At 69.7% G+C, this 50,814-nt stretch carries 51 protein-coding genes, 1 other RNA gene and 1 pseudogene (1 of these 53 cut by a window edge); 36 read left to right on the top strand and 17 right to left on the bottom strand.

The features are described from left to right. From MLV88_RS05345 to MLV88_RS05330, 4 genes and pseudogenes are all read left to right on the top strand, one after another. Positions 1-584: pseudogene (locus MLV88_RS05345) on the top strand (hypothetical protein); the annotation flags it as partial. Positions 585-1,034: 450 nt separating this feature from the next. Continuing rightward, positions 1,035-2,780, top strand: coding sequence for a hypothetical protein (locus MLV88_RS05340; RefSeq protein ID WP_242360073.1), 1,746 nt, complete (start codon positions 1,035-1,037; stop codon positions 2,778-2,780). Positions 2,781-2,863: 83 nt separating this feature from the next. Next, on the top strand, positions 2,864-3,862 hold the full coding sequence (locus tag MLV88_RS05335; RefSeq protein ID WP_242338498.1) for a prenyltransferase/squalene oxidase repeat-containing protein: 999 nt from the start codon (positions 2,864-2,866) through the stop codon (positions 3,860-3,862). A 273-nt stretch (positions 3,863-4,135) separates the two neighbouring features. Beyond that, positions 4,136-5,092 (top strand): quinone oxidoreductase family protein, encoded by a 957-nt coding sequence (locus MLV88_RS05330; RefSeq protein ID WP_242338496.1) that lies wholly within the window; start codon positions 4,136-4,138, stop codon positions 5,090-5,092. A gap of 117 nt (positions 5,093-5,209) precedes the next feature. On the opposite strand, the gene MLV88_RS05325 is transcribed toward MLV88_RS05330, so the two are convergent. Then, complete coding sequence (locus MLV88_RS05325) at positions 5,210-5,353, bottom strand: TFIIB-type zinc ribbon-containing protein (RefSeq protein ID WP_242338494.1); 144 nt, start codon at positions 5,351-5,353, stop codon at positions 5,210-5,212. Between the two features lie 162 nt (positions 5,354-5,515). Between MLV88_RS05325 and MLV88_RS05320 the strand changes: the two genes are divergently transcribed. The 3 genes from MLV88_RS05320 to MLV88_RS05310 all read left to right on the top strand — a co-directional run bounded on the left by MLV88_RS05320 (position 5,516) and on the right by MLV88_RS05310 (position 7,916). After that, positions 5,516-6,538, top strand: a complete 1,023-nt coding sequence (locus tag MLV88_RS05320; protein ID WP_242338492.1) for an alcohol dehydrogenase — start codon at positions 5,516-5,518, stop codon at positions 6,536-6,538. Between the two features lie 243 nt (positions 6,539-6,781). Further along, entirely contained in the window at positions 6,782-7,471 is a 690-nt protein-coding gene (locus MLV88_RS05315; protein ID WP_242370978.1) for a DUF892 family protein, read from the top strand. A 58-nt stretch (positions 7,472-7,529) separates the two neighbouring features. Beyond that, positions 7,530-7,916, top strand: coding sequence for a DUF488 domain-containing protein (locus MLV88_RS05310; protein ID WP_242370976.1), 387 nt, complete (start codon positions 7,530-7,532; stop codon positions 7,914-7,916). 110 nt (positions 7,917-8,026) lie between these two features. Here MLV88_RS05310 and MLV88_RS05305 read toward each other — a convergent pair whose 3' ends face one another. Both MLV88_RS05305 and MLV88_RS05300 read right to left on the bottom strand, forming a co-directional pair. Next, positions 8,027-8,812: a phosphatase PAP2 family protein gene (locus MLV88_RS05305; protein ID WP_242338486.1), complete on the bottom strand. Its 786-nt coding sequence runs from the start codon at positions 8,810-8,812 to the stop codon at positions 8,027-8,029. Between the two features lie 280 nt (positions 8,813-9,092). After that, positions 9,093-9,536: a YybH family protein gene (locus MLV88_RS05300; protein ID WP_243336996.1), complete on the bottom strand. Its 444-nt coding sequence runs from the start codon at positions 9,534-9,536 to the stop codon at positions 9,093-9,095. A gap of 178 nt (positions 9,537-9,714) precedes the next feature. Here MLV88_RS05300 and MLV88_RS05295 point away from each other — a divergent pair, with 178 nt between their 5' ends. Together MLV88_RS05295 and MLV88_RS05290 are read left to right on the top strand one after the other, a co-directional pair. After that, complete coding sequence (locus MLV88_RS05295) at positions 9,715-10,200, top strand: YbaK/EbsC family protein (protein WP_242338482.1); 486 nt, start codon at positions 9,715-9,717, stop codon at positions 10,198-10,200. A gap of 84 nt (positions 10,201-10,284) precedes the next feature. Continuing rightward, entirely contained in the window at positions 10,285-11,124 is an 840-nt protein-coding gene (locus MLV88_RS05290) for a DMT family transporter (protein ID WP_243336995.1), read from the top strand. 32 nt (positions 11,125-11,156) lie between these two features. On the opposite strand, the gene MLV88_RS05285 is transcribed toward MLV88_RS05290, so the two are convergent. Together MLV88_RS05285 and fusA are read right to left on the bottom strand one after the other, a co-directional pair. Next, a complete protein-coding gene (locus tag MLV88_RS05285) occupies positions 11,157-12,440 on the bottom strand; it encodes a hypothetical protein (protein WP_242338478.1) in 1,284 nt (427 codons plus the stop codon). Positions 12,441-12,456: 16 nt separating this feature from the next. Further along, positions 12,457-14,547, bottom strand: a complete 2,091-nt coding sequence (gene fusA, locus MLV88_RS05280) for an elongation factor G (RefSeq protein ID WP_242338476.1) — start codon at positions 14,545-14,547, stop codon at positions 12,457-12,459. 286 nt (positions 14,548-14,833) lie between these two features. Between fusA and MLV88_RS05275 the strand changes: the two genes are divergently transcribed. The 5 genes from MLV88_RS05275 to MLV88_RS05255 all read left to right on the top strand — a co-directional run bounded on the left by MLV88_RS05275 (position 14,834) and on the right by MLV88_RS05255 (position 18,677). Next, positions 14,834-15,190, top strand: coding sequence for a hypothetical protein (locus MLV88_RS05275; RefSeq protein WP_242338474.1), 357 nt, complete (start codon positions 14,834-14,836; stop codon positions 15,188-15,190). Positions 15,191-15,233: 43 nt separating this feature from the next. After that, positions 15,234-15,854: a histidine phosphatase family protein gene (locus tag MLV88_RS05270; protein ID WP_242338472.1), complete on the top strand. Its 621-nt coding sequence runs from the start codon at positions 15,234-15,236 to the stop codon at positions 15,852-15,854. A gap of 191 nt (positions 15,855-16,045) precedes the next feature. Next, positions 16,046-16,222 carry a hypothetical protein gene (locus tag MLV88_RS05265; RefSeq protein ID WP_242338471.1) on the top strand — a complete coding sequence of 59 codons (177 nt, stop codon included), beginning with the start codon at positions 16,046-16,048 and terminating at the stop codon, positions 16,220-16,222. 195 nt (positions 16,223-16,417) lie between these two features. Beyond that, positions 16,418-17,431, top strand: coding sequence for a zinc-binding dehydrogenase (locus tag MLV88_RS05260; protein WP_242338469.1), 1,014 nt, complete (start codon positions 16,418-16,420; stop codon positions 17,429-17,431). Between the two features lie 94 nt (positions 17,432-17,525). Continuing rightward, positions 17,526-18,677, top strand: a complete 1,152-nt coding sequence (locus tag MLV88_RS05255) for an NAD(P)/FAD-dependent oxidoreductase (RefSeq protein WP_242338467.1) — start codon at positions 17,526-17,528, stop codon at positions 18,675-18,677. A gap of 171 nt (positions 18,678-18,848) precedes the next feature. Here the strand turns inward: MLV88_RS05255 and infA are convergent, their stop codons facing one another. Continuing rightward, on the bottom strand, positions 18,849-19,067 hold the full coding sequence (gene infA, locus MLV88_RS05250; protein WP_012097610.1) for a translation initiation factor IF-1: 219 nt from the start codon (positions 19,065-19,067) through the stop codon (positions 18,849-18,851). A gap of 647 nt (positions 19,068-19,714) precedes the next feature. Here infA and rsgA point away from each other — a divergent pair. Next, positions 19,715-20,764 carry a ribosome small subunit-dependent GTPase A gene (rsgA, locus tag MLV88_RS05245; RefSeq protein WP_242338465.1) on the top strand — a complete coding sequence of 350 codons (1,050 nt, stop codon included), beginning with the start codon at positions 19,715-19,717 and terminating at the stop codon, positions 20,762-20,764. 344 nt (positions 20,765-21,108) lie between these two features. On the opposite strand, the gene MLV88_RS05240 is transcribed toward rsgA, so the two are convergent. Next, positions 21,109-22,020 carry a VOC family protein gene (locus MLV88_RS05240; protein ID WP_242338463.1) on the bottom strand — a complete coding sequence of 304 codons (912 nt, stop codon included), beginning with the start codon at positions 22,018-22,020 and terminating at the stop codon, positions 21,109-21,111. A 213-nt stretch (positions 22,021-22,233) separates the two neighbouring features. Continuing rightward, positions 22,234-22,845, bottom strand: a complete 612-nt coding sequence (locus MLV88_RS05235) for an RNA polymerase sigma factor (protein ID WP_242360069.1) — start codon at positions 22,843-22,845, stop codon at positions 22,234-22,236. A gap of 250 nt (positions 22,846-23,095) precedes the next feature. Between MLV88_RS05235 and MLV88_RS05230 the strand changes: the two genes are divergently transcribed. The 3 genes from MLV88_RS05230 (at position 23,096) to MLV88_RS05220 (ending at position 25,572) form a co-directional block, all read left to right on the top strand. Further along, complete coding sequence (locus MLV88_RS05230) at positions 23,096-23,710, top strand: methyltransferase domain-containing protein (protein ID WP_242338459.1); 615 nt, start codon at positions 23,096-23,098, stop codon at positions 23,708-23,710. A 408-nt stretch (positions 23,711-24,118) separates the two neighbouring features. Next, the gene (locus MLV88_RS05225) at positions 24,119-25,198 is read left to right on the top strand and encodes a S1 family peptidase (RefSeq protein ID WP_242338457.1); all 1,080 of its coding nucleotides are present in this window, start codon (positions 24,119-24,121) and stop codon (positions 25,196-25,198) included. A gap of 131 nt (positions 25,199-25,329) precedes the next feature. Continuing rightward, on the top strand, positions 25,330-25,572 hold the full coding sequence (locus MLV88_RS05220) for a hypothetical protein (RefSeq protein ID WP_242338455.1): 243 nt from the start codon (positions 25,330-25,332) through the stop codon (positions 25,570-25,572). 330 nt (positions 25,573-25,902) lie between these two features. On the opposite strand, the gene MLV88_RS05215 is transcribed toward MLV88_RS05220, so the two are convergent. The 3 genes from MLV88_RS05215 to MLV88_RS05205 all read right to left on the bottom strand — a co-directional run bounded on the left by MLV88_RS05215 (position 25,903) and on the right by MLV88_RS05205 (position 27,328). Further along, positions 25,903-26,094, bottom strand: coding sequence for a hypothetical protein (locus MLV88_RS05215; RefSeq protein WP_243336994.1), 192 nt, complete (start codon positions 26,092-26,094; stop codon positions 25,903-25,905). Positions 26,095-26,673: 579 nt separating this feature from the next. Continuing rightward, on the bottom strand, positions 26,674-27,066 hold the full coding sequence (locus tag MLV88_RS05210; RefSeq protein ID WP_242338453.1) for a GFA family protein: 393 nt from the start codon (positions 27,064-27,066) through the stop codon (positions 26,674-26,676). A 37-nt stretch (positions 27,067-27,103) separates the two neighbouring features. After that, complete coding sequence (locus tag MLV88_RS05205; RefSeq protein WP_242338451.1) at positions 27,104-27,328, bottom strand: hypothetical protein; 225 nt, start codon at positions 27,326-27,328, stop codon at positions 27,104-27,106. Here MLV88_RS05205 and MLV88_RS05200 point away from each other — a divergent pair. The 7 genes from MLV88_RS05200 (at position 27,322) to istB (ending at position 34,750) form a co-directional block, all read left to right on the top strand. Beyond that, the gene (locus MLV88_RS05200; RefSeq protein ID WP_243336991.1) at positions 27,322-29,919 is read left to right on the top strand and encodes a molybdopterin-containing oxidoreductase family protein; all 2,598 of its coding nucleotides are present in this window, start codon (positions 27,322-27,324) and stop codon (positions 29,917-29,919) included. The two genes, MLV88_RS05205 and MLV88_RS05200, sit on opposite strands and share 7 nt — an antisense overlap. A 263-nt stretch (positions 29,920-30,182) precedes the next feature. Then, complete coding sequence (locus MLV88_RS05195) at positions 30,183-30,635, top strand: DUF2703 domain-containing protein (RefSeq protein WP_243336989.1); 453 nt, start codon at positions 30,183-30,185, stop codon at positions 30,633-30,635. Between the two features lie 204 nt (positions 30,636-30,839). Beyond that, positions 30,840-31,106, top strand: a complete 267-nt coding sequence (locus MLV88_RS05190; RefSeq protein ID WP_243336987.1) for a hypothetical protein — start codon at positions 30,840-30,842, stop codon at positions 31,104-31,106. Between the two features lie 41 nt (positions 31,107-31,147). Beyond that, positions 31,148-31,744, top strand: a complete 597-nt coding sequence (locus MLV88_RS05185) for a hypothetical protein (RefSeq protein WP_243336985.1) — start codon at positions 31,148-31,150, stop codon at positions 31,742-31,744. A gap of 50 nt (positions 31,745-31,794) precedes the next feature. Beyond that, positions 31,795-32,016 carry a hypothetical protein gene (locus MLV88_RS05180; protein ID WP_243336983.1) on the top strand — a complete coding sequence of 74 codons (222 nt, stop codon included), beginning with the start codon at positions 31,795-31,797 and terminating at the stop codon, positions 32,014-32,016. A gap of 358 nt (positions 32,017-32,374) precedes the next feature. Next, complete coding sequence (gene istA, locus MLV88_RS05175) at positions 32,375-33,898, top strand: IS21 family transposase (RefSeq protein ID WP_242352363.1); 1,524 nt, start codon at positions 32,375-32,377, stop codon at positions 33,896-33,898. A 93-nt stretch (positions 33,899-33,991) separates the two neighbouring features. Next, positions 33,992-34,750: an IS21-like element helper ATPase IstB gene (gene istB, locus MLV88_RS05170; protein WP_242352361.1), complete on the top strand. Its 759-nt coding sequence runs from the start codon at positions 33,992-33,994 to the stop codon at positions 34,748-34,750. A gap of 1,135 nt (positions 34,751-35,885) precedes the next feature. On the opposite strand, the gene MLV88_RS05165 is transcribed toward istB, so the two are convergent. From MLV88_RS05165 to MLV88_RS05155, 3 genes are all read right to left on the bottom strand, one after another. Then, a complete protein-coding gene (locus MLV88_RS05165; RefSeq protein ID WP_243336981.1) occupies positions 35,886-36,716 on the bottom strand; it encodes a hypothetical protein in 831 nt (276 codons plus the stop codon). A gap of 3 nt (positions 36,717-36,719) precedes the next feature. Next, positions 36,720-37,340, bottom strand: coding sequence for a hypothetical protein (locus tag MLV88_RS05160; RefSeq protein WP_243336980.1), 621 nt, complete (start codon positions 37,338-37,340; stop codon positions 36,720-36,722). Positions 37,341-37,716: 376 nt separating this feature from the next. Next, positions 37,717-38,052: a helix-turn-helix domain-containing protein gene (locus MLV88_RS05155; RefSeq protein ID WP_243336999.1), complete on the bottom strand. Its 336-nt coding sequence runs from the start codon at positions 38,050-38,052 to the stop codon at positions 37,717-37,719. Positions 38,053-38,206: 154 nt separating this feature from the next. Here MLV88_RS05155 and MLV88_RS05150 point away from each other — a divergent pair, with 154 nt between their 5' ends. The 6 genes from MLV88_RS05150 to MLV88_RS05125 all read left to right on the top strand — a co-directional run bounded on the left by MLV88_RS05150 (position 38,207) and on the right by MLV88_RS05125 (position 44,809). Further along, positions 38,207-38,719 carry a hypothetical protein gene (locus tag MLV88_RS05150; RefSeq protein ID WP_243336978.1) on the top strand — a complete coding sequence of 171 codons (513 nt, stop codon included), beginning with the start codon at positions 38,207-38,209 and terminating at the stop codon, positions 38,717-38,719. Between the two features lie 357 nt (positions 38,720-39,076). After that, on the top strand, positions 39,077-39,754 hold the full coding sequence (locus tag MLV88_RS05145) for a tyrosine-type recombinase/integrase (protein WP_279324204.1): 678 nt from the start codon (positions 39,077-39,079) through the stop codon (positions 39,752-39,754). A gap of 158 nt (positions 39,755-39,912) precedes the next feature. Further along, complete coding sequence (locus MLV88_RS05140) at positions 39,913-41,115, top strand: hypothetical protein (RefSeq protein ID WP_243336976.1); 1,203 nt, start codon at positions 39,913-39,915, stop codon at positions 41,113-41,115. Further along, the gene (locus MLV88_RS05135; RefSeq protein ID WP_243336975.1) at positions 41,112-42,128 is read left to right on the top strand and encodes a hypothetical protein; all 1,017 of its coding nucleotides are present in this window, start codon (positions 41,112-41,114) and stop codon (positions 42,126-42,128) included. Before MLV88_RS05140 ends, MLV88_RS05135 begins: the two co-directional genes overlap by 4 nt. Before the next feature lie 471 nt (positions 42,129-42,599). Continuing rightward, positions 42,600-43,787 (top strand): tyrosine-type recombinase/integrase, encoded by a 1,188-nt coding sequence (locus MLV88_RS05130; RefSeq protein WP_243336973.1) that lies wholly within the window; start codon positions 42,600-42,602, stop codon positions 43,785-43,787. 146 nt (positions 43,788-43,933) lie between these two features. Then, positions 43,934-44,809, top strand: coding sequence for a DNA-methyltransferase (locus MLV88_RS05125; protein ID WP_243336972.1), 876 nt, complete (start codon positions 43,934-43,936; stop codon positions 44,807-44,809). On the opposite strand, the gene MLV88_RS05120 is transcribed toward MLV88_RS05125, so the two are convergent. Continuing rightward, complete coding sequence (locus tag MLV88_RS05120; RefSeq protein WP_243336971.1) at positions 44,786-45,670, bottom strand: ScaI family restriction endonuclease; 885 nt, start codon at positions 45,668-45,670, stop codon at positions 44,786-44,788. The genes MLV88_RS05125 and MLV88_RS05120 overlap by 24 nt on opposite strands. Positions 45,671-45,857: 187 nt before the next feature. Between MLV88_RS05120 and MLV88_RS05115 the strand changes: the two genes are divergently transcribed. Continuing rightward, positions 45,858-46,223 (top strand): hypothetical protein, encoded by a 366-nt coding sequence (locus MLV88_RS05115; RefSeq protein ID WP_243336970.1) that lies wholly within the window; start codon positions 45,858-45,860, stop codon positions 46,221-46,223. A gap of 3 nt (positions 46,224-46,226) precedes the next feature. Beyond that, positions 46,227-46,631 (top strand): hypothetical protein, encoded by a 405-nt coding sequence (locus MLV88_RS05110; RefSeq protein WP_243336969.1) that lies wholly within the window; start codon positions 46,227-46,229, stop codon positions 46,629-46,631. 62 nt (positions 46,632-46,693) lie between these two features. On the opposite strand, the gene ssrA is transcribed toward MLV88_RS05110, so the two are convergent. After that, positions 46,694-47,044, bottom strand: a transfer-messenger RNA (tmRNA) gene (gene ssrA / locus MLV88_RS05105). 139 nt (positions 47,045-47,183) lie between these two features. Continuing rightward, a complete protein-coding gene (locus MLV88_RS05100) occupies positions 47,184-47,474 on the bottom strand; it encodes a DUF1540 domain-containing protein (protein WP_242338441.1) in 291 nt (96 codons plus the stop codon). 384 nt (positions 47,475-47,858) lie between these two features. Between MLV88_RS05100 and MLV88_RS05095 the strand changes: the two genes are divergently transcribed. The 3 genes from MLV88_RS05095 to MLV88_RS05085 all read left to right on the top strand — a co-directional run. Beyond that, positions 47,859-49,130, top strand: a complete 1,272-nt coding sequence (locus MLV88_RS05095; RefSeq protein WP_242360053.1) for a hypothetical protein — start codon at positions 47,859-47,861, stop codon at positions 49,128-49,130. Between the two features lie 201 nt (positions 49,131-49,331). Continuing rightward, a complete protein-coding gene (locus MLV88_RS05090) occupies positions 49,332-50,633 on the top strand; it encodes an efflux RND transporter periplasmic adaptor subunit (protein WP_242338437.1) in 1,302 nt (433 codons plus the stop codon). A gap of 8 nt (positions 50,634-50,641) precedes the next feature. Then, positions 50,642-50,814, top strand: partial view of an ABC transporter ATP-binding protein gene (locus MLV88_RS05085; RefSeq protein WP_308197192.1) — the beginning only. 583 nt of this gene lie beyond the right edge of the window; 173 of the gene's 756 nt are visible here — the first part of the coding sequence; its start codon is at positions 50,642-50,644; its stop codon lies off the right edge, out of view.

Genomic DNA, 50,814 nt, shown 5'->3' with positions numbered 1-50,814 from the left:
AGATCCTCCCGGGCGCGACGTTCACGAGCGCGGACGTGCGGACGTCGCAGTACTCGTTCTCGGACGTGCTGCACCGGTTCCACGCGCAGAGCTCCGCGGTGCTCACGTCGTACGACGCGAACATCGCGAAGAACTGCTACGACTGCCACCCCGGCAACAACGTGAACTGCTACCGGGACACGCACACCACGAAGACCAACGCGAGCGGCCAGCCGATCTGGTGCACCGACTGCCACGGCGACCTGAACCAGCGCATCGCGCAGAACCAGATGGCGAACCCGTGGTCCGACCAGACGCTGCCCACCTGCGCGCAGTGCCACGGCACCAAGTACGGCGAGCTGTCCCCGTCGCACGCGAACTGGCTCAAGATCGGCGTCTTCGGCAAGTACCTCAACTCGAGCGGCCACAAGTTCGACAAGGTGCTCTGCTCGTCGTGCCACGGCTCGCCGCACGGGCTCAACCCGTCGACGCTCGCCAAGGACAACGTGCAGAACGTCGCGCTGCAGAACGACTCGCGCGCCATCGGTGTCTGCAACGTCTGCCACACCGGCAAGTCGGCGTCGTGGGGGGTGCCGCCGCACTAGGTCGCGCGGCGTGAGGACGGCCGCGGGAGGCATGCTCTCCCGCGGCCCGTCCCGCCGCACAGCTCGCGTCGAGGCCGACCGCGGGCCGTAGCTGCGGCCACCCCGCCGCAGCGAGACCTCTCGCAGCGGCTTCTCGTGCGCGGGTGCAGCCCCCGCCACGAGCGGCGTGACCGACTTCGTCGCGACAAGACGTCGCAACGTCGCCGTCGCGGCGCCTTCGCGCTGCGCGTATCCGGGCAGGAACACGCCGCTTCGGTGGTGGCATGTCCCGTGCTCTAGCGACGCGGCAACGCGACGCACACGAGGCGCGGTCCGGAGCCCGGCGGCACCCGCTGTCAGCCGAACCACGCCGACGAGGTCCTCGGCCGGCAAGCGCGCGAGGACAGAGGTGCTGCTCGCCGACGTCGCCGGCCTCCGGGGCGCCGGCCTCACCATCGAGAGGGACGACAGATGAAGAGAGCGCTTTACGCATTCCTCGCCATCTCCGCGATGCTGGCGGCGTGCGGAACCGAGCAGGAGCTGGCCGCGCAGAGCCAGGCCGAGACGGCGGCGAGCTCGTACACGATCACGATCGTGTCGCAGAACCCCTCGAGCGGGGTCGCGATCACCGTCAGCCGGGCCGACCTCTACGGCAGGGCGAGCGGGACGACCGAGTTCACCCGTACCTACACGACGGGCACGGCCCTGTCGCTCACCGCGCCCTCGAGCGCCTCCGGGGCTCCGTTCCAGAAGTGGCAGAAGAACGGCGTCGACCTCACGTCCAGCACGACCGCCAGCATCACCGTGAGCGCGCAGGATCGCTACACGGCGATGTACGGCTCGAGCTCGGGCGGGAGCTCCCCCACCTTCAAGATCCTGGCGAGCAACGATCTCGGGATGCACTGTGCGTGTCCGAGCTTCAGCACGTTCATGCTGCTGCCGCCGTACAACACGCTCCGGGCACAGGTGTTCCAGACCGGCGCGGGCGAGCCGTCGCTCCTCGGGGCGAGCACCCAGTACAAGGTCACCTACGACGTCCTCGAGAACACCGACGCCGCGATGAAGGCGGACCCGTACTTCGCGAACTGGATCCAGAACTCCCCGAAGATCTTCCCCGGCTTCCAGCCGGTGCGGGCGGACGGCCGCATCCAGGGGCTCGGCGGCGCGACGCTGAGCGGCGACATGGAGGTCAAGACGACGCCGGCCACGACCTACTTCGAGAAGGCGGGCATCCCCGCCTATCCGGTGGTGACGGGCACCGCCACGGACATCATGACGGACCCGCTCGGCGGCCCGCAGCGCACGCCGTATCTCACCGGTCGGATCCAGGTCGTCGAGAAGGCGACCGGCAAGGTGATGGCGAGCGACGACGTGACGGTGCCGGTGGCGTTCGGCGGTTGCTGCAACTGCCACGTGAAGCTCGCGGGCGCGTACGGGAAGCCCACGACGCCCGCGGGCTCGTTCGAGACGATGGGCATGCTGCACGCCCGTGACGCCCGGATCGACTTCTCGAAGCTCGATCCGGACGGCGACGGCGTGGGCGGCCCCATCCGCTGCTCGGTGTGCCACTGGGATCCGGCGATGGGCGAGAGCAAGGCGCCGGGCTTCGCGACGACGTATCCGAGCTACAAGATCCTCCCGGGCGCGACGTTCACGAGCGCGGACGTGCGGACGTCGCAGTACTCGTTCTCGGACGTGCTGCACCGGTTCCACGCGCAGAGCTCCGCGGTGCTCACGTCGTACGACGCGAACATCGCGAAGAACTGCTACGACTGCCACCCCGGCAACAACGTGAACTGCTACCGGGACACGCACACCACGAAGACCAACGCGAGCGGCCAGCAGATCTGGTGCACCGACTGCCATGGGGATCTGAACCAGCGGATCGCCCAGAACCAGATGGCGAACCCGTGGTCGGCGCAGACCCTGCCCACCTGCGCGCAGTGCCACGGCTCCTCCTACGGGGAGAAGTCGCCCGGCCAGAGCGGCTGGCTGAACACCGGCATCTTCGGCAAGTACCTCAACTCGGCCGGTCACCACGGCTCCAAGGTGCTCTGCTCGTCGTGCCACGGCTCGCCGCACGGGCTCAGCCCGTCCACGCTCGCCAAGGACAACGTGCAGAACATCGCCCTGCAGAACGACGCGCGGGCGATCGGCAAGTGCACGGTCTGCCATGGTGACCAGTCGAGCACCTGGCAGGTCCCGCCGCACAACTAGCGAAACAGGCCGGCCGCGGGGTGGGTACGCTCACCCCGCGGTCGCGTCCTCGAAACTCCACTCCAAGCACGGAAACGTTCTCCATGACGCGACGGATGGTGATGGTGTCGGTGATTGTGGTGTGGATCGGCGCGCTGGCCGCGGTGGTGAGGCTCGGTCCGCCGCGTCTGCGCGCCTCGGGACCGCCCCTCACGGCTGCAGCGCTCGACACCTCGAAGACCCTCGACTACCTCGCGGGCTGGGCGCGGCGCGACCGCTGGGACGCGTTCCCGGAGTCGCCCTCGTTCGCCTTCTACAACCTGTACACGACGCGTGCCCTCGGCGGCTCGGTGTCACCGGAGCTTCGCGCCCAGGTGATCGAGTACCTCCGCAGGTGCCAGGCGCCCGACGGCGGGTTCACGGCGGCACCCGGGACCGGACCGTCGCACGTCGTGCCGACGCTGTACGCGACGCGCACGCTGGGGCTCCTCGGCGCGCTCGACGCGATCGACCGGCCGCGCGCGGTGGCGTTCCTCACGTCGCTGGCGGGGAAGGACGGCGGCTTCCGTGGACGCGCTGCCGAGGCGGACGTGTCGCTCGGCGCGACGTACCACGCCCTCGCCGCTCTCGAGATACTCGGCGCCCTCGATCGCGTGGACCCGCGCCGCACGGCCACGTTCCTCTCGTCGCACCGGGCGGCGGAGGGAGGCTTCGCGCTGCGCCCGGGCATGATCGCCTCGCCGGCCGCGACCTTCATGGCGGTGCGCTCCCTGAAGCTCGTCGGCGCGCTCGATCCCGAGACGGCCGCGGGCGTGGCGCGCCACCTCTCGGGCTCCCGGTACTCGGGGAAGGTCCGCGACGGGAAGTTCACCTCGCTCCCCGAGATCGAGGAGGAAGCCCAGGTGCTGGGTGCCCTCGCCGAGGTCGGTCGCCTGGACGTCGTGGACCGTGCCGAGGTGGAGCGGTTCGTGGCGAGCCTGTACGTGGCCGAGAACGGCGGGTTCGGGCCGCAGCCCGGCCTCGGCACGACTCCCCCGAGCACGTTCCACGCGATCGCGTGCCTCGTCGCCCTCGGCCGGCTGCCCGCGCCGGCGGGAGGCTAGGGCTCCCCTTCACGAGCAGCAGGTCGTCCGCGCGAAGTGGGCGGCGGCGAGCCCATCGAAGCAGGCGTCGAGCCGGTGGCGGCGGTCTCGCCCGAAGGTCGCTCGACCGGCCCGGCCTCGGTTTGCGGACGGGCGCCGCTCCCGGCCGGCGGCGCGATGAGCTCTCGCCCGCCTCGCCTCTCGCCGTCGCCCGTCGGACGAGCGACGAAGCCTCCGCGTCACGGCCAGCCCGGGCTCGACGTTCGACGTCCCGGTGCTCACGCTAGAGGCGCCATGCCATCCACACTGCCCAGCCAGATGAAGGCCGCCGCCGTCGATCACTTCGGCGGACCCGAGGTCCTGCACACCGAGACGTTGCCCGTCCCGCAGCCCGGCGAGCACGAGATCCTCCTCCGGGTCGACGTGGCCGGAGTCGGCGTCTGGGACCCGTGGGTCCGGCAAGGCGGTTTCGACGACGGCTCGACACGTTTCCCCTACGTGATGGGGAACGACGGAGCCGGAGTCGTGGTGGCAGTGGGCCCGAAGGTCAGCCGCGTACGCGTGGGACAGCGAGCCTATGGCTATCAGATGGAGGGCGGCTTCTACGCCGAGTACGCCAAGCTCGAGGAGGGGCGGGCGGCCCCGATCCCGAGCGGCCTGGACGCGAGGGAGGCCGGCGCGCTGGGCGCGGACGGGATCACCGCGCTGCGCGGGCTCGACGACGAGCTGCGGCTGCGCAGCGGACAGTCGCTCATGATCATCGGCGCGAGCGGCGGGGTGGGCCACATCGCCGTGCAGCTGGCCAAGCGGATGGGGGCGCGCGTGCTCGCCGTCGCCTCGCGAGCGGATGGTTTGAAGCTGGTCGAGAAGCTCGGCCCGGACGTCGCGATCGACGGGCGAAGAAAGGACGTGGCGAAGGCGGCTCGCGCGTTCGCGCCCGAGGGGCTGGACGCAGCTCTCGTGCTGGCGGGCGGGGACGACGTGAACGCGGCGCTCGCGACGATCAAGAAGGGGGGACGGGTCGCCCATCCCAACGGCGTGGAGCCCATCCCGGAGGTCCCGAAGGGCGTCGAGCTGCTCGCGTACGACGGCACACCCAGCGCAGAGGCGTTCGACCGGCTCAACCGGCTGATCGGGGACGCCCCGTTCCACGTCGAGCTCGGGAAGCTCTACGAGCTCGAGGAGGCCGCCCAGGCTCAACGGGACGTCGAGAAGCACCACCTGGGAAAGCTCGCGCTGCGTATCCACTGAGGCGGAGACCCGTCGAGCTGGATGGCTGCTGCGGTGCACGACCCCACCAACCGGGCTCCGCGCTGGGGCGGCCGCCCGGCCGGAACTCTCACCGCCGCCGGCTCGCCAGGGGCTCGATCACCGCGCCGCCACCCACCGCGCTCCGCACTTCGGGCAGACGTACGTCGCCATGTTGCCGATGGACTGCTCGACGACGCCTTCGGCGCCGCACTTCGGACACTTGTTCGTCGGCTGAGTCGGGGCAGGGACGTGGACGGGCATGGCGGAAGAGTCTACCCCGCCTGCGCGCCGTCGCCGACGCGCCGTCGAGTCACGGTTCCGGTTCGCTTGGCGGTGCCGCCGGGCGGTGGTCATGTTGTGCGCGGCCCGCCCGCCTCGCGCAGGCGTGCGCGGTCGGACGCACCCGGAGAGCGGAGGTGGGCCGTGGCGAGGACGATGCGAGCAGTCGAGATCACCAGGCCCGGATCGGGCTTCACGCTCGTGGAGCGCCCCGTGCCCGAGCCAGCGGCGGGACAGGTCCGCATCGCGGTCGAGGCGTGCGGCATCTGCCACTCCGACGCGTTCGTGGCGGAGGGCTCCTATCCCGGCCTCGTATACCCGCGCGTCCCCGGTCACGAGGTGGTCGGCCGCGTCGACGCCGTCGGAGCAGGCGTGGTCGTCTGGCGCCCGGGGCAGCGTGTCGGAGTGGGCTGGCACGGAGGGCACTGCGGGGCGTGCGAGGCGTGCCGCTCGGGCGACTTCATCCAGTGCGAGCGTGGGCTCGTCTGCGGCTTCAGCTACGACGGCGGGTACGCCGAGCAGATGGTCGCCCCGCAGGAGGCGCTCGCCGCCATCCCCGACGCGCTCGACTCGGTCGCCGCCGCTCCGCTGCTCTGTGCGGGCGTCACCACGTTCAACTCGCTGCGAAACAGCGGCGCCCGGGCGGGCGACCTCGTGGCGGTGCAGGGCATCGGGGGGCTGGGGCACCTCGGCCTGCAGTACGCCCGCAAGCTCGGGTTCCGGACGGTCGCGCTCTCGCGCGGCGCAGACAAGCGCGCGCTCGCGCTCGAGCTCGGCGCGCACGAGTACGTCGATCAGGAGGTCGGGGACGCGGCGGCCGCGCTCAAGAAGCTGGGCGGCGCGCGCGTGATCCTCGCCACGGCGCCGAACTCTCAGCTCATGTCGAGCCTCTTCGACGGCCTGGGACGCGACGGTACGCTGCTGGTGGTCGGCGCGAGCGCCGATCCGATCCAGGTCTCGCCGTTCCAGCTCATCGGCGCCCGGCGGCGGGTGCAGGGCTGGCCGAGCGGTACGGCCAAGGACTCAGAGGAGACCCTGGCCTTCAGCGCGCTCAACGCGGTGGCCTCGCGGAACGAGACGTTCCCGCTCACGGCGGTGAACGAGGCGTTCGAGCGGATGATGTCGAACCGCGCGCGCTTCCGGGTCGTGCTGAAGGTCCGGCAGTAGCCTCGGCAGCGCCGTACGCGCGGCCGGGGGGATGGCAGCAGCGGAGCGGCGCACGGCCTGCGCCTCGAGCGCCAGCGCCGACGCACGCGCTGAAGCCGGGAGCCCGGCGGCCGATCTGCACGTCTGCCCAGCCCGACTCCGGACTCGGCGTGGAGGTTGCCATTCAGCCCACTTGTGTCACGCCCCGCCGGTGATGAGTCTGCGCCACCCCTAGACACCACGCCTCGCCTACCAGGAGGCGTCATGGACCGGCTCGCGCAGAAGAACAGGGAAAAGGTCATCGACCTGCTGATGGAGCGCCTGAGTTTCGAGCGCGCCGGAGTGAAGCTCTACGACAAGGTCCTGGAGCGGATGCGCGAGTCGAGCGGCGCGCGGAGCGGGCGTCACGGCGACGGCGACTACACCACCTACGGTCTGAGCGGCTATCGCGCCGGCGACGTGGACCGCGGCGTGCACGAGGACCTCGACCGGGAGCAGGGCGGGATCGCGCACCCCGACCGCGAGCGCGAGCGAGAGGAGCGCGTCGTCGCCGAGATGCTGCCACTGGTGGAGAAGATCCGCGCCCAGGAGAAGGAGCACGAGGAGTGGTTGAAGAGCAGCATCCGGCGGCTCGGCGGCGACGACAAGCGGATGACGGAGATGGCAAACGTGACGGTGCGTGAAGCGGCCGGCATCGAGAAGGTTGTCATGAAGGATCCGCAGCTCCCGCACCTGTTCCACGCGCTCCTCGCGGCGGAGCACGTGGACACGGCCGGGTGGGACCTCCTCCTCGTGCTCGCCGGCGAGGCAGGCGACGGCGCCGCCGAGGAGGAGTTCAGGAAGCGCCTGCAGGAGGAGGAGCGACACCTCGCCTTCCTGCGCGAGGCGCTGCGCACGTTCTCGGCCCACGAGGTGCTGGGCGAGGAGCTGCATTCGCCCACGCCACCGGTCTGATCCCGGCGCGGGCGGTCGGGCTCGGCGCGAGGTCGCATTCGAGGTAGAGATGAGGGCCATGACGGTGCTCATCGTTCGCCTCGGCAGTCCACGCGCCGCCGGAGAGGGCCTCCGGATCGGTACGGTGCGCCGCCCGCCGCGCGGCGTGCCCGCGGCCCGCTTCGCCCCGGACGACTGGTACGACGTCTGGTACCCGAACCTCGCGCCGAGCACCGAGACGATGAAGCTCGGCAAGGCGGCGCGGACCGAGCGGGAGTGGGCGCTGTTCGCGAGGAGGTTTCGCGCCGAGATGGCCGAGCCCGCCCCGAGCCGCACGCTCGACCTGCTCGCTGCGCTCTCGCGCACGGCGAGCTTCTCTGTAGGGTGCTACTGCGAGGACGAGGCGCGCTGCCACCGGTCGGTGCTGCGCGCGCTGCTCGGGGAACGCGGCGCGAAGATGGGGTGACGAGCGCTGCCGGCAGCGCGTTCTGCGCGGGGCGCCAGGACGCGGCCGGTGCGGGTCTCGCGTTCGGCCGAGCCGGCGGTGTCGAGCGTTGACCGGAGCCGGGGCACGCCTCAGAACAAGAGCGCGATGCCGCCCGGTGCTGGCACGAGATCCACGCCGCGGCGCCGGCGCGGACCCGATCTGCGATGAAAGAACCAGGGGATCGCGAACCCGACCGCGCTTCCGACGGCCGCGCCCGCGGCGACGTCGGTGAGCCAGTGCGCGTCGCCGGCCATCCTGAGGTATCCCACGCCGGACGCCAGCGTCAGCCCGACTCCCCAGGCCCATGGCGCCCACGATCGGCCCCGGATGGTCGCGACCGTCGCGGTCGACGTCGCGAGCGAGAACGCGAACGAGGTGTGGCCGGAGTAGAAGCTGCGGTCGCGCGATCCCGGCATGAACGTGGAGCCGCCGGCGGGGCGAGGCCGTGCGAAGCCGTCCTTCGCGGCGTTGACGAGATCCGACGCGATCGCGACGGACTCCCCGACGACGAGCAGGTCCTCGAAGAACGTCCGGCGCGTCCCGTCCTGCGCCGCGCCGAGCGCGGAGAGCGTGAGCGCACCCGCCGACAGAACGCCGGAGTCGATCACGTCCGAGAGGTGCCGGGCGCGAAGCTCCGCGCGCGCGCCGGTGAGCCGGAGCGCGTCGCGTGCTGCCTCGTCGAGGCCATTCACGGCGCAGAATCGGCACTGGCTCGGCGAGAGCCGGGGGAGGGCGAGGCCCGCGGCGAGGGCCCCCGCGAGGAAGGTCACCGAGACGTCGAGGCGTGGGTGGACGACGAGGTCGTCGGCGGAGGGAGCGGCGGGCCAGGCGATGAAGGCCCATGCGGCCAGCGCGACGGTCAGCGGACGCTTCATCACCGGAACTTTGGGCTCACAATGAATGAGCGCCACGGGAGAGCGGGGCTGACGCACCCGAGAGTTCCTGCCGGTGCCGTGGGCCGGGCGCGCGGAGCCGCGGGCTCGGGTTCGACCGCGGCGACGGACCTCGGCCGAGGCAAGAGCATTCGGGCGCCCGGACGTCTTATCGGACGCTCGCGGACCGCGGCGCGAGCTCGTGGACGCCGATTCGCAGCGCCGCGGAGAACGCGGCGATGCGTCCCCGGCGCCCGTCCGGAGACGCATCGCCGTTCGAGGTTCAGTGCACGGAACGCGGCGGAGGGAGATACGCGTACGGGCGCGCGTCGAGCCAATGCCAGGCATTGCCGCTCTTCCTGGCGAGCATCACGACGTGCAGCTTCATCGTCCTGGTCGAGCCATCCGGCATCCTGAAGTTCTGGAGCTCGTGATCGAGGTCCATGAACGCGAGGTCGTCCTCCATGCGCCGCACGGAGGAGATCGCGAACCGCGAAGTCGTGCCTGCGAGGATCGTCTCGCAATCGTGACGGTACGCGGCCGCGACGCCGGAGCGACCGTTCCCGACCTCTCCGGTGGGGGTGATGAGCGTGCCGTCCTCGGTCCAGAACGCCGCCACCGCCTCCACGTCGAACCGGTTGAACGCCTCGTTGAACTTCCGACACGCAGCTTCGAGCGATGGATCCGCCTTGTAGGGCTGCGTCCCGACTTCCTGCGTCGTTTCCATGAGCACACCTCCGTACGACCTAGGTCGTGGCGGTTGCGGCGGAAATGCTCGAGCGCAAATGCCAGGCGGGGGCGCCGGATCGGGTGAAAGGATCCCGCGAGGTCGGCTGGCCGTGACGTCGGCGCGAGGGCGGCGGTGCGACCAGCAGGCGCCGGTCGCCTCCTGATATGGATACACGATGCCACTGAAGCCGAGTGCTCAGAGGGTCCAGGACGCGCTGCGGGGCGCCGGCTTCGCGAACACCGTGATCGAGCTGCCCGACTCCGCTCGGACCGCAGCAGAAGCGGCGGCTGCGGTCGGTTGCGACGTGGGGCAGATCGTGAAGTCCCTGCTCTTCGAGGCGAAGCCGAGCGGACGCGCGGTGCTGGTCGCGGCGAGCGGGAGCCACCGCGTCGACGAGCAGGCGGTGTCGGCGGTGATCGGCGAGCGCATCGCACGCGCCTCGGCCGACTTCGTTCGCGAGCGCACCGGGTTCGCCATCGGCGGCGTGCCCCCCATCGGACATGCGCAACCGCTCCTGGCCGTGGTGGACGAGGCGCTGCTCGCGTACGAGCGCATCTGGGCGGCGGCCGGCCACCCCCACGCCGTGTTCGAGCTGACGCCCGCCGAGCTCGTGCGGATGACGGGCGGGAGGGTCGCGCGGCTCGCGGCGGCGGAGCCATAGCGCTTCGAGGAACGCGTAGGCCGCTCGAGCTCTCCGTACGAAGAGCGCGCCACCGGGCGGTCCCTCGACTAGGCTGCAGGCGCCATGTCATCCAGCCTGGCTGCCGTCGTGCTCGGCCTCGCCTCCGCCGCATCATGGGGAGCGGGGGACTTCACCGGGGGGATCGCCTCGAAGCGAGCGCCGGTCGTCGGCGTCCTCGTGCTCGGCCAGGCCGCTGGCGTGACGCTCATCCTCGCGGCGGCGCTGCTCCTTCACGAGAGCGTCCCCGCGCCCGCCACCCTCGCCTGGAGCGTCGCAGCGGGTGCTGCGGGAGCGGTCGGCCTCGCCGCGCTCTACCGCGCGCTCGCGGTGGGGCGCATGGCGGTGGTGGCGCCCGTCTCGGCGGTCCTCTCGGCGAGCATCCCGGTGGTGTGGGGCGCGCTCGCCGAAGGGATGCCGTCGGGCTCGAAGCTCGCCGGCTTCGTGCTCGCGCTCGCTGGCATCTGGCTCATCGCGCGCGCGGGGCCGCCCGGCGGCGGGACGGAGGGACTCGGGCTCGCCCTCGTCGCCGGCTGCGGCTTCGGCGCGTACCTGGTGCTGATGGACCGCGGTGCGCAGGGGGGAACGTTCTGGCCGCTCGCGGCGGCGCGCGGGACGTCGTTCGCCCTCGCGGTGGTCGTCGCCGGGGCCCGCCGGCGTCCGTGGGCGCCTCCGAGGCACGCCGTGCCGCTCGTTCTCCTCTCGGGGGTGCTCGACGCCGGCGGCAACGCCTTCTTCGTCCTGGCGACGCAGGCCGGCCGCCTCGACGTCGCGGCCGTCCTGGCGTCGATGTACCCGGCGAGCACGGTGGCGCTCGCGGCCGGGCTCCTTCGGGAACGCATCACCCGGCCGCAGTCGGCGGGCATCGTCGCGGTCCTGGGAGCGATCGCCCTGATCGCGGGGTGACGCCCGAGCGCGCGGCGTCGGAGGGAGGCTGGCTAGAACCGCGGAGCCCCGTAGCTCCGCTCGAACAGCGCACGGATCGCCGCGCGACCGTCGTCGGAGAGGTCTCGCGTGCCGGTGCCCGCGAACCTCTCGCGCCTGATGGCGGGAGGCTCCTCGGCGACCCAGTCCCGCTCGTTCCACCGGAACCAGCGCTTCTGCTCCTGGTCGAAGAGGTGGACCGGCTTTCCCCAGTGCCGCGCAAGCTCCACGGCCCAGCCCGTCGCGCCGTGCGCCGGCTCGTCGGCGGCGACGGCGCCGACGGCGAACACCTCGCCGGCCGTGCTCACCTGGTGCCAGATCGCCTGGAGCACGCGCCGCTGCTCCCCCGGCTCGGGGAGCGCACGGTGCAGGTGCGCCTTCAGGTAGGCGGCGCTGACCTCGCCCACCTTGAGCTCGTCCTCGCTCAGCTCGACGAGCCCGCGCGTCCGCGCGAGGTCGTGACGGCCGCCGAACGTGAAGTTCACCTCCCGGACGCCCCATCGTTCGGCGCAGGCGCCGAACTCCTCCTCGGCGCCCGCGGAGCCGCTCGCCAGCAGCGTGAACGACTCCGGGGAGAGCTCGTCCGGCGCCGAAGCCTCGTCGTCTCTCGGCGGCCGCAGCCGGCCGCCCTCGAGCACGAGGGGGACCTCGATCCCGGGGAACCGCTCGAAGTCCTTCGCCAGCGTCAGCCGGGCATGCCGTCCGTGCGGCTCGAGGGAGATGGCGACGTCGACGAGCGCGGCGCACTCGTCCGACAGCGGGGCGATGCGCCGGGCGCCGGCGAGCTCGCGGGCTCGCGCCGTCATCCAGATCTCGGCGCCGACGCGGGCCGCGCTCGCCTTGAACCCGCCGACCGTGGCGGCGCACGCGGGCTGTTCCCAGGCGAAGCCGTCGACGAGGATGGCGCGGGGACCGTGCTGGAGGTGCGCCTGGAACGCGGCCAGCGCCTCCTCGAGCCCCCGCACGCCGAAGGCGCGCTCCACCGACGACCAGATGAGCCGCCGGTGGGCGATGGCCTCGCGCACGCCCCCGCGGTCGGCCAGCCCGACACCCTCGGCGAGCTCGTCGAAGAGCGCGTCGTAGCGCGCGGAGACGTGCTCCACGGATTGGCCGACCGCGACGTGGAGGACCGGCTTCTCGCGCAGCAGGGCGTCCAGCCCGAGCTGCACGAGGCAAGCAGACTTCCCGACGCCCGCAGGCGCCACGATCACGCCCAGGTGACCCTTCCCGAGCCCGCCGCGGATGGAGCGGTCGAGTATCCGCAGCGGGCTCTGGAGGATCGCTTCCTGCCGGATCATGGGCGCCGGACGGGATCTACTTCTTGCCGCCCTCCGCGGCCTTCTTGCCGGCCGCCTTGGACATGAGCTCCTCGGCCATCGCCGTCGGGACCGGCAGGTACCGGGAGAACTCCATGCTGAACTCCGCCTTGCCCTGCGTCGAGGACCGGAGGGTCGTGGAGTACCCGAACATCTCGGCGAGGGGCACCTCGGCCTCGATGCGGACCAGCCCGCCGTCCTCCTGCGAGCCGACGATCATCGCGCGCCGCTGCATGAGCGTGCCGAGGACGCCGCCGGAGAACTCGGAGGGCGTCTCGACGCCGACCCGCATGATGGGCTCGAGCAGGCGCGGCTTCGCGCGATCGAAGCCCTCGCGCCAGGCGCCGCGCGCGGCCTCCTGGAAGGCGATGTCGGACGAGTCGACCGCGTGGCTCGCGCCGTCGTTGATGACGACGCGCACGTTCACCACGGGGAAGCCGAGCAGCCGCCCCTTGCCGAGCATCGAGCGGAAGCCCTTCTCGACCGCGGAGATGAACTCGCGGGGGATCGCGCCGCCCACCACGTCGTCGACGAACTCGTACGGCTGCTCGCAGGGCTCGATGTAGCCGCACACCCGGCCGAACTGCCCCGACCCGCCGGTCTGCTTCTTGTGCGTGTAGGCGAACTCGGCGCGCTGGCTCACGGTCTCGCGGTAGGCGACCTGGGGCGGGGACACCTCGACGAGCGCGTTGTACTCACGCTTCATGCGCTCGATGTAGACCTCGAGGTGAAGCTCGCCCATCCCGCGGATGATCGTCTCGCCGCTCTCCTCGTCGATGCCGGCGCGGAACGTCGGGTCCTCGCGGGTGAAGCGCCGGAGCGCCTTCCCCATGTTGGTCTCGCTCTTCGAGTCGGCCGGCTTGATGGAGAGGGAGATCACCGGATCCGGCACGTGCATCGAGGTCATGTTGAGCTTGACCTTGCCATCGGTGAACGTGTCGCCGGAGTTGCACTCGATGCCGAACATCGCGACGATGTCGCCGGAGCCGGCGGCGTCGATGTCCTCCATCTCGTCGGAGTGCATGCGCACGAGCCGTCCGACCCGGTGATCCTTCTTCGTGCGCATGTTCGTGATGAACATGTCGCGCGAGAGCCGGCCCTGGTAGATGCGCAGGTACGTGAGCTGACCGTACCGGCCGTCCTCGAGCTTGAACGCGAGCGCCACGGTGGGCTTGTCGTTGTCGATCGAGAGCACGACCTTCTGCTCGTCGGCGGCGAGGTCGTGGGCCTCGTTGACCACCTCGGTGGGATCGGGGAGGTAGTCGACCACGCCGTCGAGCAGCTTCTGGACGGCCTTGTTCTTGTACGCCGAGCCCATGAACACGGGCGTGAGCTTCAGCTCGATCGTGCCCTTGCGGATCGCCGCCTTGACGAGCTCCTCGGTGACCCGATCCTCGAGGATCGCCTCGGTCAGCTCGTCGGAGAACATCGACGCGGCGTCGAGCATCTCCTCGCGCGCCTTCGCCGCCTGCTCCTGCAGCTCCGCGGGGATCTCCGACTCGGTGATGACCTCGCCGTCCTTGCCGCTGAAGCGGACCGCCTTCATGGTCACGAGGTCGACCACGCCCTCGAACTTGTCCTCGAGGCCGATCGGGAGCTGCATCAGCACGGGGTTGTGCTGGAGCTTCTCGCGGAGCTGATCCTTCACGCGGAGCGGGTTCGCGCCGGAGCGGTCGCACTTGTTGACGAACGCGAGGCGCGGCACCCTGTAGCGCCGCATCTGGCGGTCGACGGTGAGCGACTGGCTCTGAACGCCCGCGACGGAGCAGAGCACCAGGATCGCGCCGTCCAGCACGCGCAGCGACCGCTCGACCTCGATGGTGAAGTCGACGTGCCCGGGGGTGTCGATGATGTTGAAGTGGAGCCCCTTCCACTCGCAGTGCGTCGCGGCGGAGGCGATGGTGATGCCGCGCTCGCGCTCGAGCTCCATCGAATCCATCTTGGCGCCGACGCCGTCCTTGCCCTTCACCTCGTGAATGGCGTGGATCCGGTTCGTGTAGAAGAGGATGCGCTCCGTCAGCGTGGTCTTGCCGCTGTCGATATGGGCCGAGATCCCGATGTTCCGGAGCTTCGAGAAATCCGTGTACACGTCTTACCTCCACCTGCGGGGCGGATTGAGCGATATGGGCGATTCGGTGCGCGGCGCCGCTCGCCGGCGAACCGGCTGGCCAGCATGGGCGCCGCTCGTGTCGAACCCGTCGGGCGTGGCCGGAATTTCGCGCCAGCGGGCCGACGGGTGTGGACCTGTACGCCGTTCACCCACCTCGACGGCGTCGCGCGCGCGCACCCTGGCACAACCGGTGGCGTTTCGCAACCCGGCGCCGATCCGCTCGACGCCCCATGCGCAGGAGCGTCTCCGCGCTTAATGTCCGCCCATGCGGAAAGGGTTCGTGCACGAGGCATCGATCGAGCTCGAACGCGATGGCGACCCTCAGGCCCCGGGCGCAGCGGTGACCGTGAACCTGTGCGGCCATTGGGAGCACGAGGGCGCGTGCCGCTGGCCCCACCAGTCGAACGTCGGCAGCCGCTCCGGTCGGAGGATTGGCTTGCGAGTCGTCTTCGTCGCCGAGCCCGCGGACGAGCACGAGGTGCGGTCGCGCATCGCGCGCGCGGTGCGTGACGGCAAGCTCGACGGGCCCACCGGGGTGAGCTACTGGACCGTGCTGACGGAGGGACCGTCCGAGCTGAGCCGTGAAGAGACAACGCTCGCGGCGGAGCTCACGTCCAAGTGATGCGCACTGCCGTTTCCGCCCGGGCAGCGTAGACGTTCGTCCGATGCCGCCGACCGAACGACACCTGCTCCTCGTGCGCCACGGCGAGACCGACTGGAACGCCGCCGGGCGGTGGCAGGGTCAGACGGACGTGCCGCTCAACGCGACCGGACGAGCGCAGGCGCTCGCGCTCGCGGCGCGGCTGCGCGCGGAGGGGGTCCGCGCGATCGCGACGAGCGACCTCTGCCGCGCCCGCGGCACCGCGGAGATCGTGGGCGAGGCGCTCGGGCTGGAGGTCGCGTTCGTGGACGCGGACCTGCGCGAGCGCGCCTACGGCCACTGGGAGGGCCTCACCCGGTGCGAGTGCGAGAGGCGGTTCCCGGAGGAGTGGGCGCGCCACGTGTCCGACCCGCGCGCGCCGCCGCCCGCCGGCGAGTCCATGGACGCGCTGCTCGCGCGCGTCGTCCCTGCGATCGGGCGGGCCGCCGAGCGGCTCGAGTCGCCGGCCGTGCTCGTGACCCACGGCGGCGTGATGCGGGCATTCCTCGTCGCCGCCCTCAGCAGCCAGCCGGGGCCCGCGCCGGTCGCGCCGCCGCGCTTCATCCCGAACGGCGGCGTATGGCGGGTGCGCCTCGTCGCTGGCCGCGTGGTCGGGGCGGCGGCGCTCGTCGGTGACGATCGCTGACCGGTCACCGCGCCTCAGCGACACGCGCGCGGCTTCGAGCTGCGAGGTCGAGAGCCGCTCAGGAAGACGATCTCGCTGCTCGCTTGGCAGCATCCCGAGCGCGGACGTCGCGAACCGAGCTTGGCCCCTTCCCGGGTGGACATGGCACGGAAGCGCACGGGTCGCTACGTCTCCCGCGAGAGGAGGGCCCAATGCCCCCGAGAGGCGTGAAGAGTCCCAAACGGAAGCGGCAGTACGAGCACATCAAGCAGTCGGCCGTGAAGCGCGGCGCGGGTTCTCGCCGCGCGAAGCAGATCGCCGCGCGCACCGTGAACAAGCAGCGGCGAAAGGCCGGCGCCACCAAGAAGGCGCGCTCGAAGCGCAGCTGACCGTCCCGGTCGTACCGATCGCCTCGGAGGAGGGCCCAGCGATCGACTCGAGCAGGCCCCGGATCGCGATCGAAGCTGCCGCGGGGCCTCGCGCACGGGTGCTCACCACGAGCCCGAGTCCCTCGCGACGCCGTCGTCACCATGAGACACACGCGCATCATCGTCACTCGCTACGGCGGGCCCGATGCACTTCGAGTGGTCGAGGAGGAGGTCCCCGAGCCGAAGGAGGGCGAGGTGCGGGTGAGGGTTCTGGCCGCAGGCGTCTCCTTGCCCGACATCATGGCGCGCGAGGGCATTCACCCCGAGACGCCCCCGGTGCCCTTCACGCCGGGGTGGGATCTGGTTGGCGTGGTGGATCGGCTCGGCGGCGGGGTCGGCGGCGTCGTACCAGGCCAGCGCGTCGCCGCCATGCCGATCCACGGAGCGTACGCGGGATTCGTCTGCCTGCCCCAGCGTGAGCTGGTTCCGGTGCCACCCGGGCTGGACCCCGCCGAGGCGGTCTGCCTCGTGCTGAACTACGTCACGGCCTACCAGATGATGCATCGTTCCGCGAAGGTCGGACCGGGCCAGCGCGCGCTGATTCACGGCGCGGCAGGCGGGGTCGGGACGGCGTTGTTGCAGCTCGGGGGCGTGGGCGGGCTGGAGCTGTACGGGACCGCCTCTTCGCGCGGGGCGCCGGTCGTCTCCGACCTGGGCGGTATCCCCATCGACTACCAGCGTCAGGACTTCGTGAAAGAGATTCGACGCCTCACCGGTGAGGGCGTGGACGTCGTCTTCGATCCTCTCGGAGGCGAGCACCTCTGGCAGTCGCGCAAGGCGCTTCGTCGTGGCGGGAGGGTGGTGGGTTACGGCCTCGTGAGCTCGATCCGTGGGGAGGGATTGACCTCGAGTCGTCCAGGCCGGCGTCAACGCTTTCGCGGAACCGCCATCTTCGCGGCGTACATCGCCGCCGGCTGGCTTCTCCCGGGCCGGAGACGCGTGGTCCCGTACAGCATCCAGACGCTCAAGCGGCTCAAGCCTGCCTGGTTTCGGCAGGACCTGATCGCCCTGCTCGACCTCCTCCGACAGCAAAAGATCAGGCCGCTCATCGCGCAGCGATTCCCGCTCGAGGAAGCGAGACAGGCGCAGGAGCTGCTCGGGAGCGGGGGCGTGGCGGGCAAGATCGTGCTCGTGCCCAATGCGCCGCCGCCCGAGCCGGGAGCGGCATGACGACGGCATGCATGGGACGGCGAATCGCAGCGCCGTCGAGGTGCGAGGTGCACGCGGAAGCCGCCTTCAGCGGCGCCGCGAACTGGAGGCGGACATGGGCGCGAGCGTCGTGATCTTGGGAGGCGGGGTAGGGGGGAGCGTCGTCGCGATGGAGCTGCGGGCGCAGCTCCCGGCGGAGCACCGGATCACCGTGGTCGAGCGTGCGGACCGCTTCGTGCTGGGGGCCTCGCTGCTGCGCGTCATCGTCGGCGAGCGTCGTCCGGAGGAGATCTCGCGACCCATGACTGCGCTCGCGCGGCACGGAGTCGAGGTCGTCACCGGCGACATCGAGCGGATAGACCCGTCGCGCCGGAGCGTGGAGGTCGGGGGACGCCGCCTCGAGGCGGATCACCTCGTCGTGGCCGTCGGGGCGGACCTCGATCCCTCCGCCGTCGCGGGGCTGGTGGAGTCCGGTCATTCCTTCTACACGCTCGAGGGCGCGGTGGCGCTCCGGGACGCGCTCGCGTCTTTCGCGGGAGGACGGCTCGTCGTCCTCACCGCAGCGCCGGCGTACAAGTGCCCCGCCGCGCCGTACGAAGCGGCACAGCTCATCGAATCGAGCCTTCGCAGGCGCGGCGTCCGCGAGAAGGTGGCTTTCGATCTGTACGCCGCGGAGCCGGCGCCGATGGGCGTCGCGGGGCCGAAAGTCTCGGCCGCGGTCCGCGACCTGCTGGCTGCAAAGGGGATCGGGTACCACCCGGACCACCAGATCGTCGCGGCAGACGCGCCCGCGAGGCGGCTTCGGTTCGCGAACGGTGCGGAGGCCGCGTACGATCTTCTCGCGTTCGTCGCGCCGCACCGGGCGCCCCGTGTCGTGAGCGACGCGGGGCTCGCCGCGCAGGGCGGGTGGGTTCCGGTCGATCGGGGCACCCTGCGCACCCGGTTCGAGCGGGTGTGGGCCATCGGCGACGTGACCGGGATCCCGCTGAAGATGGGAAAGCCGCTCCCGAAGGCCGCGACGTTCGCAGAGGGCGAGGCGCGGATCGTGGCGCGTTCCATCGCTGCGGAGATCCTGGGCGGACAGCCCTCCGAGCCCTACGTCGGGATCGGAGAGTGCTGGGTCGAGACGGGCGACGGCGCGACGGCCCACGGGAAGGGTGATTTCTTCGCCGAGCCGGTCCCCGTGGTCTCGCTCGAAGCGCCGTCCGCCGAGTCCCACCGCGCCAAGGATGCCTGGGAGCGCGAGTGGCTGGGTCGCTTCAGCTAAAGCGGACTCGCCCGCACGAACGGCTGAGCTGGACTGCGGGACCCTGCGCAGGGAAGCGAGCGGGTGCTCTCTGGAGCGACCCACGGCCGAGGAGAATGAGCCGGCTCGCGCCGGCTCATTCGATCCCGAGCAGCCACCGCCGAGCCCGCCACGAACCGGGCGGCTCGTGGGCTACTTGTCGCGGTAGGTGATGCGGCCGCGGGTCAGGTCGTACGGCGAGAGCTCCACCTTCACCCGGTCGCCCGTGATGATGCGGATGCGGAACCGCTTCATCTTGCCGGAGGGGTAGGCCAGCACGATCGGGCCCTGATCGAGCTTCACGCGATACATGCTGCCGCTCGACTCCTCCACCCTGCCCTGCACCTCGATACCGGCTTCCTTCTCGCTCATCTCTCTCCTTGTTCGTGAGTGCTTCGCTGTGAACTGCCCGTTCCGCAGCGCATCTGCGCGGGTCGTCCGAAGTACCGTCCGGACGAGCCCAGAAGATGAAGCTCTCGACGCGCGGCGTACAGAACCCGGACGCCACCCAGGCCGTCGGGGTGTCGTCCGAAACCCGCTGTCAGCTCGAGTGGAGGCGCGGGAATCGAAGCCAGCGCCATGGCCGCGGGTGGGCTGCCAACGGCTTTCATAACATGGAGTTGGGCAGGGCGCTGCGATGAAGGCAGCCCGCCCACCGCCCACCGGCTATCCGTCCGACCACCCAATGGTGGTGGGGCGGCGCGGGGAGGGTGGGGGACGGCGCCCGGGCGCTGCGGCTGTCCTGCGGGCTCGGGCGCGACTCAGGGCGCCACTCGCAAGAGCCCTCGAGACGGTCTGGAGCTCGCCCGTCCGATCGATGGTCTGGTCCTGCGACAAGCGCGCGCCAACGCGCCGCTTGCCTGCGCACCCGGCTCCGGTTTATTCCGGACGCGTGGATCGTGCCCGCTAGCCCGAGTCCGCGTCGCCCGCCGAACGGCAGGTGACGCGTCCTGTCGGATCCCGCCACCGCCATCGCGCGGCGTGGATCCCGTCCGTCACTCGCGCTTTCGAGGCACGCCTTGGTCCATCCCGAGCTCATCGGCTTCGGTCCCTTCTTCTCCTCCCAGCTCACGGTGGAGGAGCTCCAGTCCTCCCTCGTCGGCCGCGCGGTCGCGGATCGCGGCCGCGGCCTCCTCGTCCGGTTCCCGGACGGCGCCCACCCGGTCGTCGTGCCGGGTCGGCTGCGCGCCGAAGGCGTCCTCCCGGTGGTGGGCGACTTCGTCGTCGCGACCCCCGCGCCCGATCGTACCGTCACGCGCGTCCTCGAGCGTCGCACCTGGCTTTCCCGCAACGTCGCGGGCGGCGCCACTGCGGAGCAGGTGCTCGCCGCCAACGTGGACGTCGTGTTCGTCGTGCAGGGGCTCGACGAGGGTTCGAACCCGCGCCGCCTCGAGCGGACCCTCGCGGCGGTGTACTCGGGCGGCGCGGAGCCCGTGATCGTCCTCACGAAGCCGGACCGGGCGGAGGACCTCGCCTCCGCGCTCGCCGAGGCCCGCGCCGCCGCGCCCGCCGTGGACGTCGAGGTCGCGTCCGGCCTCACGGGCGAGGGTGTCGCCGCGCTCGCGGCGCGGCTCCGCCCCGACCGCACCGGCGTCCTCGTGGGCCCCTCCGGAGCAGGCAAGTCCACCCTCACGAACGCGCTCCTCGGCCGCGAGGCGCAGCGCACCGCGCCGGTGCGTGCCGCCGACGACCGCGGCGTCCACACGACCTCGGCACGCGAGCTCTTCCTGCTGCCCGGCGGCGGTGCGCTCGTGGACGGTCCGGGGATCCGCGAGCTCCGGCTCTGGGACGCGGGCGGGCTCGACGCGACGTTCGAGGACCTCGCCGCGATCGCGGCGCGCTGCCGGTTCCGGGACTGCTCCCACGCGGCCGAGCCCGGGTGCGCCGTCCGGGAGGCGATCGCCGGCGGGCGCCTCGACGCCGCGCGCGTCGAGAGCCACCGCAAGCTCGCGCTCGAGCTCGCGAGGCAGGCGGCGCGGCGCGAGGGCGGCGCGGCGCGGGGGGAGCGCGAGCGCTGGAAGTCGGTGTCGAAGGAGCTGCGCCGGCTTTATCGCGATCGGCGGCGCTGACGCGCGTGCTCGTCGCCAGCAGGGGACGACGGCAGCTTCAGCCGGGGCGGTCTTCAGTCCAGGTACTTCCAGGTCCGCGCGCCGTCGAGGCGGCGGACGCGGATCCCCTCGAGCACCGCGGGCTCGAGCAGACGAGCGTTCACGCCAGCCGACGCGACGGCAGGACTCGAGGTGGTCACCGGGCTCGTTCACACCATCATCGGTCGTGGCCCACCACAGGCAATTCGTCACCGACGGCGGTGGACCGCGAGTGACATCGGCTCGCGCTGGTGGGGTCCGGCATCATCCCAGCGCGCTTGACCCGCTGCAGGCGAATCGGCACGCGGGCCCACCGAAGTGCGGAGTCAGCGCCGGGCTGGGCCCGCAGTCAGCTCGTCGATCCAGAACGTCGCGCCCTGTGGGTCGGCGATCAAGGCTCTCCTGAACCCGGGCGAGTCGTGCGGAGGGACGACCACCGTGCCGCCGAGCCCCGCCGCACGGTCCGCCACCGCGTCGGCGCCGGCCACCCAGAAGTCGACGTGCCAGCGCGGCGACGATCCGCGGTCGGCGGCGGGCACCATCACCGCGACGACGTCGCGAGGCACGGGTTGCTCCGGCTCGCCGCCGACGAATCCCGGAAGTCGCCATAGCGTGATCTGGACTCCGCCCGCGTCGAACACGTCGGGACGCCAGCCGAACACCGCGCCATAGAACGCCGTGGCGCTCTCGGGATCCGAGGAGTGGAGCGAGCTCATCGACCACGTGCGCGGCTCGTTCACGAGCTGCGCGCCCTCGCGAGCCCTGGCCTCCCACACGCAGAAGGGCGCGCCCGCGGGATCCGCGAGCACGGCTGCGCGGCCAGCGGGGGGAACGTCGAATGGCGGCTGGAGAACGCTTCCGCCGGCCCGCTTCGCCGCCGCGACCGCTCCGTCGGCGCTGTCCACGCGGACATAGGTGTTCCACATCGCGCGCGGATGGCCGTTCCAGCGCGAGCCGATCCCCGCCACGTCGCGACCTCTCACTCGGGCGATGAAGTACTGGCTCGAGGGATCGGCTGCCCCCGGGCCCGGGCCCGTGAATTCCCATTCGAACAGGGCGCCGTAGAAATCCAGCGCACCTCGCGGATCCGGCTGCAGGGTGTCGACCCAGCAGGGGACGCCAGGTGGATACCGCTCGCGCTCACTCACGCCGACCCTCCCGCCGCAACGCGCGACCTCTCGCGAACTAGTGCGGCAGGAATCGAGCCGCAACGCGCAAGATCGAGCGTCGGTGCGCACGCTCGGCGCATCCGAAGCCGCGGAAGCAGGCGAAGAACATGAAGGCCATGAAGACGAGGCCGATGAGCGGCAGGACCCACCAGTAATCAGTGCCTGTCGTTCCCCAGTATCCACACCACGGCATGGGAGCTTCTCCTGGCCCCGACCCATCTCAGGGACGAAAGGGTGCGTCTCCTCCGTGGACGAACGGGGCTCGGAAAGGATACGGGTGGTCTACTTTCCGCGGCCGAGCGAAACGAGCCCGGGCTTGGGGGCGCAGGCGAACTCGTTCTGCTCGTCGCGCTCGAACGTACAGGCGCGCTCCAGGGCGGCCTTCAGAGCCCCGCGCGCTCGATGTAGCCGGATCTTTGCGGCTCCCAGTGACACGCCGAGCGCCTCGGCGAGCTCGCGGTCGCTCAACCCGCGAAGCTCCCCGAGCAGGATCGCAGCACGCTGGCTGGTGGGGAGCTGCTCGACGACGTCCAGGATGCACGCCCTCATCCGCGTGCGGTCCACCTCGCCATCGAGAGAACGCTCGTGCGTCGCCTCCGCGGAGCGCGCCGCGTCGAGCGGGTCGGTCTCGTCGTCGTGTCGCTCGACATCGACGTACCGTCCGGCGGTCCTCAGCCGGTCGATGGCCGCGTTCGTTGCGATGCGATAGAGCCACGTCAAGACACGCGAGTCGCGCCGGAAGGTGCCGACGGCGCGCTGCGCCTTCTCGAACACGTCCTGCGCGAGATCCTCGGCGTCCGCCGAGCCGACCAGGCGTTCAAGGTAGCGGCGGATGCGCTCACCGTACTTTTCGTGAAGGCTTTCGATGCCGAGCGCGCGCGGTTCAGAGAGCATGGCGCCGTCGATGCTCGCACTCCTGTTCCGGTGCCACCAGGGCGAGCTGGCAAGCGGCTCTCCTCGGAGCTTCCCGGGCCCGGTCCCGTACAGCGCCTGGCGCTCGTGGACCGGCGTCGCCGGTGGCGGGGCGTAAGGAATCTCTTGGGGAGGTTCCCACCCGTCCGATGAGTATCTCGGCGTTTCGCGTGCTCGTGAGCAACGCCGCCGGCAGATCCCCACGCGCGGTGTTTCCGCGGGTGAGGCTTCCATGGCCGTGGCGTGCCCTGTCGATCTCGATACTGCCAGGCTCCGGGCGGAGATTCAGTCCATCTACTCTCGTGTCGCCTCGGCCCCGGACGGCGAGTTCCACTTCCACCGCGGGCTCGACTATGCAGTGGACTTCCTTCGCTACGACCGAGCCGCGCTCGCCGCCCTGCCGCCGCTCGCGGTCGAGTCGTTCGCCGGCGTGGGTAACCCGCTGCGGATGGAGACCATCACCGCGGGATCCACGGTCGTCGACATCGGCTGCGGCGCCGGCACGGACCTTCTGCTTGCCGCGAAAGCGGCCGGACCCGGCGGGCGCGCCATCGGCATCGACATGACGCAGTCGATGCTCCGGAAGGCGGAGGCCGCGGCGGCGGCTGCGGGGCTGACGAACGTGGAGCTGCGTCAGGGGGACGCGCTCGAGCTCCCGGTCGAGAGCGGCTCGGTGGGCTTCGTCATCTCGAACGGCGTGTTGAACCTCGCGCCTGACAAGCGCCGCGCCTTCTCGGAGGTGTTCAGGGTACTTCGTCCAGCGGGCCGGTTCCTGTATGCCGACATCGTGGTCCGCTCGGAGCTTCCGGAGTCGATCCGGAGCGACATCGATCTCTGGTCGGGTTGAATTGGCGGTGCTCTGCCGGAGGCGGAGCTCCTGTCGCTCCTCGGCGAGCTCGGGTTCATCGCCGCGGAAGTCCGCGAGCGGTTCGATCCCTTCCTCGGCACGTCCAAGGAAAGGGTCACGCGGAAGTTCCAGGTGACGGGCGTCAACGTCCGGTCGGCGAAGCGACCAGGGTGAAGCCCAGCCGGCTGCTTCTGGCCTCGTCAACCCGCTTCACTCGCTCTCGATCTCATCCGGAGACGGGCGGCCGGTCGAGGCGAGCAGGCGCACTGCTTCCCTCCCGGGCGGCCCAGACGAGCGAACCCGCTGGCGCCGCTCCTCCCGCATCCGGGCGTGGTAGACGGGGGCATCGCTCACAAGGACAGGGGGTCCGACATGGCCGACGTGACGAGGCCCGGTTCGAGGCGGCTCGTGAGGCTCCTGCTCATCGGAGCGTTGCTCGTGGCTGGGCTGCAGGCGGGCCGCGTAGGCGTGACGCACGCGCGCGCCGGCGTCGGGCCCGACTCCCCGGGCGCGTCGGGCGGCGTCGCGGCCGAGAATGCACCGCCCGGGCTGGAGCAGGCGATCGCCGCGCAGGAGCGGGCCAACCCGCGCCTGCTCTCCATCGCGGGTGTCGTCGGGACCGCGGTCGGGCTGGCCGGCAACGGGGGGGCGTCCATCCTGGTGTTCAGCGACGGCCGCGTGAACCTCGGCCACCTCCCGGGGCGGATCGACGACGTGCCGGTCGAGGTTCAGGTGACCGGCAGGTTCCACGCGATGCTGTCGCCCGAGGCGAAGCGGGGTGGCGGCGCCTCGCCGAAGAGCCGGTTCGGCGATCCGGTCCCGATCGGCGTCTCGACCGGAAACGCGAACGAGTGCTCTGCCGGCACGATCGGGGCGCGGGTGGCGGGTGGCGGCAAGCACTACGCGCTGAGCAACAATCACGTGTACGCGCGAGAGAATGCGGGCTCGCCAGGCGAGATCATCGCCCAGCCCGGGCTGTACGATACGCAGTGCAGCTTCGATCCCGCCGACCAGCTCGGGCGGCTCGCCGCCTCGGGCCGCATCACGTTCTCGACCTCGGCCTCGAACACCATCGACGCAGCGATCGCCGAGGTGAACTACGACACGGGCCTCCGCTCGCTCGGGACGAGCACGCCTCCCGGCGGATACGGCATGCCACGGACGACGACGGCGACACCTGCCCTCGACCTCGCGGTCCAGAAGTTCGGGCGCACCTCGGCGCTCACTCGCGGCACCATCACCGGGGTCAACGTGACGGTGAACGTCGACTACGGCTCGGCAGGAGTCGCGCGGTTCGTCAACCAGGTCACGGTCACGTCCGCTGGCCCGTTCATCAAGCCGGGCGACTCGGGCTCGCTGCTCGTCACCGACCCGGACAGAAAGCCGGTGGGGCTCCTGTTCGCGGGCAGCTCGAGCGGTAAGTACGCCATCGCCAACCCGATCGGTCCCGTGCTGCAAGCGTTCGGCGTGACGATCGAGGGGGAGTGAGCGCCCGGGCCGGCATCACGTCGCGACGAAGGCGCCCATGCGGTCTCGCGCCGCTGCTGGCGCTGGCGGCGCTGGCCGCCGCATGGCCGCGCCCTGACGCGCGCGGCTCGGAGCCGCAGAAGGAGGCGAGCATGACGGCGGACGCGATCGACGACGTGCTCCGGAAGCGTACCGATGAGCTCCTCGCGCTCGCGGGCGTGACGGGCACCGCGCGCGGGCTCTGCTCGGGCGCTCCCTGCGCGAAGGTGTACGTGGTCCAGGCGACGCCGGAGCTCGAGCGCAGCATCGCCGGGATCCTCGCGAGCGTTCCGTTCGAGATCGAGGAGACGGGCGACATCCGTGCCGTCCCGCGGGAAGACTCGAAGGCACGCTGACGGATCACGCCGGGTGCTCGATCCAGCGAGCCACATCCGCGAGACATCTCCACGCCTGCGCTCCGCGTGACCCTCCCGCTGGCCGAGCGTACGAGGGCATCATCCACCGCTCATCATCTCTTCATTCGGGTGAGGGAGCGGGCTTCCGCATCGCCTGGCCACTAGCGCTGGCGCCGCGCTCACGAACGCCTGCGAGACGCCGGCGCTCCGCGAACCAGGGTCTTCGTGCCGCGCTCGAGCGTCGCTCCCTCTCGGCTCTGCCAGCGACCGGCGAAGATCAGGACCGTGAACACCAGCGAGAGAGCGACACCTCCCAGATAAATGGCGGCACTAGGTGAAGAAGGAGATCTGCTCCGGGCTCTTCTGAGCGGCCCCGCCGATGATGACCGTCATGAAGATCGTGACGATGAGTCCCATCACGGAGATCGTCGTCGAGATCCGCACTCGGGATCTCTTGGCGAGCCATGCAGTCGCCCCAAGTAGCGCGACCGCGAACAATTCGACGAACGCGATGCCGCTCATGCGCCGCATCATCGCATGGCGCGACGCACTCACGGGAACGAGCCGTCGCCGTCGTACTTCATGATCTCCCCCCGGTGCGCACGCCTCGCCCGCTGCCTCCGCCCAGCTCGAGTGTGATCTCGTCGCGGCGGCGGAGGTCCCGACCGACGTCCACGATACGACGGCGGGGTACCAGCGGCCCAGCAGCGTGAACCCGAGCTGCGTCGGGTCGGAAATATCTCGTAGCCTGCCCCACATCGATAAAACGAAGCTTCCGCAGCGTCCGGTGACGTTCAGGTTCGTGGTGCTTGCAGATGGAAGGCCGGCCGGGCTTCAGTGGATGTCCCGGAGCGTGGAACGCGAGTTCGCGTGTGCGGTGTGGCAGGCCGTCTCTCGGTGCTCCTGGAAACCCGGTCGCGACCCGGAGGGTCGCCCGGTACCGACCTGGTTACTCGTGCCGCTCTCCGTGAGGTAGCTTCTCTGCCAGGAAAGACCCGCCATGCGGGGGTTAGCGCGTCAGGAAGCGAAGACGGCTCACCGCACGGTCTCGTGGCTCACCCCGCCAATCCTTGGGCGCCTCGCGGCTGCCTTCGCGTCGACCTACTCCTCGAAGCGACCCGAGGCGTCACGATCGCGGTCGTAATGTCGGGTGAGCGGGAACGGCGGCAACCAGGACTCGCGCCGGATGGTCCAGCTTTCGTAGGTCGGCTTCAGCTGGTCAGGGGCATCCAGGGATCCCAGGTTCACTTCGATCTCGTCTGCGGTGCGTCCGAAAACGGACGAGCCGCAGCGGGGACAGAAGAACCGCCCGGCGTAGTCGCGTGTCTCGCCATCGATCGTCACTGCATCCTGAGGGAACACGGCCGAAGCGCCAAAGAGCGCCCCATGATGCTTGCGGCAGTCGAGACAGTGACAGAGGCCGACCCGGTAAGGGAGTCCCGAGGCCACGATGCGGACGTTGCCGCACAGGCAACCGCCGGTGAATCGGTCCATGCTGCGTCTCCTCCAAGAGCAAGCGGCCGGAATGTTCTTAGCGAACAGCGCCGTCACCGCAATTGACGCGCCGGCAGTCCGACCACCTCCGGGACTGCATCGCCCCCGCGGGCGTTCGCGATTCACCATGAGCGTCCATGTCGCCGACCCAGAAGTCCATGTCGAGGGTGACGAGCTGGCGCCCGAACTGGACCCGCATCTCGCGGATGCTCGCGTCGTGCATCCCGTTCGGAAGCTGGGCGAGGACGTCGTCAGGTGTCACGCGCTCATCCTTGCTGGCTCGTTCGAGAGACCAGCGCGGACCCAGGAAGGCAGCCAGGCCGCCGCACCAGCCATGCTGATGTTATCGGGGCTCCAGGTGCGCGGCGGAGGCGCACGCTCCCCGGCCAGCACGCCGAGGGGCTTCTCCGGTGGCAGCATCACGGCCAAGGGCACAGACGATGGCGGCCGGCAGCACGACATCGGAGCGCGTCTCCACGTAACTGCGCGCTGTGCGTCTCGCGCTGCGGCGCGATCGCTACCGTCGAGGGGGGACGCTTCGTCCGCCTCGATCCCGACCCGTCGCATCCCACTGGCCAGGCGCTCTGTGCGAAGGGCCGGGCCGGGCCAGAGCTCGTCTATCACCGCGACCGCCTGAAATACCCGTTGAGGCGCACGCGTCCGAAGGGCGATCCCGACCCGGGCTGGCAACGGATCGGCTGGGACGAAGCGCTGGAGCTCACCGCGTCGCGGCTCCGCGCGCTCGCCGCGGAGTCCGGGCCCGAGAGCGTCGCATTCAGCCTGGTCTCGCCCTCGACCTCGGCGTCGGACGACTCGATGGCCTGGGTCGAACGGCTGACGCGCACCTTCGGCAGCCCGAACCTCGTCGTCGCGATGGAGCTGTGCGGCTGGGGCCGGTACTTCGCGACGGGCTTCACGTTCGGCGCGCCGGTGCCGGGACGTTACCTGCCCGACCTCGAGAACGCCGGCTGTATCCTCTTCTGGGGCTACAACCCCAACCACGCGCGGCTCAGCCACGCGACCGCGACCATCGCGGCACAGAAGCGCGGGGCACGCCTCGTCGTGGTCGACCCACGACGCACCGAACCGGCTCGGCGGGCCGACGCGTGGCTGCGGGTGCGCCCGGGCACTGACGGCGCGCTCGCCCTGGGGATCGCCGGGGTGATGATCGAGCGCGGCTGGTTCGACGAGCCGTTCATCCGTGAGTGGACGAACGGCCCGCTGCTCGTTCGCTCGGATACGGGCCGCCTCCTCACCGAGGCCGACCTCTCGGAGGGCGGGGACCGGGGACGCTACGTGGCTTGGGATCGGCCTGCCGGCCGCCCCACCGTCTACGATCCCGCCCGTGGACGGTACGAGGTCGACTCCGCGGACCTCGCCCTGTTCGGCGAGTACGCTCTGGAGACGCCGACGGGCGGCGTGCACTGCCGGACCGCCTTCGATCTCGCGGCCGCGCGCTGCCGCACCTATTCGCCGGAGCGAGTGGAGTCGATCACCGGCGTCGAACGAGGTGAGGTCGAGCACGCAGCGCGGCTCCTGTGGGAGGCGAGGCCCCTCGCGTACTACGCGTGGAGCGGCGTCGAGATGCAGACGAACGCGACCCAGATCGCACGCGCGATCGCGCAGCTCTCCGTGCTGACGGGCAGCTTCGATGCACGGGGCGGCAACGTGCTCTTCCCCGCAATCCCCACGCCCGTCGTCGGGAGCCAGGGACTGCCGCAGCCGGAGCGGCCCGCCGTGGGGCTCGGCGTCGCGGAACGCCCGCTCGGCCCGGCGCGATGGGGATTCGCGACGACCGACGAGCTGTACCGAGGCATCCTCGACCGCAAGCCCTATGCGGTGCGAGGCCTCGTCGGATTCGGCACCAACCTCCTGCTGTCGCACGGCGACGTCCTGCGCGGGCGCGAGGCGCTGGCCGCGCTCGACTTCTACGTCCACGCGGACCTGTTCATGAACCCCACGGCGGAGCTCGCCGACATCGTCCTTCCGGTGGCGAGCGGGTTCGAGCGCGAGGCGCTCAAGCTCGGCTTCGAGGTGAGCCCCGAGGCGCAGTCGTTGGTCCAGCTGCGCCGACCCGTGGCCGCGCCCCCCGGCGAGGCGCGTTCCGATACCGAGATCGTCTTCGTCCTCGCCGTCGGTCTCGGTCTCGGCGATCACTTCTGGCAGGGGAACATCGACGCGGCCTACCGCCGCCAGCTCGGGCCCTCGGGACTCTCGCTCGACTGGCTGCGCGACCACCCCGAGGGTGCGCGCGTCGCGCTCGAGACGCGCTACCGCAAGTTCGCCGACGAGGTCGACGGTGTCCCGGTGAGCTTCGACATGCCCACGCGCAAGATCGAGCTGTACTCGGAGACCCTGCTCGCGCATGGCTATCCGCCGCTGCCGGAGTACCAGGAGCCGCTGGTCGGTCCGGTGTCCCGTCCGGATCTCGTGGAGCGCTATCCGCTGATCCTCACGTGCACCAAGCACACCCTGTTCTGCGAGAGCCAGCACCGCGCGCTTCCCAGCCTGCGGCGCAAGGCGATGGACCCCGAGGTCGAGCTGCATCCCAGTGCCGCGGCGAAACGGGGAATCGCGGCGGGCGACTGGGTCAGCATCGAGACGCCCGACGGGAGCGTGCGTGCGCGGGCGCGGCTGAACGATACTCTGCAGCCGGACGTGGTCTGCGGACAGCACGGCTGGTGGCAGGCGTGTCGGGACGTGGGAGCGCCCGGCTACGAGCCGTTCAGTCCCGACGGCGCGAACTACAACCTCCTGATCGGGAACGGGGCGATCGACCCGATCAGCGGGTCCGTGCCTCACCGAGCGTATCTCTGCGAGATCCGGTTGGCGGAGCATCCCAGAGACCGATGACCGCGCCGCCAGCGCTCGCGAGCTGCGATGCCATGACGGCTGCTCCATGGGGCAGCGCTCGTCACCATGACGACCAAGCTGGCGCCGAGTCGAAGCGTTCTCGGAAAGCGCGGTGCTCGGGACCGCCTTCATGATCGCCGTGGTCTGCCTGTATTCCCACTCCGGCCGCGGCTCACCGCCACGTTCGTCGGCGTCGGTGCTCGCGGTATCCTGATCGTGAGGTGGCTCCTCAGCGCGGTGACTCTAGAAGAGGGGCGGGACCGATGAAGACCCTGACGATCCGGTGGCAGCGGCTGGTCGCGGCAGGGGAGACCTGCCCGCGCTGCGGAGGCACGGGCGACGAAGTGCGAAAGGCGGCTGGAGTCCTCGGTCGGGCACTCGAGCCGCTCGGAATCGAGATCGTCCTCGACGAGGCCGAAATCGGGCTCCAGGATTTCAAGCGCGAGCCGCTAGAGTCGAACCGCATCTTGATCGGCGGGCGCTCCATCGAGGACTGGCTGGGGGCGACGGCCGGTCAGAGCCCGTGCTGTGACGTTTGCGGCCCGAACGAGTGCAGGACCGTCACCGTCGACGGGCGGACACACGAGACGATACCCGCCGCTCTCATCATCCGGGCCGGCCTGCTTGCTGCGGCCGCGCTGACGACCGCAGCGTCCGAGCAGCCCTGCTGCGCTCCCACTGTGGCGGTGCCGGCCGGGAAGGTTTGCTGCCCATGAGCAAACGCAAGCCGCCGCGCTCGTGTGACGCAGGCGCTCCTCCCATCTGCGGGATCGACGTTGACGGAACGCGCACTCACCGTTGAACCCTGACCTGCAGCGCGTGCGAATCTGCACGTCGTAGCGCGCGTTCAACTCAGCCCACGTCTCCGGCGGAACCGAGAAACACAGAAGCACCCCTGAGTGCGAGAAACCTCAAAGCCTATGTTTCGCATCGAGGATGACCTCCACGCCGAACCTCAACCGGCTGAGTACGATTCGCTCGGAGACGCGCTCGCCGAACTGCGGCGGTTTGCGCTGACGCCGTACGGGAAGCCACCAAACCTCGCGCCGTGCACTTCCTGGGTGACGTGCGGTCGCTGCTGGGAGGTTGTCGAGTACGACACCTCGACGACCCCGTGGACCACCATCTCGCGGGAGTCGTACCTCGAAATCGACGCGGCGGGCGCGAGGTGGTTGCGCGAGGCGTGACTCTGGCTCGGACGCCAACTTGGTGTAGGGAGGGCAGGCGCGTGACGAAGTGGGTCTATGACATCGGGACGCAGGCCATCGCCGGTTTGTTCTCCGGGGCCGTCGTCGGTGGCGTGCTCCTGTACTCGCACTTCCGGATGGAGCGCCGCATGGAGCGTGAGCGCCGCCTGCTTGATGACCAGCGGGAGCTCCTCGGCGCCGCCATCCAGATGCACCAAATCGTTGGTAGGACGTTAGCCGGAACGGGAAGCGCGGAGCGTGTCGCCTCCGGATGGAACGAAGCGGGGCGGGCAGCGGCGGACTGGGCTGCCGCCGAAGCGGCAAGAGAGTTCTCGGCCGAGGTGTTGAAGGCGTCCCGCGCTGCCCGCGAGGAACTCAATGCCGACCTGCTCGCCATCATGGCGAGGTCGCCGTTGGGGGACCGTCCCCGGCGTGTAGAGGTACAGCCGAACGAGTGCGAGCTTCTGCTCCGCGAGGGCATCGGTCGGTGCTGCGACGCCTTCAAGCGCGCTGAGGAGGTACGTGAGGCAGTTCGTGTCGAGACCGATTTCGGAGAGGTCGCCCATCGGAACCCGAAGGCTCACGGTTTGCCCGTCATTTGCCCGATGAGGGACGCCACCAGTCCCGCGTCGAGTTGACCTTGAGCGTCGGGCGTGGCGAGCGTGAAAAGGGCGTCTCGGAGCACCTCATGGTCCACCGGCTCGAACTCGATGTCATCACGTACCTCGATGAGTTCGGCCCACTCACGAACGTCGCTACCTCCAAGTTCGCCGGAGAGGAATCGTTGAAGTACGGAGACAACGTGCGCCCGCCGGAGCACGACCAGGGGAGGGCTGTCCCAGCCGAACCGCGCGAGCCCTTCCGCAAGAGGCGCGAGCGGAGTTCTGGCGGCGAGAAGGGCTTCAAGTAGCTCGATTCGCGTCATGTCCACTCCAGCAAGCACTCGCGTACGGTGAACTTCATTCGGGCGTACTTCATTCGGGCGTTCCAGTTCTCCACGTAGAACCAGAGATGCACGAGGCCATCGTTCGGAGCAGGTGGCTACCCGGGGTAGGTGCGTGCACCGGTCCATGCCGATCACCGATTCCGGCGGAAGCCGATCAGTGATTCCGGTCGAAGCCGATCACCGATTCCGGAGCAAGCCGATCGCTGAACGCATAGCCAGGTGACCGGCCTCGGCCGGGCGCTCGGGAGCGTTGACGCCGCTGGGTAGTCCGCCGCTGATGCCGCCTCCACAAGGAGGCGGGATGGCGGCCGAGAGGCTACCGATGCGGAAGCTGCGAGAGATCATCAGGCTGAAGCTCCAGGCCGGCCAGTCGGGCCGTGCGATCGCGCGAAGCTGCGGGCTGTCGCCGAGCACGGTGGCCGAGTACGCGGGGCGCATCGCGCTCGCAGGGCTCTCCTGGCCGCTGCCGCCGGAGCTCGACGACGACACCGCGCTCGAGCGGCTCCTCTTCCCCGACGAGCACCGGCCGGTGTCGAACCGCCCCGAGCCAGACTGGGCGTGGATCCACACCGAGCTGCAGCGGCGGCACGTCACGAAGATGCTGCTCTGGCACGAGTACAAGGAGGCGCAGCCGGGCGGCCTCCAGTACAGCCAATTCTGCGATCGGTACCTGCGCTGGGCGCGGCCGCTGTCGGCGACGATGCGCCAGGCGCACCGCGCCGGCGAGAAGACCTTCATCGACTTCAGCGGCGACGGCCTCGACGTCGTGAACGCCTTCACCGGCGAATGCCAGAAGGCGGTGCTCTTCGTCGCCGTGCTCGGCGCGTCGAACCTGACCTACGTCGAGCCCGTGCTTCACCAGGACCTGCCGACGTGGATCGGCTGCCACGTGCGGGCTTTCGAGTACTTCGGCGGCGTGACGCCGATCTGGGTACCCGACAATCCGAAGGTCGGCGTCACGCGCGCGAGCAAGTACGACCCCGATCTCAACCCGACGTACGCCGACCTCGCGCGTCACTACGAGGCGGCCGTGATCCCAGCGCGCCCGCACCGGCCGCGCGACAAGGCGAAGGTCGAGGCGGCGGTGCTCATCGCCGAGCGGTGGATCCTTGCCGTGCTGCGGAACCGGACGTTCTACTCGATGGAGGAGCTGAGGACGGCGGTGGCGGAGCTGCTCGAGAAGCTGAACGCCCGGCCGATGCGGCTGCTGAAGAAGTCGCGACGGCAGCTCTTCGACGAGATCGAGCGGGCTGCGCTGAAGCCTCTGCCGGTGCGCCCGTACGAGCTTGCCGAGTGGTCGAGGCCGAAGGTTGCGCCCGACTACCACGTCGCGCACGACGACCACTTCTACAGCGTCCACTTCGGGCTCATCGGTCAGCAGCTCGACCTGCGCGCCACCGAGGCCACGATCGAGATCTTCAAGAGTGGGAGGCGGCTCGAGAGCTACCCGCGCAGCTACGCGAAGGGAAAGTACACCACGCGGAAGGAGCACATGCCGCGTGACCATCGCGATCACGTCGAGTGGACGCCCGAGCGGATCGCCGGCTGGGCGAAGAAGTCTGGGCCGCAGACCGTCGCGCTCGTCGAGGCGATCATGGCCTCGAAGGTCCACCCGCAGCAGGGCTTCAAGCGATGCCTCGGGATCCTCCGGCTCGGCAAGGAGTACACGCCCGAGCGGCTCGAGCGCGCCAGCGCCCGGGCGCTGCGGTACCGGACGCTCACGTACACAAGCATCGCCGCGATCCTGAAGAACAACCTCGACCAGGAGCCGCTGCCCGGCGACGAGCCGCAGGGCTCGCTGCCGCTCCACGAGAACATCCGCGGCAGCCGGTACTACCTCAACTGACGCAACGAGACCGCGCCGGAGCGGCCTCGCGGCGCAGCGGGCGCTGGGCGATCACGCCCGCGGTCGTGATCATCGAGGCCAACGGAGAGACGCATGCTCGTCGAGCAGACGATGCAGAAGCTCGTATCGATGAAGCTTCCAGGGATGGCGGAGGCGCTGCGCCGCTGGCTCGAGCGGCCCAAGGAGAAGGACATGTCCCCGCTCGATCTCATCGGCCTGCTCGCTGATGCCGAGTGGAACGACCGCGAGCAGAAACGGCTCACCGCGCGACTGCGCAACGCTCGCTTCCGGCAGGACGCCAGTGTCGAGGACATCGACTACCAGCACGCGCGCGGCCTCGCGAAGTCGGTGATGCTCGACCTCGCCGCGTGTCGCTGGGTGACGGCGCACCAGAACGTGATCTTCACGGGGCTCACCGGCGTGGGGAAGAGCTACCTCGCGTGCGCCCTCGGCCAGAAGGCGTGCCGCGACGGCTACACCGTCGTGTACCGCCGGGCGTCGCGGCTGCTCGACGAGGTCGCCCAGGCCAGGGCCGACGGCTCGCACTTCCTCCTGCTCCGCCGCCTTGCCAAGACCGATGTGCTCATCCTCGACGACTTCGGGCTCGAGGTGCTGAACGCCGCCCAGCGGAAGGATCTGCTCGAGGTGCTCGAGGACCGCTACGGCACGACCTCCACGATCGTCACCAGCCAGCTCGAGCCCAAGGAGTGGCACTCCGTCATCGGCGACGAAACGATCGCCGACGCCGTCTGCGACCGGCTCGTCCACAACGCCCACCGCGTGAAGCTCGGCGGCGAGTCGATCAGGAAGGTGAAGGGCGACTTGACGAAGGCGCAGAAGACGGCGAAGTAGACCTACCCAGCGGCGTCACGCCCCGGGTGATCGCCTTGGCCGGAACAGGTGATCGGCATCGCCCGGAACGGGCGATCGGCATGGCCGGTACGCGCAGTAGGTTCGCGCGCGGAACACCTCGCGCAAGTTCTCCATGGATTCCGAGGTCAAACGATCCCCCTGACGTGAGCTGCGCAGGTGAACGCGTTGCGTGGCTCGCGGTGCCGCAGTGTGGAGCAGGTGTGGAGCGGAAATGAAAAACCCCGCGGCATCGCGGGGTTCTGAAGTGGAGGCGCCGGGAATCGAAGACGGCCTGACGGCTGGACGAGGGCCAAAGGCGTTGGCGACCGTGGAGCTTATGTCGGAACGCGGGTTCGGTCCAGTTCGGCCAGATGCGGGCCGGGAGCACAACCCGTAGGGACCTCACTACGCGTCATGCCTGTGAGCACTCGACTGTCGCCGGCGTCACAGCGTGGCTGGGTAGGTTTGTGATCGTCACCGCACCAAACTCCCCTGCCCGGGTCACCTGACGCAATGGACGCGTTGACAGGGTGCACGCGATACGCGAGCAGTGTGGGTCATGCCCCTTGCCTCTACCCCTGAGTTCCAGCCCGAGGACGTCATTTTCTACAAGTTCGACCACTTCGGTGACCCAAAGGTTATCCGTGGCCGGATTGTCCTCGGGGGCGAGGCGTGCATGAAGGGGCTCCGTGCGACGGCGAGGTCCGGCCAACTGATTGTGGCCATCGGAGGCCGCACCGCGGGCAGGCTCCACCCGCCGAGTCAGGTGCTGAGGGATCGGCTCGTCTGGGTCGGCATCGTGGAACAAGTAGTTCCAGGCGCCGCGCCCGACGGTCGTCCACTGGTTATCTGCCGGGGAGTCTTCTTCGGCGAGAAAGGTCCGTTGGACTGGCGACTTCAATGGCCGGTGCTCGGTCCTTGGGTGGATCGGATTGGCCGGATGCACCGGAACAAGAGGACCTCGATCCCGCCTGCAGTGAGGGATGCCCTCCTCAGCATCGGGAAGTGGGCGCTTGACGGGCGGATGAACGCGCCGCTCCGCGAAGGCTCCTCCGCCGGATGTCCGCCTCCTGGGCGGGCGCGGGTCACAGAGGGCCTACGTGGTCCATGTCCACCACGGACGCGGCGCTGCTAGCTAGAGGGGCGGCAGCGCCGTTGAGGCCAGTACCTGCTTCGTCATGCTCTTGGTCAAAGACCAGAACATCTCGGCATCCGAGATGGTAACGGCTACGCTATCCGTGAATTCTTTGTGCGGGTGGATGTAGTTTCTGAACTCACGCAGAACTCCGCCGACCTCCTTGGCCGACTTGGTGATCCATCGAAGTTCGTGGCTCACCTCGATGTAGTGCATCAGAGACCAGTCGCTCAGCGGGAGCGGGTTTCCCGTCTTCTTGTCTTTCGGCGAGCCCTTGGCCGTGAAGATAGCCTTGCGGTTGGAGGTTCGATTGATGCGGGCCAGGAACAAACTCTCAAGGAGACCACCCATCATCACGGTGGCTGCGAGAGCAGCGTCACCGGCGAGGCACCGCTCGATCTCCTCCCAGCGGCGCGCCAAGATCTCCTGCATCCGGACATCAGGGGCGAGTGCCGTGAACGAAGGAGGTGGTTCGTTCCCGTTCCCCGGGCTCGGAACGGCTTGGGCGCCTAAGTCGGCCGCCCGCGCACGAAGGCCCACGAGGGCCTCCTTGGCCTGCTTCAAGTGGCCAGCGTACTTGGCTCGACTTGAAAGGCGTGCCGTCGCGTTCAATACCTCTCGGAGGGCGCGATCGGCGGATGCCAGGTCCCCAGCGGTAAACGGTCCAAGAAGCTGCGGCTTGAACGTCTCGAACCACGAGTACGCAAGAGCTTTCAGGGCTGCTATCTCGTCCCCGGACCGAACCTGTCGATGCTTGGCACGTGCGAGGCTGCGCGACTGCCGTTCCACGGCATCCAACGCAGCCTCGACGGCGGAGAGTGCCCCGGCCATTGCCTACTTCTTGGAAGCGCGCTTCCTTGGCGACTTCCCGGATGGCTTGGCGGCTTCGCGCGGCTTTCGCCGCGCCCTCCCTGTCGCGGGCGCGCGGCTGGATCCATTCCCCGGAAGCGCCATCGCGACGAGATTCTCACCGACTGCATTGAGCCGATACTTTCCGCGTTCGCTGCCACGGTCGAGGTAACCCAGGCCAACGCTGTTGTTGAGCGTGGCAGATGGCAGCTTGAACCTGGATCTGCCGGCCAGTCGGGCCCCGTCTTGGAGGTCGTCCGCGGTGATCTCTTCTTTACGCGCGTCCTCGGTGGCTTCGAATCGGTGGAAGTACGCGACCGTCGCGGCAAACTGCACGTCGCTCTTCGGCTGCTTCTCCGCGACGAAGTCCTTCAACGTCTTCTGACGCGGCGCCGCCCCTACTGGCCCTGCGTCAGGGGCCGCAGGCTTCCGGGGTTCGACGACGGCTGTTGTGGGGTGAGAGGGAGCGGCGTGCGGTGGCAGGCCAGCGGCCTCCCGTGCCCATCGTAACGCCATCTCGCGCTTCTCGGGCGGGAGTGCCTCAAGGAGAGTCTTGATCTCATGGGCGACTTCGAATTCCGACTTGCCCTTCGCCTCCTGCGACATCGGTGCGCCTCCTCGTTGTTCGCCATGAGTCGAAGCCAACCCGCCTCTACAGCGCGGAACAGGAGACGCCCGTCACCGGCCCCTGCTTTGTACGGCAAGCCGCGCACCAACTCTGAACGCCGTCAGGGTGCTCGTCCGTGACGCGTTTGTCGCTCGCTCCGAAGCTGTCGGCGGGATGGAAGACGTGTTCTCTCGCCGGGCTCTGCTTCGAGCAGTTCGGGCAGGACTTGAGCCTTCCGTTGTCGCGCGTCTGACTTCGCCTGAGCGGCTTCCCGCAGTGTGTGCACGTCATGGTGCCTCCACGGCCAAGGCGCCACCGTTACAGGTAGGGTACGACCACTGGGAGTGGAGTCAAGCGCGCGGGGGCGTATCGGGACTACTTGTCAAAGTGCCCGAGGACGCGTTCGGCTAAATCCGCGATGAGCTCGATGTCATCGGCCGGGGCGCGACGGACAGCCGCCAGGAGACGGTGAAGGGCGCGGTCCCTGTGAGCGTCGCGGTCCGCGACCCGGAACAGGTCGGACAGGTCCACTCCCAGGGCAGATGCGAACGCTTCGAGGCGGGCGAGCGACGGAACCACGGCTCCGCGCTCCAACCGGCTCACGGTTTCTGTCGTAACCCCAAGCCGTTCTGCGAGTTGGGCCTGCGTGAGCCCTGCGGCCTTTCGCCGCTCGGCGACCCTACGGCCGAGTCTCTTCTCGACAGCGCCCATGTGGCCCACGGGCGCCATCCTGGCGGCAGGTTGGAGGCTGTAACAGGACGTAACAAGTCCAGCGAGAAGGCAAAGCTAGACGCAACATGTTGAGTCGGGTAAGACCTCCATCCCAGCCTGGCTGGCGAGGACAGTGTTTCGACCGGAGGTGGACATGAGGACAGCCCAAGTCGCCGTCATCGCTCTGCTGCTGGCTGGGTGCGCCGTCATTCCCGGTGTCGGTCCGGTCTACGACTACGCCAACAAGCAGGAGGAAGTCCGCTCCAGGCAGGCCCAAGAACAGGAGCAGGAGCGGCGCCGGTGGGAGGACGCATCGCAGTGGGAGGAGTCGCAGCTGGATGACCTCCAGCGAGAGCTGCGGTTCCACTGGTCCAAGGACATCACCTGCTTCCTCAACGCTGTGTACGACGGGTACACGCCTCAGAGCTTCGTCACCGAGGTGCGGCAGGGAAACGAACGGCTCGGACGGAAGTGGAAGGGTTACGGGCCCAGCGTCACCGCCGACATCGCGGCGGACGTCGCGGCCATCGCTCGTGTGGCCGGCGAGCCGCTCTCCGCGATTCGCCGGCAGTGCCGAGTCGAGCGCTGCGAGAAGGTGGCCGAGTCGCAGCGCAACAGGCAGCCCGGAAGCGTCGTCCTCGTCGATGAGGACTGCGGCCCCCGCTAGACCCCGCAGCTGGTCGCGAGCTGGCCGATAGCCCCCGGCTCTAACGGGCGCGGCCAGGCCGTCTTCTGCGCGCGTGCTCGGCCGCACCGGCCTTGAGCGCGAGTGATCCGCGCCATTGAAGGTTGGAGCCCGGCTGGTATCGCGGAGGTGGCCGCCGCGCCGGTCCCGCTCGCCGCGCATGCCATGCACACACAGTGACGCGCGCGAGAGCGCCCGGTCATCCCACATCGCCATACGCGGGTCATTCCCGCGTTGCCATAGATCCGTGTGCAGCGCGGAGAGAGCCCCAGCGGCGATGGCACTTATGCCCTCGGTACTAGACGGGCTGGATGGGGCGGGGCTAACGAAATCGCAGCCATGAACGAACGACCAACTGAATTCTTGGACGAAGCCGAGGTGAAGCGCCTCCTCGATGTGCCCGACCGCCGAACGCTCCAAGGGAAGCGGGACGCCGCCGTTCTGAGCGTGCTCAGTCATGGCGGACTTCGGGAGGGTGAGCTCTGCGCCCTGACCGTCGGCGACCTGAAGGAGTACCAAGGGCGCACGTGCCTTCATTTCGAGACGCTCAAGAAGCGCACGGGTAAGAAGCTCAAGCGGCAGGTGCCGCTGCCCGATGCGACTGAGAAGGCCATCCGGTCCTACTTGGCTCACGCGTACGGAGCGGAATCGCCATCCCCCGACGCGCCGATGTTCCTGACGCTTGGGCAGCGGGGGCCCTACCGACCTGGCCCGCTGACGCCCAAGGCGGTCGATGGCCTCGTCGCACGAGCGGTCCGTGAGGCAGGCATCACCAAGCGGATCACGCCGCACTCCCTCCGGCACACGTGCGCGACGGGACTGCTCCGGGCCGGCGCCGACCTCGCCACGGTTCGGGACCTCCTGGGCCACGCGGCCATCGCGACCACCGCGCGCTACCTCCACTCGGCGTTCGGCCGGAAGGTGGAAGCGGTGGACGCCCTCGCGAAGGAATGGGGCGGAAAATCCTCCTTTTCAAACCCAACCGACGGAGTTGGCGGTGGAAACGCTGGCTCGTAGCCGTGCGGGGGAGGGCCGCCTAATCGCGACCGCAGGGATGCGGCTGTTGGGGGCGAAATTCGAGGGGCGACGCAGGCCCCGCGTCCCTGCCGCCTATCTCTAGGGGAACACACCCCCCTCAGAACTCGCGGAGTAGTCCCGTCTCCCCTCGTCTCATCGTGAACTCCCTCATGGTCAATCCTCGTTCGTTGGTGGCTGTCTTTCCGGACGATGGTGCCCTCGCCTTCGCCGTTGATGCGGTCCAGATCACCGCGAAGCCCAAGGCGCTTCCCTCCGGCTTGCCGACTCGCCCCCGCCCAACGCATCGCGCGATGGCGCGCCTCAAGGAGGAGCGCCGGCTGGTCCACCGGGGACGCGACCCCGTCGCCTCGTTCGAGGTGTCCGGCTTCTCCATGGTCCATCAGGCGTTGGGGTACGGAGGAAAGCTCGCGTGCACGTTCAAGACGAACATCCTCCGAAGGACCCGCGACCGGCTGACAAGGTCCGGCCGTTACCACGACCGCACCGCCGCGGTGGAGGCCCGCCCGGACAACTTCCTCGACCCGAGCGGCTTCATCGGTCCTGTCGACCCGCACCACGAGTGCCTGTTGGATCTTTGGGGTGTGTTCGGAGAGGTCCGGAGCGTCTTCGCCACCGTGTTCGAGGACGTCTTCGGCGTCTCCCCCGGCGACGTCTCGATCACGATCACGCAGATCGAGCTAACTTGGGACCGCCCCTGCGCCATCGCTCAGGCGGCACCGACGTTGTGGTGGCCCGCCTGGCGAGATGCCTTCGCGGGCGCGGGCATCGGGCCCGTCGGACCGGACGGCGGACCTTCCACGGCATGGTTGAAGGGGACGACCGAGCATCGCGAGGTCTTCGCGGCTCGCGGGCCGGCCGTGCTGCACGCCCAAGACGTAAAGGGCGACGGCGCGAAGCTGTACGCCAAGCACTACAAGCTCCTGCGCTACGAAGCGGAGCTCACGCGCCGTCGGATGGCGCACGTACTTGGTCGGCCGCTGCTGCTCGACAGCTTGGCGGCGCTCCGGGGTGATCTGGAACGCCTTGCCCACGAGAGGTACGCGCGGCTCCTCGCTGCGCAGGAGTTGCTCACATCCAGGCAGGTCATTGACCTCCCGCGGCTGATCGAGCGGTTCATGGAGGCCGGCAGACCGCACAAGGTCGGGCCTATCATCGAGGCGCTCTGGGGAGGCGCGTCGTTCCATAACCGAGACGAACGCCACTCCGTGGAACTGCGAAGGCTGGAAAAGGCGAGCCTCGTGCGACACCTCGGGGGAGGGCAGTGGGGACCGGGCCCGGCCCTCGCACGCACGCTCCACATAGCGCAGTACTTCGCTCGTCACTCAGCGGAGGCGCGGTGAGTTGGTGGGCGGACATCGCGCGCGCGGCCCAAGAGCGGGGCGGGCTGCTGGTCACGCCGGAGTTCCTCGGCGCCGACGGTGCGGCGGTTGAGAGCATCGGCCCGTTCCTTGCGGTTGTGGTCGCGGTCTCCCGAGGTTTGTTCGGGTTCGTCTCCGCCTCTGGCGGGCGCCCCCACGTCGAAGGAGTGGCGCGCGTCTCCCAGGAACGACGTGTCTGGTCACCGAGAGAAGCCAAGAACCTCGTGTCTGGTCAGCGGCAAGGCCCAACGTTCAGGCTGTCTGGTGATCGCGAACCCCACGACGCTGTGAGGGGAGTCGAGGAAGGACGCAGCAAGGGCCATGTCTGGAGAACCGCGCGGAGATGGGTGCTCCATCCGGCGCACCGGCAGACGAGGCTGACCGTCGAGGAACCTCCAACGGGCGCGCTCCGGGTGCTCGCCCGCATTCCGCGAGATCGGCGGCGCAAGGCTGTACTCGCGCTGCACGACGCTCTGCACGATCTCCATGTGGAGAGGCGTCATCAGGCGCGCACTCCAAACCCGATACGCGAGTTCCGGGCGTCATGGAACGCAAGGCTGTTCCAGGCGGGGAAGTTGGAGACCGTTGGCGCCCTCGTGCTCGGCCCCGGTTCGCTCGCGTTCACCAGCCTTGACTGGGAGTGGGCTCAACTCACCACCGCGGCCCTCCGTAGCGCGGTGGAACGTGCCTCTCCTGAGGAGGTCTTCGACTACATGGCTCAGAGTGGAAACGGCATCACGAACGAATGGTCGCAGCCGTTCCTCGTGCGTGCGCAGTGCGCAGACGCGGCTCTGGCGCGGCTGATGACGCGGCTCCGGTATCGCGACAACCTCGCCGGCCACCTTCGGGAACTCTGGCTGGGCTGCTGGCCCGACTGCGCGCGGGATGTGCTCGACGAGGCGCAGGGGGTGACCTCGGGCCGCGCGCTCGACCCCGCTGCCGCCGAGTACCTGGGTCGGATTCGTACCGCCACCCGAGCGGCCGAGCGGACGTAACGAGGGAGACGTTCATGACGACGAGTTCGGCGATGTCTGTTGTCGGCGCGACCCCGGCCGCGCTCCCTCTTCACTACGGAACTCCGGTGCGGCGCAAGCACACCGTCGGACCGCCTTCGCTTGCTGCGGGAGCAGCTGCGCACGGGTCCCCTGGCGCCGGTGCAGGGGGCGACGTTCGCGTGCTCGTCCGCGCAATCTCGGCAGCCTCGCGCTTGGAGGCAGAAGCGGCGCCCGTGCTCGGGTCGCTCCTGCACGCGGGGCCGCCACTTCAACCCGAAGGGATGACCATCAAGGAAGCCGCGGCCTGGCTCGGTGTCGATCACCGAACGCTGGCGCGACACCTCGCGATCATCCCGGCCGGCCCGGTTCCGCCGCTGCCACCAGGGAAGGTGCCGGCGCGCTTGGTCGGAACAACGCGACGAATCTTCAAGGCCGACGTCCTCGGCCTCCAGCCCGGTCAGGGAGGTTCTCATGAGCATCGTGTGGAGGAAGCGTCTTCAGGTTCGCGGTGGCATCGACAGATGGATCAACTTCGTGGACGAGGCTCCTGCGGATGACGCGCAGCTCAAGGCGCGCGGCGTTCCCTTCCCCGCGAAGAGCAAGGCGGAGGCGGTGCGAGTCTTTCGCGACCTTCACAACGCGGCGCGCGAGGCCGTCACTCGCGGGGAGGTCGCACAATTCCTTGATGCGCTCGAATCGCGTGAACGCTCCCAGCGGGGGCCGGGGCTCAGCTTCGCCGCCTTCGCCGAGGAGTGGTTCAAGACATGCGTGGCCCCCGACAAGCGCGAGAGCGGCGTGGAGACGGACCGCTCGATTCTCGACAACCACCTCGTGCCGTTCTTCGGGGCACGGCAGCTACGCGACATCGACGCGCGCCTGATCGACCAGTACAAGGCGCTCAAGCGACAGCAAGAGCACCAGTACGGCGTCGGCTACGGTGCGCACACGATCAACAACCACGTGTCGGTCCTCCGGCGCATCTTCCAGAAGGCCGTCGAGTACAAGCACGTGCCGACGAACCCGATCACACCGTCCGCCTGGCTCAAGGCGGAGACCACACCGGAGGAGTCGCGGGCATGGTGGACGCCAGCGGAAGAGGCGAAGGCGATGGCGCTCCTTCGGGAGAGCTGGCGCGCCCGGCACCCGGAGCGCTACATGCCGCTCCTGGTCCAGCTCGTTGTCGGAATCCGCTTCGGTGAATTGAGGGCGCTCGAGAAGCAGGACCTTGACCTGAGCGCCCCAGGGCCGTGGGTGCGGCGGTCGATGGCACGGAAGGCGATCACGACGCCCAAGAACCGGCGCGCACGCTTCCATGTGATACCGCGCGGCGTCGCCGACGAGCTCAAGGTCTGGATGTTCAAGGTGGAGGGCCAGTTGCTCTTCCCGGGCCCCGATGGCGGGCCGCTCGCCAACAACAGCCTCAACCGGTGGTACCGGGAACTGTCCCGCGAGGCGGGCGTCCGCGAGATCACGTCTCACGGCGCACGCCACACCTCCGGGTCGAGCTACGCTGTCCTCGGCGCCAGCCAGAAGGCCATCGCCTTGATGCTAGGGCACGCCGACACGAAGGCGACGGAGCGGTACACACACATGCAAGTCGAGGCGACGGTGCCACTCGTCGAGCACAGATGGGCCCTCCTCACCGGTGATGGGCGCTGAAAGCCCTCGCGGCGATGACCCGTGTCGGACCGCCATGCTACGGAGACAGAGTGCAGCCGGCCAGCAAACTCGCGCCACCGCGCCATCAGCCAACCACCGTTGCTCCTCGTCATCTGCTCACGCGAGTCCAAGGAGACCACGCCAGCTTGGCGTCGGTAGAGTTCGAGCGGTTGGTTGCCCAGCTTCGGAGCGATGTGGGCGAACCCTACTTCGCGGCGGACGGATACATCCTGTACTGCGGAGACTCGCTACCGCTGCTGCGTCGACTTCACCAAGCGGGCGTCACGGCACGGCTTTGCCTAACGTCGCCGCCGTACAACATCGGGAAGGAGTACGAGAAGCCGCGCCCCCTGCCTGAGTACTTGCAGTGGTGCTCGGAGTGGATGGGAGCCATCCACAACATCGCAACACCAGATGGCGCGTTGTGGCTCAACCTCGGGTACGTATCGGTTCCCGGGAAGGCCAAGGCGGTGCCGCTGCCGTACATGCTGTGGGACCGCTCCCCGTTCTTCTTCAATCAGGAAATTGTCTGGACGTACGGCGCCGGGGTATCGACTAAGCAGACATTTTGCCCAAGAAACGAGAAGTGGCTTTACTACGTAAAGGACGAGCGCAACTACGTTTTCAACTTGGACCTGGTTCGAGACCCCAACGTGAAGTACCCGAACCAGAAGAAGAATGGGAAACTCCGGTGCAACCCGCTCGGGAAGAATCCGTCCGACGTTTGGTCCATCCCCAAGGTCACCACCGGACGCAACAGGTCATCGCGGGAGCGAACGCCACACCCTGCTCAGTTCCCGCTGGCAGTTGTTGACCGTATAGTGAAGGTGTCCTCGGAGCCGGGCGATGTTGTTATTGATCCGTTCTCGGGCTCCGGGTCGGCCGGCATTGCCGCTGTTGGGAACGCGAGGGTGTTCCTAGGCGTGGAGATCAGCGAACGCTACTGCGCCCTCGCCGTCGAGCGGTTCCGACAGTATCAGCGCGAGCGCGCGGCTGGATCAGCGCAGACTTCGCTGTTGTGACTTGCGGCGGACGGTGAACGGCCAAGCGGCATCAAAGTAATCCGTTCCGACCACGACCCTCAGTATGTCACCGACCTCGGGGGTGACATCAAGGACCCGGGCTCGCTCGGCCTGCGGAAGTGAAGCCCAGCGCTTCGGGTCGAGGGCGGCAGCCTGAAGGCGGAGGGCGACGTCACCGACGCTTTGAAACCCGGCGTCCGCAAGAGTACCGAGCCGCTTCGAGCCCACTCCATCCACCACCCGGAGCGGTGCGCCGAGATAATGGTCACCCGGAACTTCGAGCAGCTTGTACTCGTAGACATGCTTCTTGAGGCCTGCCATTTGGCCGGTCGGCGCCTTCTGCGGCTCCCAGTCCTCCGCATCAATCCAGCCGACTCGCACGCGGAAAATGGCGCTGCCATGGAAGTTGACGCACAGGTAGTACCCGGCGCGCTTCTTGCGGGCGGCTGACTCGAGCTTGCCTTCTTTGTCTGGCTGAGCGTAGCTCCGGTTACCGTAGATGTACCCGCCGGCCTGTCCGGACGTCTTTATCTCGGTGTCAAGGTCACCCTCAGCCTTCCCGAGGTAGATCAGGTCCTTCTCGGCGGAGGTGCCGCGACGCCACTCGCCCGACTGCGCCAAGCGATACGAGAGCAGGGTTTCGAAGAAGTCGCCTACGATCGCAGCCCGGGGGTCCAACTCCGCAAACGGAATGGCGAGCGGGGCAACCCCAACCTGCGTTCCCCAAACCGCATCCCAGGCCTCGGTAACGCGGGATAGCAGAGTGCTTGGGTCGCTGAAGAGGGGGTGTTCCTGGACGAGCGCCCGCGTGATCGCGAGCCACGTCGGACCGGGGGCGCCGCGGTAATGAGCGGAAGGCATGCCGGCAGGTGAGCAGGCCCCAGGCGGGCTGTCAACCGCACGCTCCCCCCGCCCCCTCCCCCAGTGTGGAGCGTTCGGGAGCAGGGGCGGGGCGAGGAGGCTGTGTTTGGCCCGTCCGCTGTCTGCACTTGGTTGGCAACACACACTCCTCGTCAGAGGCGCGTTGTATCGAACCTCAGGAGGAGCCGTGTCCGACACCAAGCTTGCTACCGTGAAGCAAGAGCCAGATGCGCCACCATCGGTCGAGGTCCAGACGGACCCGGAGCCGATGCCGCCTAACGCGGGCCTCGGCTACTACATTTTCCGATTCCTGAACGGCCCGAATGGCAAGGCCGCTTCAGAGAAGGTCGGAGAACTTCTTGGCGGCTTTCGCGCGGGGCAGGTAAATCAGCATCGTCTCGAAGTTCTGAACGCGCTGGCGCGATACGCTCTGCTCGCTGGGATTCTTGGCGCGGCTATCCTGCTGCAGCTTCGGGGCAAGCTGGACTCCGCAATCATCGGGCTGCTGTCGCTCGTGACCGGGTACATCTTCGGCCGCCAGAAGTCCGAGTGAGGCGTGTCCTTCAGAGTTCACGCGGTGGGCCGAGACGGGATCCAACGCGGCTACACCGTCGACCTTGAGCGCGAAGGGCCGCGATGGATCTACCGCGTCCCGTGCTCGAAAAAGCTCGACTGGTTCGAGGCCGTGTTCCTTGAGGTCGGAGGCGGTTGGATCCAGGTCGTCATGCTCAAGTACAACTGCGGGGAGGAGCACTCGGCCAAGGGGATTCCCGAGGCACTGTTCGCGCGTGTCGTCGCGGACTCCGGCTTGCGCCTCCGGTCGTCGCGGACGGACGACGAGCATGGATACCGGACCGGAAGCGCGAACAAGGTCTGGAAGCGGCTCGAAGCACGTGGCCTCGCGCGCGAGGACAAGGCGGACGACCGGTACATCTTCCTGGGGGACGGGCGATCACCGTAGGGACCTACGTAGGGACCTGCTCACGCCCAGAAAACAAAAGCCCGCGTTCCCGCGGGCTTGCGAAGTGGAGGCGCCGGGAATCGAACCCGGGTCCGAAAGACTTCCAGTGACAGGTCCTACGCGCGTATCCCGGAGTGAATACGTGAACGGCAACCTCCGGGCCTGCAACCGCTCACGTTCTCGCCCTTTGATCTCGATCTCGGTAAGGCGGCTCGCCTCCCACCCAGATCCAGCCGGAGCTGACGTTCACACCCGGTACCCGGCGCTTCCGGGGGAACGCACGGCCTTTAGTTAGGCCGCGAGAGCCATGGGCTCGTTCGCGTTTCTGCTTGGTCGGCTTTTTACGTGGCCTGCTGACCAACCACGGCGCGCACCAGTCGCCTTCCGTCCTCCGTCGAAACCAGTTCGCCCCCAAATCTGCGAACTGACAGTCCTTTTCATAAGACCGCCGCCGCTTTAGTCAAGCGGCGGCGGCATCCTAGCACGGAAGCGGACGGCGGCTCGGTGGCACGTCCGGGCGCTTGCGTCCGGGAGGACCCGGCCGGGCGCCGCTCAGCGGTGCTGGTAGGTGCCGCAGTCCGCGTGTCCGCTGTGGCCCAGCACCACGATCGCCGACGCGGCGCACGTCATCGCGTCGTTGAAGCGGCACTCCTCGATGTGGCAGGCGCCCACGGTCCCGACGTCCTTGCGGGCGCTGTGGCGCCCCTTTCCGTCCGCCATGAACGCATCGCAGGCAGCGTGGTCGCTCCCGACGTTGATGGCGGGCGCGTGGCACATCTTGCCTGCGTTGTAGAAGCAGCTCGACACCTCGCAGCTCGAGATCACCGGCATCGCCGATGCCATGAGTGCCTCCTTTGCGGGCGCGGGTGGAGGAGAGGGCCGCGCCTTCGCCAGAGGCTAGTCACGCCATCCCGGCGAGGCGCGGCGACGCGGCTGGCGCCCGGCGGGCGAGCTCGCTCGAGCGCCCGGACGAGCGCAGGCGCGGGCGCTCCGGGGTCGGGGTGCGCCCGCTCCCGGCGCGCGCGGCACGCACGACTGCGGCGGTCACGGCGGCGTCGTCCTCGTCGGAGGCCGCCGAAGGGGTGCACGCAGCGTGCAACATGCGACTCGCCTCGGGGTGAACCCGGCCGGCGCAGCGCCGTCGAGAGGACGTAGCCGTTGCGAGCGCTCGCCGCGTGACGGCTTCACGCGAACGCGCGAGACTTCTGCGCAGCGAGGAGGTGGCACATGCTGCTGCGCGTCTTCGCCGTCCTGCTCGTGCTGTGCGCGGCGTGCGGGTCCGGGGGCGACAAGAGCCCCACGACGACCCCCGAGCCGACGCCGACCCCGGAGCCCACCCCGACTCCGACGCCGACCCCGGAGCCGACTCCGACGCCCACGCCGGAGCCCACCCCCACGCCGACGCCGACGCCGACGCCAACCCCCACCGTCACGTTCGAGCGGCTCGACTCGGCCGCCGAATGCGAGGGCCTCGTGCCCGCGTCCGCGCCGGAGCCGGTTCGCGCGACGCTCGTGCCGCCCGCCGGCTTCGCCTGCTTCACAGGCACCTCCGACGGCACCGGCGCGGTCGCGCTCGGCGCGCGCGACGGCGCCGGCAACGGCGCGTGGCGGGCGTTCACCGCCGACGGCACGCCGCGCTCGGCGTTCAGCGCGTGGCCGCTCTACACCCAGCCTTCAGGCTGGCAGGGGGCGGTGACGATCCCGAGGCAGCAGAGCGGGATCGAGGGCCTCGCCGTGCTGACGTTCTCACCCTCGGGTCTCCTGCTCCGGACCGTCGAGGTCACGTACCACGACGAATGGGTCGCGGCCGCCCGGTGGGACCTGCAGCAGGACCCCGCCGGCGGAGGAGCCCTCTTCGTCGAGTGGCGGGAGTTCTGGAGCAACCCGAGCTTCTGGACCAACCTGACGCGCGTCTCCGCCTCGGGCGACTGGGTGTCGCGCGGAGGCGACGGGCGCATGAACCTCATCGCCGGCGGCGTGTCGAACCGCGGCGAGGCGCTCACCTGGTCGTACAACGCCGGAGCCTTCTTGCAGTGGGTCGCGCCCGACGGGACCACCTCCGTGTCCGACGACGGCATCGAGGCCATGCGCTGGCTGTCGGGCCGGGAGGAGCCTCGATATTTCCGGCCGCTCCTCGACGGCTCGCTCGTGCTCGTCGAGAACGGCGCGTACACCCTGCGCCTCGCGCACCTCTCCTTCGCACGCGAGGACCCGCCCGCGTGGCTCGCCTCTCGCACCGGCTGGACGTTCCGGTTCACGCGCGGGAACCGCGGCTACGCGGCGCTCGAGCCCGCCGGTCGGAGCGCTCCGGACTGCACGCAGCGCATCGATCTCGTGTCGCCCACCGGGCGCCTGTGCGGGCGGGTCACGCTCCACGAGGACGGCTCGAGTTGCGTCACCGGCAGCGTGGACCAGGGCTGGGACGGCACGGTGGTGCAGCAGTCCGCGGCGGACGGGTGCGCCTTCCGCTGGTGGCCGCGCCTGCTCGCAGGTGACTAGCCTCGCGGGTGACTAGCGTCTCTCACCTGTACTCGAAGGCCGGGCGGCCGTCCGGACGGCCGCAGGGGTGGCGTCGCCGCGCCGCGGCCCCAAGCGGCCGAGGCCGCGCCCGCGTGCCTCGCGCACGAGCGGCGTAACGTTCCGGGGCGTCGCGGGTTCACGTTCCGGGGCGGCGTCGGGGGCCGGCTCCAGGGAGCAGAAATGAGCCGCAAGACCCTCATCCTCATCGCCGCCGCGCTCGCGGTCCTCGTCGCCGCGGGCGGGATCTGGCGCTGGAGAGCGGGGGCCGCGGACGCCGAGCCCAAGCTCGAGACGGCGCGGGTGGACCGCGGCCGCATCGTGGCCAAGGTCACCGCCACCGGAACGCTTTCGGCGCTCGTCACCGTCCAGGTCGGGAGCCAGGTCTCGGGCCGCGTCGCGGCGCTGTTCGCCGACTTCAACACGCCGGTGAAGAAGGGCCAGGTCATCGCGCGCATCGACCCGCAGCTCTTCCAGGCGGCGGTCGAGCAGGCGCGCGCGAACACCGTCGCGGCGGAGGGGAACCTCGCGAAGGCGCGGGCGCAGGCCGCGGACGCGGAGCGCCAGCTCCGGCGGTCGGAGGCGCTCGCCGCGAAGAACCTCATCGCGGGGGCGGACCTCGACACCGCCCGCGCCAACGCCGACGGCGCCCGCGCTGGCGTGCAGGCCGCGCAGGGCACGCTCGCGCAGACGCGCGCGGCGCTCCACCAGGCGGAGGTGAACCTCGCCTACACGCAGATCGCCTCGCCCACCGACGGTGTGGTCATCTCGCGCAACGTGGACGTCGGCCAGACCGTCGCCGCCTCGCTCCAGGCGCCGACGCTCTTCGTCATCGCCGAGGACCTCGCGAAGATGCAGGTGGACACGAACGTCGCCGAGGCCGACGTGGGGCGCCTGCGAGCGGGCATGACCGCGACGTTCACCGTGGACGCCTATCCGGGCGAGGCCTTCTCCGGGGCGGTGCGGCAGGTCCGGAACGCGCCGCAGACGGTGCAGAACGTCGTCACCTACGACGCGGTCGTGGACGTGCCGAACGGCGACCTGAAGCTCAAGCCGGGCATGACGGCGACGGTGACCTTCGTCTACGCGGAGAAGGACGACGTGGTCCGCATCCCCAACGCGGCGCTCCGCTTCCGGGCGCCACCGGGGTTCGGCCAGGCCGAGGGGGCGAGCGGAGGCGCCGCGCGCGGGGACGCCAGGGCGGCGACCCCGGCCGGCGCGGCCGGGCAGGGCGCGAACGGCACCCGCGGCGCGGGCGCTGGGCGCGGCAGCGGGCGCGCCGGCGATCGGAGCGTCTGGGTCGTGCGTGCCGGGCGTCCGGTGCAGGTGCCGGTGGTGCTCGGCGTCTCCGACGGATCGCTGACCGAGCTCGTGAAGGGCGAGGTCCAGCCGGGCGACGCGGTGGTGACGGAAGCGCAGGCGGCGCGCAGCGGGGGCGCGCCGGGCGGCGGGTTCCCGGGCGGCGGCCGGCGCGGGCCGTTCTAGGAGCGCGCGTGGCGGGACCTTCGCTCATCCGGATCGAGGACGTCGCCCGGACCTACGTGATGGGGGACGTCGAGGTGCACGCGCTGCAGGGCGTGACGCTCACCGTCGAGGAGGGCGAGTTCGTGGCGGTGATGGGGGCCTCCGGCTCGGGCAAGTCGACGCTCATGAACCTCCTCGGCTG

The sequence above is a fragment of the Anaeromyxobacter soli genome (assembly GCF_022808855.1).
GTDB classification, from domain to species: Bacteria; Myxococcota; Myxococcia; order Myxococcales; family Anaeromyxobacteraceae; genus Anaeromyxobacter; species Anaeromyxobacter soli.
The sequence above is the reverse complement of the archived record's forward strand: the minus strand, read 5'-3'. Positions and strand labels throughout refer to the sequence as shown.

Excerpts from the sequence above, each read along its gene's own strand:
- MLV88_RS05340 (WP_242360073.1), top strand. The coding sequence starts at position 1,035 with ATGAAGAGAGCGCTTTACGCATTCCTCGCCATCTCCGCGATGCTGGCG.
- MLV88_RS05335 (WP_242338498.1), top strand. The coding sequence starts at position 2,864 with ATGACGCGACGGATGGTGATGGTGTCGGTGATTGTGGTGTGGATCGGC.
- MLV88_RS05330 (WP_242338496.1), top strand. The coding sequence starts at position 4,136 with ATGCCATCCACACTGCCCAGCCAGATGAAGGCCGCCGCCGTCGATCAC.
- MLV88_RS05325 (WP_242338494.1), bottom strand. The coding sequence starts at position 5,353 with ATGCCCGTCCACGTCCCTGCCCCGACTCAGCCGACGAACAAGTGTCCG.
- MLV88_RS05315 (WP_242370978.1), top strand. The coding sequence starts at position 6,782 with ATGGACCGGCTCGCGCAGAAGAACAGGGAAAAGGTCATCGACCTGCTG.
- MLV88_RS05310 (WP_242370976.1), top strand. The coding sequence starts at position 7,530 with ATGACGGTGCTCATCGTTCGCCTCGGCAGTCCACGCGCCGCCGGAGAG.
- MLV88_RS05305 (WP_242338486.1), bottom strand. The coding sequence starts at position 8,812 with ATGAAGCGTCCGCTGACCGTCGCGCTGGCCGCATGGGCCTTCATCGCC.
- MLV88_RS05300 (WP_243336996.1), bottom strand. The coding sequence starts at position 9,536 with ATGGAAACGACGCAGGAAGTCGGGACGCAGCCCTACAAGGCGGATCCA.
- MLV88_RS05295 (WP_242338482.1), top strand. The coding sequence starts at position 9,715 with ATGCCACTGAAGCCGAGTGCTCAGAGGGTCCAGGACGCGCTGCGGGGC.
- MLV88_RS05290 (WP_243336995.1), top strand. The coding sequence starts at position 10,285 with ATGTCATCCAGCCTGGCTGCCGTCGTGCTCGGCCTCGCCTCCGCCGCA.
- MLV88_RS05285 (WP_242338478.1), bottom strand. The coding sequence starts at position 12,440 with ATGATCCGGCAGGAAGCGATCCTCCAGAGCCCGCTGCGGATACTCGAC.
- MLV88_RS05275 (WP_242338474.1), top strand. The coding sequence starts at position 14,834 with ATGCGGAAAGGGTTCGTGCACGAGGCATCGATCGAGCTCGAACGCGAT.
- MLV88_RS05270 (WP_242338472.1), top strand. The coding sequence starts at position 15,234 with ATGCCGCCGACCGAACGACACCTGCTCCTCGTGCGCCACGGCGAGACC.
- MLV88_RS05265 (WP_242338471.1), top strand. The coding sequence starts at position 16,046 with ATGCCCCCGAGAGGCGTGAAGAGTCCCAAACGGAAGCGGCAGTACGAG.
- MLV88_RS05255 (WP_242338467.1), top strand. The coding sequence starts at position 17,526 with ATGGGCGCGAGCGTCGTGATCTTGGGAGGCGGGGTAGGGGGGAGCGTC.
- infA (WP_012097610.1), bottom strand. The coding sequence starts at position 19,067 with ATGAGCGAGAAGGAAGCCGGTATCGAGGTGCAGGGCAGGGTGGAGGAG.
- MLV88_RS05235 (WP_242360069.1), bottom strand. The coding sequence starts at position 22,845 with ATGCTCTCTGAACCGCGCGCGCTCGGCATCGAAAGCCTTCACGAAAAG.
- MLV88_RS05230 (WP_242338459.1), top strand. The coding sequence starts at position 23,096 with ATGGCCGTGGCGTGCCCTGTCGATCTCGATACTGCCAGGCTCCGGGCG.
- MLV88_RS05220 (WP_242338455.1), top strand. The coding sequence starts at position 25,330 with ATGACGGCGGACGCGATCGACGACGTGCTCCGGAAGCGTACCGATGAG.
- MLV88_RS05215 (WP_243336994.1), bottom strand. The coding sequence starts at position 26,094 with ATGAGCGGCATCGCGTTCGTCGAATTGTTCGCGGTCGCGCTACTTGGG.
- MLV88_RS05210 (WP_242338453.1), bottom strand. The coding sequence starts at position 27,066 with ATGGACCGATTCACCGGCGGTTGCCTGTGCGGCAACGTCCGCATCGTG.
- MLV88_RS05195 (WP_243336989.1), top strand. The coding sequence starts at position 30,183 with ATGAAGACCCTGACGATCCGGTGGCAGCGGCTGGTCGCGGCAGGGGAG.
- MLV88_RS05190 (WP_243336987.1), top strand. The coding sequence starts at position 30,840 with ATGTTTCGCATCGAGGATGACCTCCACGCCGAACCTCAACCGGCTGAG.
- MLV88_RS05180 (WP_243336983.1), top strand. The coding sequence starts at position 31,795 with ATGGTCCACCGGCTCGAACTCGATGTCATCACGTACCTCGATGAGTTC.
- istA (WP_242352363.1), top strand. The coding sequence starts at position 32,375 with ATGCGGAAGCTGCGAGAGATCATCAGGCTGAAGCTCCAGGCCGGCCAG.
- istB (WP_242352361.1), top strand. The coding sequence starts at position 33,992 with ATGCTCGTCGAGCAGACGATGCAGAAGCTCGTATCGATGAAGCTTCCA.
- MLV88_RS05165 (WP_243336981.1), bottom strand. The coding sequence starts at position 36,716 with ATGGCCGGGGCACTCTCCGCCGTCGAGGCTGCGTTGGATGCCGTGGAA.
- MLV88_RS05160 (WP_243336980.1), bottom strand. The coding sequence starts at position 37,340 with ATGTCGCAGGAGGCGAAGGGCAAGTCGGAATTCGAAGTCGCCCATGAG.
- MLV88_RS05155 (WP_243336999.1), bottom strand. The coding sequence starts at position 38,052 with ATGGGCGCTGTCGAGAAGAGACTCGGCCGTAGGGTCGCCGAGCGGCGA.
- MLV88_RS05150 (WP_243336978.1), top strand. The coding sequence starts at position 38,207 with ATGAGGACAGCCCAAGTCGCCGTCATCGCTCTGCTGCTGGCTGGGTGC.
- MLV88_RS05145 (WP_279324204.1), top strand. The coding sequence starts at position 39,077 with ATGAACGAACGACCAACTGAATTCTTGGACGAAGCCGAGGTGAAGCGC.
- MLV88_RS05130 (WP_243336973.1), top strand. The coding sequence starts at position 42,600 with ATGAGCATCGTGTGGAGGAAGCGTCTTCAGGTTCGCGGTGGCATCGAC.
- MLV88_RS05120 (WP_243336971.1), bottom strand. The coding sequence starts at position 45,670 with ATGCCTTCCGCTCATTACCGCGGCGCCCCCGGTCCGACGTGGCTCGCG.
- MLV88_RS05100 (WP_242338441.1), bottom strand. The coding sequence starts at position 47,474 with ATGGCATCGGCGATGCCGGTGATCTCGAGCTGCGAGGTGTCGAGCTGC.
- MLV88_RS05095 (WP_242360053.1), top strand. The coding sequence starts at position 47,859 with ATGCTGCTGCGCGTCTTCGCCGTCCTGCTCGTGCTGTGCGCGGCGTGC.
- MLV88_RS05090 (WP_242338437.1), top strand. The coding sequence starts at position 49,332 with ATGAGCCGCAAGACCCTCATCCTCATCGCCGCCGCGCTCGCGGTCCTC.